Consider the following 57,671-nt stretch of genomic DNA (forward strand, 5'->3'; position numbering starts at 1 on the left):
GGCGGCGAAATCCTCTCCGTCCGGCAGAAAAATGGTGGCGTCGAGAATACGCGACTTGCTGCTGCCCTGTTTTTCCAGCACCGCATCAATCTGTGCCAGGGTATTGGCCGTTTGCTCAAACGCGTCGGCGTCCAGGTTTTCCGGTACGCCGGTGTAATACAGCGTGTTGTTATGAATCACCACATCAGACCAACGAGCCTCGGCATCAATACGTACAATTGTCATTTCATTTTCCTTTTAACATCACGTAAACGCGTTAAGACTGCCACATTGTCGGCGCGGCGTCACGACTTCGGCTGGCATAAGCGGGGTTCGCCTGACATAATCACTGGGAATTTTTCCAGGGGGTAACGTGACGGACGATTTTGCAGCAGACGGCCAGCTTGCGCAGGCGATAACCGGCTTTAAACCGCGTGAACCGCAGCGACAGATGGCGCACGCCGTCACAAAGGCGATTACCGACGGTCAACCATTGGTGGTGGAAGCCGGAACGGGGACGGGGAAAACCTACGCCTACCTGGCACCTGCGCTGCGCGCGGGCAAAAAAGTGATCATCTCAACCGGCTCTAAGGCATTGCAGGATCAGCTTTACAGCCGCGACTTGCCAACCGTCGCTAAGGCCTTAGCCTATACCGGAAAACTGGCGCTGCTCAAAGGGCGCTCGAACTATCTGTGTCTGGAACGCCTCGAGCAACAGGCACTGGCGGGCGGCGATCTGCCGGTGCAAACCCTCAGCGACGTGATTATGCTGCGTAGCTGGGCGAACCATACAACGGATGGCGACATCAGCACCTGTGCCAGCGTAGCGGAAGACTCCCAGGCGTGGCCGCTGGTGACCAGCACCAACGATAACTGTCTGGGCAGCGACTGCCCGCTGTATCAGGACTGTTTCGTGGTTAAAGCGCGTAAAAAGGCGATGGATTCTGACGTGGTGGTGGTCAACCATCACCTGTTCCTTGCTGATATGGTGGTTAAAGAGGGCGGATTTGGTGAACTGATCCCCGAGGCTGACGTGATGATCTTCGATGAAGCGCACCAGCTTCCGGATATTGCCAGTCAGTATTTTGGCCAGTCACTCTCCAGCCGCCAGCTTCTGGATTTGGCGAAAGACGTCACCATTGCTTACCGCACCGAAGTGAAAGATACCCAGCAGTTGCAAAAATGCGCCGACCGTCTGGCGCAGGCAACGCAAGATTTTCGCTTACAGGTCGGTGATCCGGGTTATCGCGGAAATCTGCGTGAGCTGCTGGCGGACAACAACGTCCAGCGCGCGCTGCTGCTGCTCGACGATGCGCTTGAACTTTGCTACGACGTAGCCAAACTCTCTCTGGGTCGCTCTGCGCTACTGGATGTTGCTTTCGAACGTGCCACCCTTTATCGCGCGCGTCTTAAACGTTTAAAAGAGATCAACACGCCGGGTTACAGCTACTGGTATGAATGCAACTCCCGCCACTTCACGCTGGCGCTGACGCCGCTGACGGTGGCGGATAAATTTAAAGAAGTAATGGCGGCAAAACCTGGAAGCTGGATCTTTACCTCCGCCACGCTATCGGTGAACGACGACCTTCATCACTTTACCGAACGGCTGGGCATTGAGTCGGCAGAGTCTATGCTGCTGCCAAGCCCGTTTGACTACGAGACGCAGGCGCTATTGTGCGTCCCACGCAACCTACCGTTGCCTAATCAGCCTGGTGCAGCGCGCCATCTAGCGGCGATGCTCCGCCCGCTGATTGAAGCCAACAACGGTCGCTGCTTTATGCTGTGCACCTCGCACGCGATGATGCGTGATCTGGCGGAACAATTCCGCGCTACCATGACGCTGCCCGTTCTGCTGCAAGGGGAAACCAGTAAAGGTCAACTGCTTCAGCAGTTTGTCAGTGCCGGTAACGCGCTGCTGGTGGCAACCAGTAGCTTCTGGGAAGGGGTCGACGTGCGCGGTGATGCGCTGTCATTAGTGATTATCGACAAGCTGCCGTTTACCTCACCGGACGATCCGCTGCTGAAAGCGCGAATGGAAGACTGCCGCCTGCGCGGTGGCGATCCGTTCGACGATGTGCAACTGCCGGATGCGGTGATAACCCTCAAGCAGGGCGTCGGGCGTTTAATTCGTGACGTGACCGATCGCGGTGTGCTGGTCATCTGCGACAACCGTCTGGTGATGCGTCCGTATGGCGCGACGTTCCTCGCCAGCCTGCCGCCTGCGCCGCGAACGCGTGACATTCGCCGTGCAGTACGTTTCCTGGCGGTGCCATCGGCGCGGTAATGTGTGTCGGAATGTGGTAAGATGCGCGCCATTTTATTGATCCGTAACTGCGAGAGCGCGACTAATCATGCGAATTCTGGCCATCGACACTGCCACGGAAGCCTGCTCGGCTGCCCTGTGGAATGACGGTAATACCTGTGCTCATTTCGAGCTTTGTCCTCGGGAACACACCCAACGTATCCTGCCTATCGTGCAGGATATCCTCACCGAAGGCGCCGTTAGCCTGACCGACCTCGACGCGCTGGCGTTCGGCCGTGGCCCGGGCAGCTTTACCGGCGTGCGTATCGGTATCGGTATTGCGCAGGGGCTGGCTCTAGGGGCTGAACTGCCGATGATCGGCGTGTCGACCCTTGCCACCATGGCGCAAGGCGCATGGCGTAAGCAGGGCGCGACGCGCGTTCTCGCCGCCATCGACGCGCGTATGGGTGAAGTTTACTGGGCGGAATACCAGCGCGATGCGCAGGGCGTCTGGCATGGCGAAGCCACTGAAGCGGTGATGAAACCAGAAGCGGTACAGCAGCGTCTTACTGAACTGGACGGTGAGTGGGCGATGGTCGGCACCGGTTGGGCCGCGTGGCCGGATATGGCACAGGGTGCCAGCGTCACTCTGACCGATGGCGACGTGACGTTGCCGGAAGCTGAAGATATGTTACCTATCGCCTGCCAACTGCTAGAACAAGGTAAAACGGTCGCCGTGGACAAAGCGGAACCGGTTTATTTGCGAAATGAGGTTGCGTGGAAGAAACTTCCTGGCCGTGAATGAATCTCAGTAGATAGATATAGAAATATTGAGAATAGGAGCAGCATCATGGCAGGTAAAAAGCTGATTGTTCGGGGTGCTATCGCCGGTCTTATCGCGCTCGCGTTAAGCGGCTGCGTCACCGTACCGGATGCCATTCAGGGCAGCAGCCCGACCCCGCAGCAGGATCTGGTGCGCGTGATGTCCGCGCCACAGCTGTATGTGGGACAGGAATCTCGTTTTGGCGGGACGGTGGTGGGCATTGAAAACCAGCAGGGTCGCACCCGTCTGGAGATCGCTACGGTACCGCTGGACAGCGGCGCACGTCCAACGCTGGGTGAAGCCTCGCGCGGGCGAATCTTTGCCGACATCAACGGCTTCCTCGATCCGGTTGACTTCCGTGGACAGCTGGTGACGGTTGTCGGCCCGATAGTCGGGACGCTGGAAGGTAAAGTGGGTACCACGAAGTACACCTTCTTGCACGTTCAGGCGACGGGCTATAAACGCTGGCATGTCGCCCAGCAGGTGGTGATGCCGCCGCAGCCTATCGACCCGTGGGGCTTTGGCCCTCGTCCTTGGGGTTACGGCTACGGTGGTTGGGGCTGGTATAACAGCGGCCCCGCAGAGGTCCGCAACGTCGTGATTGAATAAAATTTGTTGTTATACAGACAAAAAAGAAACAGCGGCTAGCCCGCTGTTTCTTCGTTGTAATGGATATAAAAAAAATAAAGAGTGACGTGCTTCGCAACCTGAATTTCGAGTATTTTTCAAACTGGTACGCTGAGTTAATATAATGTTAACGAAAGTTTATCATTTGGGGTTGTGATGACGACAAATACGTATTTTAGAGGTGATGCTTTGAAAAAGGTTTGGCTCAACCGTTATCCTGCTGATGTTCCGGCAGAGATCAATCCTGACCGTTATCAATCCCTGGTAGATCTGTTTGAACAGGCGAGTACGCGCTATGCGGATCAGCCTGGCTTCGTCAACATGGGCGAGGTGATGACTTTCCGTAAACTTGAAGAACGCAGCCGTGCCTTCGCTGCGTATCTCCAGCAAGGTCTCGGGTTAAAGCAGGGCGACCGCGTCGCGTTGATGATGCCAAACCTGCTGCAATACCCGGTAGCGCTGTTCGGAATTTTGCGTGCAGGCATGATCGTTGTTAACGTCAATCCGCTGTATACCCCCCGTGAATTAGAGCATCAGCTCAACGACAGCGGCGCGCAGGCGATTGTTATCGTGTCTAACTTTGCCCATACGCTGGAAAAAGTGGTCGAAAAGACGTCGGTGAAGCATGTGATCCTGACCCGCATGGGCGATCAGCTTTCCACCGCCAAGGGCACGTTGGTTAACTTCGTGGTGAAGTACATCAAACGACTGGTGCCGAAATACCATCTGCCAGATGCCATCTCTTTCCGTCGTGCGCTGCATTCAGGCTATCGCTTACAGTACGTGAAACCCGTGGTCAAAGCCGATGACATTGCCTTTCTGCAATATACCGGCGGTACCACGGGCGTTGCCAAAGGGGCGATGCTGACCCACCGCAATATGCTTGCCAACCTCGAGCAGGTAAAAGCGACCTACGGGCCGCTACTGCATGAAGGCAAAGAGGTGGTGATTACCGCGCTGCCGCTCTATCACATTTTCGCGCTGACCATGAACTGTCTGCTGTTTATCGAACTCGGCGGCAAAAATATTCTGATAACCAACCCGCGTGATATCCCGGGGCTGGTGAAGGAGCTTGCGAAATATCCGTTTACCGCGATGACCGGGGTCAACACCCTGTTTAATGCGCTTCTCAATAACAAAGATTTCCAGCAGCTCGATTTCTCTACCCTGCATCTTTCCGCGGGCGGCGGGATGCCGGTGAACCAGTCCGTTGCCGACCGATGGGTGAAACTGACCGGTCAGTATCTGCTTGAAGGCTATGGACTGACCGAATGCGCGCCACTGGTCAGCGTTAACCCGCATGATATCGACTACCACAGCGGCAGCATTGGTCTGCCGGTACCGTCAACCGATGTGAAGCTGGTGGATGATGACGATAACGAAGTGCCGACCGGTGAGCCGGGTGAGCTTTGCGTCAAGGGACCGCAGGTGATGGAAGGTTACTGGCAACGCCCGGATGCCACCGATGAAATTATCAAAGATGGCTGGCTGCATACCGGTGATATTGCGGTGATGGATGCCGAGGGTTTCTTGCGCATCGTCGATCGCAAAAAAGATATGATTTTGGTCTCCGGCTTCAACGTCTATCCTAATGAGATTGAAGACGTGGTCATGCAGCATTCCGGTGTACTGGAAGTGGCGGCTGTAGGCGTCCCGTCTGGTAACAGCGGTGAAGCGGTGAAGATTTTTGTAGTGAAAAAAGACGCGGCGCTAACCGAAGAGGCATTGATCACTTTCTGCCGTCGCCAGCTTACCGGCTACAAAGTGCCGAAACAGGTTGAATTCCGTGAAGAATTACCGAAGTCGAATGTCGGTAAAATTTTACGTCGAGAATTACGTGACGAAGCCCGCGCCAAAGTGGACAATAAGGCATAAGTCACGAGTCATGATGCCCGACGCCAGCTCAGCTGGCGTTTTTTTTGGCGCAATATAAGAGAGTACGATTTGAACTATCAGATGATCACCACCAACGACGCGCTCAGCACCCTGTGCGACGCGGTTCGTCAGACTAACGCTGTGGCGCTGGATACCGAATTTGTCCGTACCCGTACCTACTATCCGCAGTTGGGGCTGATTCAGCTGTTTGACGGCGAGCGCACGGCGCTGATTGATCCTCTGGGTATTACCGACTGGTCGCCGTTACAGGCGATTATGCAAGACCGAAATATCACCAAATTCCTGCACGCCGGAAGTGAAGATTTGGAAGTCTTTATGAATACCTTCGGCTCGATGCCGCAGCCGCTTATCGATACGCAGGTACTGGCAGCCTTCTGCGGACGTCCGATGTCGTGGGGCTTTGCCGCAATGGTGGCCGAGTTTACCGGCGTTGAGCTGGATAAAAGTGAATCTCGCACCGACTGGCTGGCGCGCCCGTTAACCGCGCGTCAGTGCGAATATGCGGCGGCCGACGTCTGGTATCTGCTGCCGATTGCCCACAAATTGATGATAGAGACCGAGCAGACAGGGCGTCTCGCCTGGGCGCTGGATGAATGCCAGCTAATGCAGCAGCGTCGCCAGGAAATTGTCGACCCGAGCGATGCGTGGCGTGATATCACCAACGCCAGCCAGCTCCGTCCCCGCCAACTGGCGTGTCTGCAACTGTTGGCCGACTGGCGCTTACGCAAGGCCCGTGACCGCGATATGGCCGTCAACTTTGTGGTGCGTGAAGAACACCTCTGGAGCGTCGCACGTTATATGCCCGGGAGCCTTGGCGAACTCGATGGCCTGGGGTTGTCAGGTAGCGAAATTCGCTTCCACGGTAAAACCTTGCTGAGTCTGGTGGAGAAAGCACAGGCGCTTCCTGAAGAGGCGTTACCTGAACCGTTACTGAACCTGATGGATATGCCGGGTTATCGTAAAGCGTTTAAAGAGATTAAAGCGCTGGTGCAAGAAGTCGGGCAGGAGAGCGGCATGAGTGCTGAAATGCTGGCCTCGCGTCGCCAGATTAATCAGCTGCTGAACTGGCACTGGCAGTTAAAACCACGCACGACCGCACCGGAAATGATTTCTGGCTGGCGCGGCGAGCTGCTGGCAGGGCGTCTGGATAAGCTGTTGGCAGAGTACCCGCGTTAAATCCCCGTATCCGTTGCCTTATCAGGCCTACGGGCGGACATAAAAAAGGCGCTAATATTAGCGCCTTTTCTCTACCACTAGACTCAGGATTTAGACTCTTCTGCTTCCGGTAGCGTGACGTTGAGTTCCAGAATCGAAATATCCCCGTCTTTTTGCTCTAACTGCACCGTGACCATCTCTGGGTCAATCTGTACATATCGACAGATTACTTCCAGGATGTCCTTCCTTAACTGCGGCAGATAGTGCGGTTCTGCATCACTGCGGCGGCGTTCCGCGACAATGATTTGCAGGCGTTCTTTAGCAATGTTGGCGGTAGCCTTTTTCCGTGAGAGAAAAAAGTCGAGTAATGCCATGAGTTATCCTCCGAACAGGCGTTTGAGGAAACCTTTCTTCTCTTCTTCAATGAAGCGGAAAGGACGTTCTTCTCCCAACAGACGATCTACAGTATCAGCGTAGGCTTTGCCCGCGTCAGACACTGCATCCAGGATAACCGGCTCGCCCTGGTTTGAGGCGCGCAGCACGGACTGATCTTCTGGAATCACGCCGACCAATTTAATGCGCAGAATTTCCAGCACATCTTCCATGCTCAGCATATCGCCTTTGTTGACGCGGCCAGGGTTATAGCGCGTTAACAATAGGTGTTCTTTAATGGGTTCTTCACCTTTTTCCGCACGGCGTGATTTTGACGCCAAAATACCCAAGATGCGGTCGGAGTCGCGGACAGATGAGACTTCCGGGTTTGTGGTGATAATGGCTTCATCGGCGAAATACAGCGCCATCAGTGCGCCAGTTTCGATCCCTGCGGGCGAATCGCAAACTACGAAGTCGAATTCCATCGTTTCCAGATCTGCGAGGACTTTCTCGACCCCTTCACGGGTCAGCGCATCTTTATCGCGAGTCTGAGAAGCGGGAAGGATAAAAAGATTTTCGGTGCGTTTATCTTTGATTAATGCCTGATTCAGCGTGGCATCACCCTGAATAACGTTAACGAAATCATAAACAACGCGACGTTCGCAACCCATGATCAGGTCAAGGTTACGCAGACCGATATCAAAATCAATAACGACCGTTTTCTTTCCCTTCTGCGCCAAACCAGTCGCGATGGCCGCGCTGGAGGTGGTTTTACCCACGCCCCCTTTACCTGAAGTCACAACAATAATGCGTGCCATAGAAATTCCTTGTTAAAAAGGGATTAATTTAACGGTTGAATAGTCAAAGCGGTTTCGTCTAAACACAGACGTGCCGCTTTGCCATAAAATTCGGCTGGTATTTGATCGCTCAGCCAATATTCCCCTGCGATAGAGACCAGCTCCGCCGCAAGGTGGGTACAAAATACTTGTGCTTCCCGGTCGCCGCTTGCACCCGCCAGAACGCGCCCACGCATCATGCCGTAGACATGAATGTTGCCATCAGCGATAAGTTCCGCGCCTGCGCTCACGTGGCTTGTAACAATCAGATCACAGTTTGGCGCATAAATGCGCTGACCGGAACGTACCGGCGTATCAATCATTCGCGTTTTTGTGATCGAACTAACAATTGGCTCAGGCTCGGCGGGCGGCGGTACTTCAATGGGCTGCACGCGAGCCACTTTTTCTTTACCTTCAGTCAGTAAAGGAAGGCCGGACTGATCGATTGCAGCCTTAAATTGGGGGTTCTTGCAGCCGCTAACGCCGACGATGCGTAAACCTGCAGCCATAATGGCCTGCTGGATTGCGCGCCATTGGGTGAATTCCTCAAGGCGGCTAACGTTAACCACCACGGGGGCATGACGGAAAAAAGCCGGAGCCTGGGCAACCTTGTCTTCCAACGCCTGACGAATAACCTCGGGTTTTGCATCATGCAAATGAACCACGGATAAGGTGAAGCTACTGCCTTTAAGTTCGATTGGCGTGTTTGACATCCTGGCCTTACTCAATTTGCTATTTACCACCGTACTGCGCACGATGATATTCCGAAGACTATCAGTCATGTTATAGTCACTAATATATTCAAGCAAGTCACCGCAGTCCTAATTCAGAGTAAAAGTATGTTTTGTGTGATTTATCGTAGTACTAAACGCGATCAAACCTATTTGTATGTCGAAAAAAGGGACGATTTCTCACGTGTGCCCGCTGAACTGATGCAAGGCTTCGGTCAACCGCAGCTGGCAATGGTGCTGCCAATGGACGGACGCAAGAAACCGGTCAATGCCGATTGGGAAAAAGTGAAAAAGGCGTTAGTAGAGCAGGGGTATTATTTACAGATCCCGCCACCGCCTGAAAATCTGTTAAAGCAGCATCTGGCCACCGCACAAAATAAAGGCGAGTAGCAAACTAACTTCCGGCCGATGCTTATCCATGGTTGAACAACGAGTAAGGGAAAAGCATGTATCAGCATTATAACTGGCAGGGTGCTTTGCTGGATTATCCGGTAAGCAAAGTTGTCTGTGTTGGCAGTAATTATGCAAAACACATCCAGGAAATGGGCAGCGCCACGCCGGAAGAACCTGTCCTGTTCATTAAGCCAGAAACGGCGCTGTGCGATTTGCGTCAGCCGCTGATCCTGCCGCAGGAGCTAGGCTCTGTGCACCATGAAGTGGAGCTGGCGGTGCTTATCGGCGCGACGCTACGGCAGGCTACGCCAGAACATGTACAGCAGGCTATTGCTGGCTATGGTGTGGCGCTTGACCTCACATTGCGTGATGTACAAGGCAAAATGAAAAAGGCCGGCCAGCCGTGGGAAAAAGCGAAGGGATTTGATAACTCATGTCCGATCTCCGGTTTTGTCCCCGTTTCCGCTTTTGAAGGCGACCCGCAAAATACCACGCTGAGCCTGACGGTAAATGGCGATATTCGTCAGCAGGGAACCACCGCGGATATGATCCACAAAATCGTCCCGCTGATAGCCTATATGAGCCGCTACTTTACGCTAAAACCGGGTGATGTTGTTCTAACCGGAACGCCAGAAGGCGTTGGCCCGCTCCATAGCGGCGATGAACTGAAAGTCGAGTTTAACGGTTTATCTCTCAACACCCGCGTGCTGTAACCCCTTCTTGCCGCCTTAATCGGGCGGCAAAACTTGCATCCCTGTGCCAGACTGGTTATAAGATGCAACCCGATTTTTGATGTGGACATCCTGATGAGCGAATTACCTTTCTGGCAAAGCAAAACCCTTGACGACATGACAGACGCCGAATGGGAGTCGCTGTGTGACGGCTGCGGACAGTGTTGCCTGCACAAGCTGATGGATGAAGACACCGATGAAATCTATTTCACCAATGTTGCCTGTAAACAGCTGAACATCAAAACCTGTCAGTGCCGTAACTACGAGCGCCGTTTTGAATATGAACCCGACTGCATCAAACTGACGCGTGACAACCTGCCAACCTTTGAATGGTTGCCGCACACTTGTGCCTACCGCTTGCTGGCGGAAGGACAGCCACTCCCCCAGTGGCATCCGCTGATTGCGGGTTCTAAAGCTGCAATGCACGGTGAGCGTATTTCCGTACGTCATATCGCGGTGAAAGAGTCTGAAGTGCATGACTGGCAGGATCACATCATGAATAAACCCGAATGGGCGGATTAAACCGTCAAAAAACCATCAGCGGTGGAAAATCAGCAGCGTCTAAATCATACTAAATCACTTAATTTGCTGGTGGAGTTCGTATGAATCAGGATTTCCAGGATATCAAGAATGAGTATGATAAATATGATCCCGAAACGGGTGAAGATATTGCTCAGGACATGTATAACGCGCTTGCAATAAGGCTGGCTGCCTATTTCTTTAACCAGGAAGATATCAATAAGCGACGGTTAATCATCAAGCTTGAAGAGGGTGAAAAAGAAGTGGGCACCCGTAAGAAGTACGATTGGCTAGAGGCGTTTATAAGGAACCAGCCGCAGGGGCATTAATGCGGGGAAGCTATGAGAAGTTTTGCCAGCCGCAAAGAACATGCAGCTGGCAGTAGAACACTATCAGCGGCCGAACAGGTCGCGTCTTTTCGGTTTGAACGGTTGGGCAATCAGCACCAGCAGCGCCACAATCAGGTAGGCAGCAAATACGCCGACCAGCCACTGCGGCATCTCCAGCGATAAGAATTCCCACTGACGCACTGCACAATCGCCAGATGCGACAAACACCTGCGGCAGCCATTTATCCAGCGGCAGCCAGCTTGGGAAGCGCGCCATAAAATCACAGGTCATAAACGGTGATGGGTGCAATTGGATCATGGTGTGTTCCCACGCCAATTGCAGACCGCGAAATGCGCTGTAGATCCAGATAACTATCGCGACGTAACGCAATGGACTTTTTGGTGCGACAGCGCCAACTAAACCCGCCCCCATAATTCCAAACAGCGCACAACGCTCATAAATACACAGTACGCATGGCTTTAACAGCATCACGTGCTGGAACCATAGTGCCACCAACTCAAGCGCAAAAGCGGTTAACGCCATTAATAACCAGGCACTGCGGCCACGTGAGCTCTGGTTTAAATATCGCAACATAATCATTATTTCCCTGGAACGAGCTTTGAAAACGCAGTGTAAACCAAAACGTTAGCTGTGCCATCTGGCTATACGTAATTATTCATAAATGGTTAATCAATGCCCGACAAAATTCGTCGGGCATGAAGAGATATAAAATTAGGGTTGTGTCATGGCGGGCAGCGACAGAAATCCATGGTTCATCAGCCAGTCAATGGACGGCTGTAGCGTGAACTCAACGCACAGCAGGCCAACCAGTGTGAGCACGATGGTGTAGGGCAGTGCCATCCACACCATTCGCCCATAGGAGAGGCGGATTAACGGTGCCAATGCAGAGGTCAGCAGGAACAGGAACGCGGCTTGGCCGTTAGGGGTGGCAACCGATGGGAGGTTCGTTCCGGTATTGATAGCGACCGCCAGTAGCTCGAATTGCGGCAGGCTAATCGCCCCGTTATCCAACGCTGTTTTGGCTTCATTGATATACACGGTGCCGACAAATACGTTATCCGATATCGATGACAGCACGCCGTTAAACAGATAGAACAGCGAACGTTGCGCATGCGGTGATGCCTGGAGAACGAAATCGATTATCGGAGCAAATAAATGTTGGTCGATAATCACCGCCACGACGGCGAAGAAGACCGTGAGAAGGGCGGTAAACGGTAGCGCTTCAGTGAAGGCTTTGCCGATGGCATGTTCGTCGGTCACGCCGGTTAACGACGTGGCAAAAATAATCACCGTCAGACCAATCAAGCCCACCTCTGCCAGATGCAGCGCGAGTGCGAGCACCAGCCAGACGCCAATGATCCCCTGCACGATCAGTCGTAGGGTCTCCTGACGCGAACGCTGCTTGCTGCTGCGTTGGTCAAAGTCATGGAGAATCTTACGTACCGGCTCGGGCAATTCAGCGCCGTAACCAAACACTTTGCATTTTTCCAACAGGAAACAGGTCAGGATCCCGCAGACAAAAACTGGCAGTGTAACCGGCGACATGCGCAGGAAGAACTCACCAAAATGCCAGCCCGCGACTTTAGCGATGATCAGGTTCTGTGGTTCGCCGACCATGGTCATCACGCCGCCAAGCGCAGTGCCCACGCCCGCATGCATCATCAGGCTGCGTAAAAAGGCACGGAACTGTTCGAGGACTTCGCGGTTGTGCTTGTCGATGTGGCTATCGTCAAGCAGATCGTCATCGTCAGAACGAGAAGTGACAACGCGATGGTAGATGCTGTAGAAACCGACCGCGACGCTGATAATGACCGCCACGACCGTCAGCGCATCAAGGAAGGCGGATAAGAAGGCGGCGGCAAGGCAAAAGGCTATCGACAACAGTCGCTTGCTGCGAATGTTAAGGAGCAGACGGGTAAAGATGAACAGCAGCAGCTGTTTCATAAAATAGATACCCGCGACCATAAAGATCAGCAATAACAACACTTCCAGATTCGCGGCAATCTCATCGCGGACGTGGTTGGCTGAAGTCATGCCGATAAATACCGATTCGATAGCCAGCAAGCCACCGGGGATCAGCGGATAACATTTTAGCGCCATGGCCAGGGTGAAAATGAACTCCACCACCAACAACCATCCGGCGACAAACGGGTTAATTAAAAAGACTAACGGATTGATGATTAAGAAAATAATCAGTAGCAGTTTGTACCAGTCTGGGGACTGACCAAGAAAGTTACGCCATAGGGCGCGACCGTAAGAGATTTCCATGACAATCGTCTTCCTCCTGAAAAGATGACATTTTTTACCATTTATTCGTGGTAACTGCCAGAAAACACCCAGGAAGGTTTATTTCCCATATAAAAAATAAATGTGAAAAATGAAACGGCGATCCCTATTTTATTAATCGCCCAGCTATCTGCTCAATGTTGCCTCTGGTATGATGAGTCCAATTGCAACGCTGTGTAATGGAATTTTTATTATGGTCATTAAGGCGCAAAGCCCAGCGGGTTTCGCTGAAGAGTATATTGTTGAGAGCATCTGGAATAACCGTTTTTCCCCTGGCTCAATTCTCCCTGCTGAACGTGAACTCTCTGAACTGATTGGCGTCACCCGCACCACCTTACGTGAGGTGTTGCAACGTCTGGCACGCGATGGTTGGTTAACCATTCAGCACGGCAAACCGACGAAAGTGAATAATTTCTGGGAAACCTCCGGGCTGAATATCCTGGAAACGCTGGCGCGTCTCGATCACGATAGCGTGCCGCAACTCATTGATAATTTGCTGTCCGTTCGCACTAATATCGCGACGATTTATATTCGTACCGCCTTCCGTCAGCATCCAGACAAAGCGCTGGAAGTCCTGGCGACGGCCCGCGAAGTGGAAGACTACGCCGACGCGTTTGCCGAACTGGATTACAGTATTTTCCGTGGCCTGGCATTTGCTTCCGGCAACCCGATCTACGGTCTGATTTTGAATGGCATGAAAGGGCTGTATACGCGACTGGGTCGCCATTACTTCTCAAGTCCTGAAGCACGCAGCCTGGCATTAGGTTTCTATCATCGTCTTGCGGAACTTTGTGAGCAGGGTGACCATGACAAAGTGTATGAGACGGTGCGCCGCTATGGTCATGACAGCGGTGAGATTTGGCACGGTATGCAGAAAAATCTGCCAAGCGACCTGGCAATTCACGGACGTTAATACCCTTGCAGCCCGGCCGTACAAACGCGACGCCGGGAAGGGCACCGAGCTAACCCGGCGTCGGCGTAAACGCCTCGTCCGGGCTACCAACTGGTGTAGGCCGGATAAGGCGAAGCCGCCATCCGGCAATGTGCCAGATGGCGTTACGCTAACATTCTGCAGCAAAAATCAAAGCGCGTTTGGCCTCGGCGGGCAGCGCTCCAGTAGCTCAACGCTACCATCCGCATTCTGCTGTTCCAGATGCACATCAAATCCCCACAGACGATGCACATGCTTAAGCACCTCCCGGCGTCCCTTATCCAGCGGTGCGCGATTGTGCGGGACATAGCGCAGCGTTAACGAACGGTCACCACGCAGATCGACATTCCACACCTGAATATTAGGCTCCAGATTACTCAAGTTGTACTGTGAAGAAAGCTGCGCCCGAATCTCCCGATACCCCTCTTCATTATGAATGGCCGAAATTTCCAGATAGTTATGCTGATCATCATCAAGCACGGTAAACAAACGGAAATCACGCATAATTTTCGGTGACAGGAACTGGCTGATAAAGCTCTCGTCTTTAAAATCACGCATGGCGAAGTGTAGGGTGGTCAGCCAATCGGAACCGGCAATATCCGGGAACCAGTATTTATCCTCTTCCGTCGGATTCTGACAAATGCGCTTAATATCCTGGAACATGGCAAATCCGAGCGCATACGGGTTAATCCCGCTGTACCAGGGGCTGTTATAAGGTGGCTGGAACACCACGTTAGTGTGGCTATGCAGGAACTCCAGCATAAAGCGTTCGGTCACTTTACCTTCATCGTACAGATGGTTGAGGATGGTGTAGTGCCAGAAGGTTGCCCAACCCTCGTTCATCACCTGCGTCTGTTTCTGCGGATAAAAATACTGGCTAACTTTGCGCACGATACGCAGGATCTCACGCTGCCATGGCTCCAGCAGCGGCGCATTCTTCTCCATAAAGTACAGCAGGTTTTCCTGCGGCTCTGAAGGATAACGGCGAGCAGACTCGACGGCTTTCTCTTCGTCACGTTTTGGCAACGTACGCCACAGCGTGTTGACCTGACTTTGCAGATACTCTTCACGGCTTTTCTGCCGCGCTTTCTCCTCTTGCAACGAGATCTTCTGTGGACGTTTATAACGGTCGACGCCGTAGTTCATCAGCGCATGGCAGGAGTCGAGCAGTCGTTCCACTTCATCCACGCCGTAGCGCTCCTCGCACTCGGTAATGTATTTACGCGCAAACAGCAGATAGTCGACGATGGAGCTGGCATCGGTCCAGCTGCGGAACAGATAGTTGTTTTTAAAAAACGAGTTATGACCATAGCACGCATGCGCAATAACCAGCGCTTGCATAGTAATGGTGTTCTCTTCCATCAGGTAGGCGATGCACGGATTGGAGTTGATGACTATCTCGTAAGCCAGCCCCTGTTGCCCGTGCTTGTATTGACGCTCGGTCTCAATAAATTTTTTGCCAAATGACCAGTGCGGATAGTTAATCGGCATCCCGACGCTGGAATAGGCATCCATCATCTGCTCAGAAGTAATGACTTCGATTTGATGCGGGTAGGTGTCGAGTCGGTACAGCTTTGCCACCCGGTCAATTTCTGCCAGGTAGGTTTCCAGTAGCGAAAACGTCCAGTCGGGTCCATCGCTCAGACGAGTCGTGTCCTGATTCATCGAGTCAATCGTAGCCATTAGCGCGCCCTCATTGTTGGCGACCCTCTCTGTGCGGAGAGCCTCAAATAAAGAATAGAACACCGCAGAAAAACTGTAACAACCGGCATTTTTTTTCTTCATGATTTATTCATCTTACGGATGATTATTTGCCGCGTTTGCAGAATTTTATGCTGACAAAAAATATCGGACAGCAGGAGATATCAATTTCCATCCTTCCCCGCCAAATGGGCGCTCTGTGACGCCAGTCACCATAAAAAAAGCGTATGTTGAATAATATTTTCATCTAGGTTATCAATTTGTAATTAGATGATTGTTCTTTTACTGATTCTGGAGTGGCTATGCACGTTGTCATACTGGGAAGTGGCGTAGTGGGCGTGACCAGCGCCTGGTATTTAAGTCAGGCAGGGCATCAGGTAACGGTGATTGACCGTGAAGCGGGGCCAGCACTCGAAACCAGCGCGGCTAACGCCGGTCAAATTTCGCCGGGCTACGCCGCGCCATGGGCGGCACCGGGCGTGCCGTTAAAAGCGATTAAATGGATGTTCCAGCGTCATGCGCCGTTGGCAATACGTTTGGATGGCACCGGTTTTCAGCTGAAATGGATGTGGCAGATGCTGCGAAACTGCGACACTCGCCACTATATGGAGAACAAAGGACGCATGGTACGTCTGGCAGAATACAGCCGTGACTGCCTGAAAACTCTGCGTGACACGACCGGGATCAGCTATGAAGGTCGCCAGGGCGGCACCTTGCAGCTTTTCCGCACTGCGCAACAATATGAGAATGCCACCCGTGATATCGCCGTGCTGCAAGATGCTGGCGTTCCGTATCAACTGCTGGAAGCTTCACGCCTTGCCGAAGTGGAACCTGCGCTGGCCGATGTCGCCCACAAGCTGACCGGCGGGCTGCGTCTACCCAACGATGAAACCGGTGACTGCCAACTCTTTACCCAGCGACTGGCAAAAATGGCCGAGCAGGCGGGCGTGCAGTTCCGCTTCAATACTCCGGTCGATAGCTTGATTGAAGACGGTGGACGTATCGTTGGCGTCAAATGTGGTGATGAACTGGTGAAAGCCGATGCCTATGTGATGGCCTTCGGATCCTATTCAACGTCGATGCTTAAAGGGCTGGTGGACATTCCAGTTTACCCGTTAAAAGGCTACTCGCTGACCATTCCGATAATCGAAGAGAGCGGTGCGCCGGTCTCAACTATCCTCGACGAAACCTACAAAATCGCCATTACCCGCTTTGATAATCGCATTCGCGTAGGCGGTATGGCGGAAATCGTTGGCTTCAATACGGAATTACTACAGCCTCGCCGGGAAACGCTGGAGATGGTGGTGGGCGATTTGTTCCCACGCGGTGGCAAGATTACGGATGCTACATTCTGGACCGGGCTACGACCAATGACGCCTGACGGCACGCCGGTCGTCGGCAAGACGGCGTTTAAAAATCTCTGGCTCAATACCGGGCATGGCACGCTGGGTTGGACGATGTCTTGCGGCTCCGGTCAACTTCTTAGCGACCTGATGTCTGGCAGAACGCCTGCTATCCCCTATGATGATCTTAGCGTTGCTCGCTATTCTCCGGGATTCACCCGGCGCGCGCGCAGCATTTGCATGGCGCACACCAATAAGGAGAAGGCATGTCACGTCCCGTGCTCGCCAGCCTTGATCTGCAGGCGTTACGTAATAATTTAGCGATTGTTCGACGGGCGGCAGGTAGCGCCCGAATTTGGTCAGTGGTCAAGGCGAATGCCTATGGTCATGGGTTAGATAGGGTCTGGAATGCACTGAGAGAAACCGATGGCTTCGCGATGCTCAATCTGGAAGAGGCTATCTTACTGCGTGAACGCGGCTGGAAAGGGCCGATTCTGCTGCTTGAAGGGTTCTTCCATGCGGATGAACTGGAGCTATTTGATAAGTACCGCTTGACCACCAGTATCCACAGTAACTGGCAGCTTAAAGTGCTGCAAAATGCGCGGGTGCATGCGCCGATAGACGTGTATGTCAAAGTGAACAGCGGGATGAACCGCCTGGGATTCTCGCCGGACAAGGTGAGCAGCGTTTGGCAGCAACTTCGCGCAATGAGTAACGTCGGCTCAATGACCCTGATGTCGCATTTTGCGCAGGCAGAAAACGCCGATGGCGTTGATGCCCCAATGAAGCAAATAGAATTCGCAGCAGAAGGCCTGGATTGCCCGCGTTCTCTGGCAAACTCGGCCGCCACGTTATGGCACCCGGAAACCCATTTTGACTGGGTGCGCCCGGGGATTGTGCTGTACGGTGCATCGCCATCAGGTCAGTGGCAGGATATTGCCAACAGTGGCCTGAAGCCGGTAATGACGCTAAGCAGCGAGATTATCGGTATTCAAAATCTAAAACCGGGTGATGCGGTAGGCTACGGCAGCCGTTATCGGGCCACGCAAGAGCAGCGTATTGGCATCGTCGCCTGCGGCTATGCTGATGGTTATCCACGCATTGCCGCCAACGGCACGCCGGTGCTGGTCGACGGTATTCGGACAGGAACCGTCGGGGCTATTTCGATGGATATGCTGGCCGTTGATTTAACGCCATGCCCGCAAGCCGGTATTGGTACGCCGGTTGAGCTGTGGGGTAAGGAGATTAAGATTGATGAGGTAGCCGCGAGCGCCGGAACGGTAGGGTATGAATTGATGTGCGCCGTTGCGCCCCGCGTACCGGTTGTGACGGTGTAACGTATTGCCCGGTGGCGCAAGTTTACCGGGCTCTTTAATGATTGCCAACGGTATTACGGCTATTTTTATTCGGAATCCTTGAATATTGGTAACCCCTGGGATTTTCGCCAATCTTTGATAATTTTTACGATGTTCTCAGGCTCGTCATCTCCCGGTTTATCTGGATATGCAACCAGGTCTCCCTTCTTAGGATGCCCCGTAATGACGATAAAATGATCCATTAATTCGTCCCAATATTTCTCCAGTTTTCTTCCCTTTAAAGATTTGTCAGGACTTATCAACTCATTCAGGAATTCAATAAATTCCTCTTCCGTATAATCTTCGAATTTTTGTTTAAACGTAAACATATGCTTATCTTCTGTAGTGAATCTCATCGTGTAAACGGGGCGTAACGACTTTTAAATTATCCATATCATACACTTCACCACCGTGCTCGATTGCAATAACATGATGTATTTGGAATTTTTTAACGGTCATATTAGGGCCATAATAGTAACCAGCATCCGGTGTCCAGGGAGCCGTTCCTCTGTTTATACGTTCGCGATTACTTTTAAGAAATTGTTCAATAAGTTCTGGATCTTTACTGACTTCAAGCCAGAGAGATTCTCTAAACTCACCGAAATTCTTATATTTTCTCCCCCGAAGTTTATCTGCAATATGAGCCGGGATCGGCGCGCCATTCCCTTCGTTTGTCGCTGACATATCCAGCCATTTTGTTTCTGAGGTGAGCTTAACGCCATTTCCGATGGCCGTTCCCGGCTGATCACGTGGATCGTCTTTAAGATAAACATAAATCGGCTGAACCCCGGAATCCGCCGGAAACACCAGAATATAATCGTTAAAATCGGCGACATCCGGCATCGGGAGCGGCGGCGTGGTGTATTCGCCCTGGCCATCCGGGATGGGATTAACCAGTATCGTCGGCTGGTTGATTGGTGCAGCCTGGTTGCCCGTATGGGCGGGTACATCACCGTTCTGCGGATTTCCCGGCGTCCAGGTAATCAGCGGCCCGTCAGCGCCGTGGGCGGGGGTAAATTCGTAGCGCTGCGTGTCGGCATTCCACACCATATTCGCCACGCGCACGTTCTCATACGGCGTGCCTTCACCGGTATGCACGCCGAATACCTGCGGCTTTCCGTGAATATCCGTTCCCCAGAAGAAGCGGACGCGGGTGGTGGCTGTTCCTCCTGCCCGCGCTTTTTTCCGCAGCTCTTCCTCGTACCAGAACTCATCGCGACCGGGTACCCGGTCGCTGCCTTTACCGGCTGAGGGGACATACAGTGCAGAGGCCAGTACACCCATCCAGGATATTGCCCTTGCTGCACCGAGTATGCCGCTTAGCGACCATTCGCCAGATACCTGTGTCAGTGTCCCCAGCGCCAGGGGAGCGGCCGAAGCTTCATCGGGATGCGTATAACAGCAGCAGTCATCGGCCACCGGCTGGGCAAATATGGCTACCTGTCCGAAGTTTTTCGCCGGTTCTTCTGCGCTCCCGGCATCCGTATATCCTTTCTCTTTCAGGCAGGATTTGGCGTAAACCGGAGTGACTTTAGGGGCGAGAGGAGAAGGCGGTTTTACCGGTGCAGGTTTCGGGGGCGCGGGTGGCTGGGCGCGGCGCGGTATAAACAGATGATTATATTCTGCGTGAAACGCCAGGTAGTCGAACGCCGTGTTGGCGATAAGGTGTTTGTACTGGATATAGTCGTACGCCACCGAAATGTCTTCGGTAGGCAGGTCGTTAAGCGTAATCCGTGTGTGAATATCGATTACCGAAGCATTTCTCAGTTCAATGTAATAATAGCGTTCCCATCTGCCGGTTCGATTTATTCGCCAGAAATCAATTTCAATAAACAGTCTTTCATTATTAGTGATTGCATTAATAAATAGTGGGGTGCTTTTATCAATTAATTTCTGGAAGCGAAGTCCTTCAAGATTAATCCCTTTTCCGGTACCACGCAGCGCATGGGTGAGTGAAAAGGAAAATATCTCGTCTTCATGCCCGTGTTGCCAGCGATTGCCTACCGAGGCGTAGGTGCCACACCCGGCCGAAATGTTTCCTTGTGTCTCACCTGTAACTCGCAGGTAAATAATATCGCTCATTCCATTTAGTCTTAATTATTTTATTTGATTGGCTATGTAATAAATGAAAGGCTCAATAATTGATTGGCTATTGGTGCTTTATCAGAAGTCATGAATTTTGTGCTTTGGGGGATACATACAAATAGGCAAGATAATAATGAGACGGTATATTTAATATGAATATTTACTACGCTGGTAAATGCCGGATAAGATGCGTAAGCATCGCCATCCGGCAACCACAGGCTACACCGCTTCTTCTTCTGCCACCCGAACACCCACTTTCAGCACCTGGTTTTCTTCTTTCTCCGCCACCGTCCACACCATCCCGGCAAACTCCACCTGGTCACCGACCACCGGTGTTGCACCCAGAAGATGCTCAACAAGATCCCCAAGAGACTGTTGGTTATCGCGGAACTCTTCACCGCCATCCAGGCCGTATATCAGCGCCACATCGGCAAATTTGGCTTCGGCTTCCAGAATAAAATCACCAAAGAAGCTTTGATCTAACGCCACCGGCGGCGATTGGCTAAACATTTTGCCCAGCGATGGCAGGTCGCGTTCGCGGCCAATCACGCACAGAATATCGTTTTCTCGCAGACGGGTACTGCCGGTTGGGTGCAGCAGTACATTATCGCGGAACAGGGCAGCAATTCGGGTTTCCTGCGGCATATGCAGATCGCGGAGCGCCGCGCCCACGCACCATTTGTCGGCGCTCAACTGATACACAAACTGCTCCCAAGGATTATCCGGGTGAATATCCAGACCGACGCGGGAAATTGGCCAGCCGACCGGCGGTACCACAACCTTGGCTTTTTTCGCCGCCCAGCCAAGCGAGGTTCCCTGTAACAGCAGGGAGACCAGCACCACAAAGAAGGCCACGTTGAAGAACAGCCGCGCATTCTCAAGCCCAGCCATCATTGGGAAGACGGCGAGAATGATGGGCACCGCGCCGCGAAGTCCCACCCAACTGATGAAGGTTCGTTCGCGCAGGTTAAAGCCCCGAAACGGCAGCAGCCCGGCGAATACTGACAGTGGACGGGCGATAAAAATCATCCACATCGAAAGCAGCAGTGCCGGAATGGCGATAGGTAGCAGATCCGACGGCGTCACCAGCAGTCCCAGTACCAGGAACATGGCGATTTGCGCCAGCCACGCCAGGCCATCGAAGTTTTGCAGAATGCCAAAGCGGTTGCGAATGGGCCGGTTGCCGAGCAGGAAACCGCACAGATAGACTGCCAGAATACCGCTCCCATCCAGGGTCGTGGTGACAGCGAAAATCATGATCCCGCCGCTTAATGCCAGCAGCGGGTAGAGTCCAGCGGGCAGGGCGATTCGGTTGATCATTTGCAGCAGCAGATAACCGCCGCCGAGACCGATAACAATTCCCAGCCCAAACTGTTGAATAATATGCACGAGGAACATCCAGCTCAGCCCGGTTTCGTGCTGCTGGATCATCTCAATCAAGGTGATGGTCAAAAATACCGCCATCGGATCGTTACTGCCGGACTCAATTTCCAGCGTCGAACCGACACGTTCGTTCAGCCCTTTGCCGCCCAATAGTGAGAAGACGGCGGCGGCGTCGGTTGACCCCACAATTGCGCCAATCAACATGCCTTCCATAATATCTAGCTTGAAAAGCCAGGCCGCCATCATCCCCGTTAACCCGGAGGTAATCAGTACGCCGACGGTCGCCAGCGATAGCGCCGGGCCAAGGGCTACGCGAAAGGAACTGGCTCTGGTCCGCATACCGCCATCCAGCAGGATCACCGCCAGCGCGAGGTTACTGACCATGTAGGCGAAAGGGTAGTTATCAAAAGGAATGCCACCGATGCCGTCAACACCAGCCAGCATGCCTATGGCTAAAAAGATCACCAGAATCGGGATACCGAGGCGGGAAGAAAATGAGCTTAAAAGAATACTGCAGGTTACTAATACCGAACCCAAAATAAAAAGACTAATGACTGCCGCGGCGTCCAATGTTCACGCACTCCTCGTAACGTACAAGCTAGTGACAAAACGTTACCATAATTGACGCGTAAACATTGGATTAATAAACGATGAGAATCGTATTTTATTCGTTTAATACCGGGTGGCCGCATAGTGTCAGCGTGGAGCGTGTTGAATGATGCGTAAGCTGCGCTTTTGCCCCGAGTGGCAGGGTAACGGTGCGCTGTTCATGACCAAAATCGAGGCCGGTAATCACCGGTATTGAAAGACGAGAACGCAGGTAATCATACATTGCGGCAAGATCGTAACCAGCATCATAGTCATTGGGTTGAGCACCGCTAAAACTACCCAGCACGATGGCACGCTGACGCGGTAAAATTCCGGCATAAAGCAGTTGCAGCAGCATTCGCTCAACGCGGAACGGATGTTCGTTAATATCTTCCAGTACCAGAATGCCGCCCTGGATCTCTGGCATCCATGGCGTGCCGATAAGCGAATTAATCATCGCCAGATTTCCGCCCCACAAGGTGCCTTCGGTTGCACAGTCAGGCCCATCACCTTCCCATTCAATGCACAAGGTTGGGTTACGCAGCGCGCGCCAGAAGTGCTCTTCGGTAAAACTATTCAGCGTGTCCGCGCCAAAGTTGCCTGCGAGCATGGGGCCGCTAAAGGTGATGACGTTGCCTTTTGCCAGTAGCCCAAACTGAATGGCGGTGAAATCGCTGTGGCCGCATATTAGCAGCGGATCGCGCTGCTGACGGGCTATAAGCGCTGACCAGTCAACGTCTTCAAGCAGACGGCTCGCGCCGTAACCGCCACGTACCGGCATCACAATCTGATTTTTACCCATCAACTGGGCCAGTCCGTTGATATCCGCCAGTCGTTCGCTCTCAGTCCCCGCAAACCGCTGGTCGCGACGCGTGATGACCTGCTGATTCGCTACCTGATGCCCGGACTTCGTTAGCCGAGTGACCCCGCATTGTGCAGCCGTCTGGTTAATGCAGTAGCCGGAAGGGGCGATGAGATGAAACGAAGACATGGCATTTCCTTGCTGATAATGAAACGGGTATCATGCCGCCTGAGCCGGTGGTTGTCATTAGCAGCAGCAAAAGTTCAGCTAAAAGGATAGATGCGTGAAATTGAGATGGTTTGCTTTTTTAATTGTATTGCTTGCAGGATGTAGCTCTAAATCGGATTACCGCAATCCGCCGTGGAATCCAGAAGTCCCGGTGAAACGCGCGATGCAGTGGATGCCTATTTCTGAAAAAGCCGGTACGGCCTGGGGGGTAAGCCCGCGGCTTATCACCGCCATTATCGCCGTTGAATCCGGGGGAAATCCGACGCTTGTCAGTAAATCTAATGCGGTAGGGTTGATGCAGCTAAAAGCCTCAACTTCCGGCCTAGATGTATATCGTCATATGGGCTGGAAAGGTCAACCGTCAACCAGCGAACTGAAAAACCCAGAGCGGAATATCTCAATGGGCGCAGCTTATCTGAGCATTCTGGAGCACGGATCGCTGGCGGGAATTAATGACCCGGAGGTGATGCAATATGCGCTGATGGTTTCCTATTCAAACGGCGCGGGTGCGTTGTTACGAACCTTCTCGTCAAATCGCAAAAAAGCGATTGAAGAGATTAACGATCTGGATGCGGATGAGTTCTTCGACCATGTAGTGAACAACCATCCTTCGCCTCAGGCACCGCGCTATATCTGGAAAGTGAAGAAAGCGATGGACGCTATGTAATCAGCGGACGTTGTTCGCCCGTTCGCGCGCCTCACGCTCCAGCGAGAAAATAATTCGCTGGAGCGAGCGTTCAAGCACCGGATTCATATGCAGAAAACGAAAGCTCAGGCGCGGGGTGACAATCGTTTCTCCCTTACTGTCCACCACTTTGCGTTCGCTGACGGCTAATAGCTGTACGTCACAGCGAAATCTTCCCCATTGCCCCATATCCAGTTCAATCTCTTTAAGCTGTATACCCGGCACCAGACTTTCTGGCGGCGACGTATCTAACAGCGCCCCCATGCCACCCAGGGACAAATCAAACAGTCGAAAACGCAGTACGCTTTTATCCGCCAGCGTGGCTTTGCCAAAATAAGCGGGATGCAGTGGTGCGGGAATACGGAAATATTCGCGACGCTGAATGCACCACACTGCAAGCGGCGTTGGCATAACAAAGGCGGGCAGACCTTGATAATTTTCGACCTGCATCTGCGGCACCGTGAACTCAATTTTTGCGCCGTTGGTTTCTGCAACCATGGCGATATTTCTCGCCGTTACTGCCGCATTGTTATCATCCTCGCGGCTGCCGAAGTCGATAATCAACCGCTGCTGACTGACCTCCAGAATACGGCTAATAAACTGTCGCGATCCCCAACTCACGCGAAGTGCAGCGTTATTGTGCTGGAGATCGCGAAGGACATTTAATACAGCTAAAGGATTTTGCTTAAGAAACTGTGTGTTGTGCTCACTCACCGGGAATGGCTCCTGAATGGCAGACTCTTCAATCACTATCGGCGTCGAAAAAAAGAACTTCAGCGTCTTAGTGAAAAAACTTAACATTTCCACAGGTTTGGGCTGTTTAAAGCGCTTAAGGCAGTGCCTACGTCAAGATCCGTATTTATCCGCATAAAATATCAGCGTCTAACCAGGTATTTTAAGAACAATTACCTATACTTGAAACATTAGCGGCGCAGAATGACGGCGCTTTATATTGTTGTTAATGGAACTAAGAGGTGGGAAAAATGGGTATTATTGCCTGGATTGTTTTTGGTCTGATTGCCGGTATTATTGCTAAATTTCTGATGCCGGGACGTGATGGGGGTGGTTTCTTTCTCACCTGTATCCTCGGGATTGTTGGTGCGGTCGTGGGCGGCTGGCTGGCGACGACGTTTGGACTCGGCGGCAGCGTGAGTGGTTTTAACCTGCACAGCTTCCTGGTCGCTGTGGTGGGTGCCATTGTGGTACTGGCGGTATTCCGTTTGATTCGCCGCGATTAAATGTTTCAGACGGCCCCGGTCGGGGCCGTTTTGCTTCCCTGAAAGTGTTAACCCCATCACATTTCTATACCCCTTCTTATTTTGGTGTTGAATTGCAAACGACAATGATAATAATTATCGTTCTCTGATTTGTATCGAGCACAACCATAATGAAAAAGACCGCTTTTCGCGTTTGTACGCTTTCGGGAATGATTGCGTTAGCGCTTTCCGCACAGGGGTATGCCCAGGAATCCACCATGGTGGTGACTGCATCGGGTGAGGGGAGTGAATTACCGGGCTGGACCAACAGCGCCACCAAATCGGCGGTGGCGGAAAGTAAAACGCCGCAGGTTATCAACACCCTCAGTCAGCATGAAATCAGCCAGCGTCACGCGACTTCAGTCAATGAAATTCTGCGTTATGCGCCAGGCGTCTCAACGGAGACGCGCGGCAGTACGAGCTATATGAGCGAATACAAAATTCGCGGCTTCACCGTCGACAACGAATTCTACAATGGTCTCCAACTGCCCTATAACGTAACCGGCAACACCAAAGCGCGTATCGATCCGCTGCTGATTGATAGCGTTGATATTCTTAAAGGGCCATCCTCCGTACTCTATGGCAATGGTTCGCCGGGCGGACTGGTGAATATTCAGGGTAAAAAGCCGCAGACCACACCGCGCACGGAAATGGGCTTCAATACCGGTACGCGCAATCTCAAAGAAGGGTATATCGACTCCACCGGGCGCATTACTGACAGCGACTGGAGCTATCGTCTGCTGGGTAAGGCCATCGAAGGTGACGACCAGCCGCACACCACCCGCTATGAAGACTATCTGGTTGCGCCAAGCGTGACCTGGCAGCCAAGCGATAAAACGCGCCTAACGATTGATGCCCTGGCACAGAACACCCCAAGCCTGACGCCGTCGAACCCTCTGCCGCTTTCCTATTTGCGCTCCAGCTACGCCAACAAGCGCGATTTCGCGGGCGATAAATGGAGTGGTTTCAAACAGCGTCAGTGGATGGTGGGCTACAGCTTAGAGCACGAGTTCGACAGCGGCTGGGGGGTAACGCAAAAAGCGCGTTACTTTGATATTGATACCCATCAGCAAAGCATCTATTCCACCGGTAATGCGGGTAATCCGGTTTATGAACTCAACCGATTTGCCTATACCACCGATGAAGACCTGCACAGCTTTAACATTGATAACCAGGTCACCCGGACGCTGGCTCTGGGCGAATGGCAGCACCACTTGCTGGCCGGGTTCGACTATCAGAAGCTCAATTCACATTACAACTATGACTATGCTACCAACACGCCTGGCATCGACATGCGTAACCCGAATTACGGGTTAGTGAATGAAGATTCGCTGGGGCTTTACACCGCGCAGAAAAACCGTCTTTCCTACAACCAGAAAGGCTATTACTTACAGGATCAGATGGCCTACGGTGGCCTGAATATTCTTGCCAGCCTGCGCTATGACGATTACCAGTCCGGCACCACCGATTATCTCAATAGCGATAAAAAAGAGTGGATTTCGCAAGACCGTGTCACCAAGCGTCTGGGCGCGCTGTATGCTTTTGACAACGGTTTATCGCCATTCATCAGCTACTCCGAAGGCTTCAAACCGGTATCACCCGCGCGCGGGCTGACGGCGGAACAGGTGAAACCGACGACCAGTAAGCAGGTGGAAGGCGGGGTGAAATACCTGTTGGCCGATTATGCCACCACCTTTACGGCATCGGTGTTCAACATTCGTCAGAAAAACGTGTTGAGCGCGGACCCAAGCTTTACCTATCGTCAGACCGGGGAGATTGAATCGAAAGGTGCCGAACTGTCAGCGATAAGCCGTCCAACCGACAATATCAACCTGATCGCGAACTATGCCTACACGCACGCCATTAATACGAAGGATGAAACCTATCAGGGTAAACGTCCGACGCAGGTACCAGAAAATGCGTTCAACCTGTGGGGCGACTATACCTTTGATCAGAGTCTGGCGCGTGGCCTGACCGTAGGCGCTGGGGTGCGTTATACCGGGCCAATGGAGATTTCGCCGAATAATGACGAAGGCAAATTGGGCGGAACCACGCAGTATGATATGTCGGTTTCTTACGATCTGTCTGCGGTGAACAGCAGCCTGAACGGGCTGGTGCTCAAAGCCAGTGCCCAGAACCTGACCAACAAAGAGACGTTAACCTGCTATGACAGCACCAACTGCTGGATTGGCCGCGATCGTACGGTACAGGTAGGGGCGAGTTACACCTTCTAATCGACCGGTAATACCCAATGTAGGCCGGATAAGCGCAGCGCCATCCGGCCTACGAATTGTATTGATGATCCGTTACGCCGACTCTGGGGAAACGCCAGCGTTAGCAACTGGCTTCACCACCGCCTTCATCGGAATAAACGCGACGATAATCGCCCCCAGCACCAGGAATCCGGCGACCATAAAGATCCCCGCATTAAAGCTGCCGGTTACATCCTTCATCCACCCCATCAACAAAGGCCCCAGCGCCGCGCCGGTCATGCCAGTGCCGTTTATCACCGCAATCCCCAATGCTCGGGCGCGCAGCGACATCACTCTATCCGGCGTTGTCCAGAAGATAACCATCGCCGCAAACGCACCCATCGAGGCCATCACGATGCCGGTAAATTGCAATTGCGGATTGTCGCTGGTGGCGGTCAACATCCAACCGGCGGCTGCGAACAGATACGGGAGCAGGGTATGCAGCTTGCGTTCGTTGTGGTGGTCAGAACGCTTACTCCACCAGATCATACCGATGATGGTACAGACCTGCGGAATAGCGCTCAGTAAACCAATCGTCACATTGCTGCTTTCGGCGTTAAAACTGCGCAGAATCAGCGGAGTCCAGACGCTTAACGCGCTCAGCGTATTGGTCAGGCAAAAATAGGCGAGGGTGTAGAGAATAATCACCGGCGTGAACAATTCGCTCAGGATACTTTTTTGCCCCACAGACGCGCTAGCAATCACGCTTTGGGTTTGCAATGCGCTCAGTTTGTCCGCTTCCAGCATTTCGTTCAGGCAGGCTTTATCGTCATCGGTCAGCCATTTAGCGGTGGACGGACTGTCATCCAGCCAGAACCAGACCACTAACCCCAGTAACACCGACGGGAAACCTTCCAGCAAGAACAGCCACTGCCAGCCTTTCAGGTTAAGCATGCCGTCCATATTCAGAATGTAGCCGGAAGCCAGCGACCCCAGCGCCATTGTCACCGGCATGGCAATCATAAACAACGCATTGGCCCGGGCGCGATAATGCGCCGGGAACCAGTAGGTCATGTAATACAACAAGCCCGGCAGGAAGCCCGCCTCTGCAATCCCGACCAGCATTCGCAGGGCATACAGACTGTTCGGCCCGGTAGCAAACAAGGTTGCCGTGGAGGCAATCCCCCAGACTATCATCAGTATCGCAATCCAGCGCCGTGCGCCGACGATAGTCAGCATGACGTTACTCGGAATGCCACATACCACGTACATCACATAAAACAGCGTAGTTGCCAGGCCAAACATGGTGCTGGTTAAGCCTAAATCTTTGCCCATCGTCAGGCCGGCAAAGCCAATATTGATACGGTCGAGGTAGGAGAAGACAAACAGCACAAATAAAAAAACGACTAATCGGCGGAAAAGTTTGTTGATGACCGCCTGTTGGCGGGGATTCAGAGGCGTTGGGGCTTGTGCCCCGGAGCGGGTCTGCTCCGTAGAAGGGCTATCGTTCATGAAAAGCTCCACATTGTGTTTATTAGTATGAGTGTCGTACAGGCTGCTAACGTATAGAAAATAGCCATCACAGCTGTCAATTTTATGTGTGAAAAATGATACGAATTTGTTATGTAATTGGCATTTGTGAATCATAATGCGATCTGCGTCGCGTAAATCAGCCAGCGTAGGGTAGATGGGGAATAACAGCGTCGGGACGGGCGTTCAGACACAGGGTATAATCGAAAAATCTGTTGCATTCTGGGGTAAGGAAACGCATGCGTCATTCAAAAAACATATCGGACGATCGGTCTGACGAGACCGAGTTTCACCGTGAAGAGTTTCCGTTCTACTGGATTGTTAACGTCTACGCGCGTTACACCCAGACTGTCGAAATAGCCCTGAAAAAGATTGCCCTCGACGTCTCGCGATTTCGCGTGCTGATGATTACTCACCAGTACGGCGAAGCGAGCATTTCGCAAATCTCTGAGTATGCGCTGGCAAAAATGCCGACCGTGACCAAAATCGTTGGCCGCCTGCGTGATGATGGCCTGGTGACAACTGCCAGCAGCGAGCGCGACGCGCGGGTCACGGTGGTGATGCTCACCGATGCCGGGAAGCAGAAAGTGGCGGAAGCGATGCCGTTAGTGGGCAAGATTTTCGACAAGGGTTTCAAGGGAATGAGCGTCAGCCAGGTCGAAAAAATGAACCAGTCGCTGTCGAAAGTCCTCGATAACCTCAATGAATTATGAGGCAACCCGACACAATGACAAAATTGTGACGTGCGTAGATTTTAATCTTAACCCTCTGTAAATAAAACTCTTTTCAAACTCAGCTGTCGGGGTTGTATCCGGTGGCTGTACCCACCTCTATGCCCTGTTTTGCTTTATATTTCATCAAACTGCATTAGTAACCCTGCCAACACAAAGGTTAATGAGTTGTTATATCGCAGTAAAATTAACGTGAAATATTACTTGAATATTCATCTAAATTTGCCAGTATTGATTTAACGCTAGTCAGGACAAAAAAGCAGCATCGACTGCTTACCTGAATATGATTCATTATTTCTGGTCAAGGTGTTAATCATGCAGCCAGTTTACGAGAGCAATGGGTTTGTTGAACGGTTTACCCTCGGCGAGGGCGACCTGAGTTTTGCCGTCAAAGATACGTTGGACGTGGCGGGATACCGTACGCTGGCTGGGTGTCCGGCGCTGGTGGACACGCTGGTTGTACAGCATCACGCAACTATCGTCGAGACACTGCTGGAAAACGGCTGCGTGTTAAACGGTAAAACCACGCTTCATGAACTGGCGTTTGGCGTCACCGGGATTAATGCCTGGGGCGGCACGCCAGTGAATCCGCTTTATCCCACGTTAATTCCCGGCGGCTCCTCAAGCGGATCGGCTGCGGTTGTGGCCTCCGGCGAGGTCGATTTTTCGCTGGGCACCGATACCGGTGGATCGGTGCGTATGCCCGCCGCCTGCTGCGGTATTCTCGGGTTGAAACCCGGCTACGGCGTATTAAGCCGTCAGGGCGTGATGCCCGCCGACAGTTCGCTTGATTGCGTCGGTATCTTTGCACGTTCTGCTGACGTATTGCGTCAGGCGTTGAACCGCCTTGATGTTCCAGTTGATGCACCGCTGGACACCTTGCCAGAAATCACGTTTATCGCCGCCGCGCTGCCGGAAATAGATGCGCAGCTGCTGACGTTTCTCGCCGGTGTGGGCGTTCATCCACAGCGTGCCGAATTGTTAACCCTTACCGATGCTCATCTGGCAGGAATTACCATTATTAGCCATGAAAACTGGCTGGCGTTTAATCCACTGTTAGCGACCGGTGCCGTTTCCGCTGATGTTGCCACGCGCATACGTAGCGGTGAAATCGTCACGGCAAAAGCGCTTGATGATGCCGAACAAGTCCGTCAGCGTTTTACCGCAGATGTTGATGCGCTGCTGGCGAAAACGCCGCTGCTGGCGCTGGCAACCTTACCCGAACTGCCCCCGACGCTGGTTGAGGCTAACGATCCGCTAAGCGTGGTTAACCTGACCCGACTGGTGCGTCCGTTCAATCTCAGCGGCCACCCGGCAATAACGCTACCCGCAGGTGAGCACAGTGGCCGTCCAATAGCCCTACAGCTGGTTGCCCGCAAAGGTGCCGAAGGCTTGCTGGTGCAGGCCGCCGAGTGGCTCACGACGCGACGACGTCACTAACAACAAGCCCGCTTTTCTTGTATTCCCAATGACTCAGTGAGTTCGACTCATTGCGGCTGCACTCGCCTGACGATTGGCCGCGACCACAACCCGGAGAACGCCATGTCTGCCGTCCCTACCCGTGAAGCGCTAGATCCGCTGTTGAGTGAAGTTGCGGCCCGAAGCGAAGATTTTGAGCATCAACGTCATATTTCTGACGACATTATCAGCCGTTTTCAGCAGGTCGGCGTCTACCGCGCGCTAGTGCCGAAAATCTACGGTGGCGATGAATGTTCACCGGCGCAGTTTTGCGAGCTGATTGAACAGATTGCCACGGCGGACGGTTCCGCAGGCTGGGTCGCAAGCTTTGGCATGAGCCCGTTTTATCTCGGCGCGCTGCCCGTCGATACATTAAAAGAACTCTATCGAAATGGCCCAGACGTGGTTTTTGCGGGCGGCATTTTCCCCACCCAAAAGGCCCATCAGGCCGACGGTGGTTACCGCGTTAGCGGGCGCTGGAGTTTTGCCAGCGGCAGCATGGGCGCCTCGGTATTAGGCGTCGGGATCTTGCCAGACGGTGAGCAACCCCTGCCGCGCATGGCGGTATTGCCGCGAGCCAGCGTACAAATTGATCCGGTATGGAACACGGTCGGGCTTGCGGGAACCGGCAGCCACGATTTGCTGGTGGACGATGTTTTCGTGCCCCATGAGTGGACCTTTATTCGTGGCGGCGCGCTCAATCTGGAAGGGCCGCTGTACCGCTATCCGGTGCTGTCATTGGCGACCCAGGTGCTATCGGTAGTGGCACTCGGCGTGGCCCGTGCCGCTCTGAACGAAATCTATGCAATTGCCCATCGCCAGCAGTCGGTGACCGGCGCGCCACGTCTGGCCGACCGCCCGCAGGCGCAGATGCAAATTGCCCGCTGCGAAGCCGACCTGCGCTCCGCACGCGCCTGGTTCTACGACGCCATTGACGATGTGTGGCAGCGCTTGCTAAGCGGTGACGATCCCAGTTGCGAACAGATTAACGCTTTACGTTTGTCGTCAACCCATGTGACCCGCGTTGCCGCCGAGGTGGCACGTCAAGCGCTGGCGCTCAACGGGATGGGCGGCGTCACCATGACCAGCCCGCTACAGCGCTATGTCCGCGACACGATGGTGATTACTCAGCATGCCTTTATGGGCGATCTCTCATATCTCAACGCAGGCACCGTCTTTTTCGGCGGTAAACCGCAGCCTGGTTACCTGTGATTTTTTCATTAAGGAGCAATAAATGAGCCAGCCAAAAACCTTACGCGTGCTGTTTTGTATCGGCGTGAACCAGAACTTTTTCGATGCCAGCGCGGCGGAGGCTAAACAAGTGTGGGCGGCTTTCGGTGTGATGATGAAAGGCATCGATGAAACGCCAGGTATTACCGTGATTGGCAATATGGATGACGACCAGTTGATGGTCGGTCCCTCTACCTCAGCGCCGTGGACCACTTATGTACTGGCTGACGCTCAGGCGCTGGAAAACGTCGCCGCCGTCTGCAACCTGTTCCGGACCACGCCGGTTGGCAACAGCGACAGCAAGCTGTGGAAGTACTGCAAAATCGAAGCCCGCGTTGGGCGCGAACTGATCATTCAGGGCTAACGGAGCGCGCCATGACTTCTCAGGATGCGCTGCGTCTACAGCAGCTCGAAGACCAGCAGGCTGCGCGGGTATGCATTAGTCACTATATGCATCTGTGCGACCGCCTCGATGATGACGAAACCGTGCATGCCATTGGCGCACTGTTCAGCGTGGATGCCTGCTGGGAAGGTGTGGGTGAACCTTACGCCGCGCGTCTGGGACGTCATATTGGGCGTCCGGCGATTGTGGCCATGATGGCGGGATACGTGCGCAAGCCAGCCCATTTCGCCATGAATGCGCACTTTCTATGTTCCGAAGCGCTGAGTCTGAGCGCCAGCGGTGAGCTTCAGGGCCGCTGGTTGATGCTGCAAACCTCAGCCTTCAGTGCGGGCGGGGCACACCTGAATGCCGCTGAACTCAACGTCCTTTTTCGCCGCGAAGCAGGCGAGATGGTGATGCACCATTTTACCACCCGCAACCTGTTTAGCCGCCCCGTCAGCCACTGGCACGCCGAGGATGTACTCCCGGTACCGGAAAACCATCAGACCGTCGAAGACGGCCAGGAGAATGGACATGCAGTGTGATCACATCATTAATGTGAAAAATATCGATACCACGATGCCAACCGCGCCGAGCCGCGAAGAGATTGCCTCGCTGGTGCAACACGACAGGGTACACACCTCGCTGTACACCTCTGAAGAGCTGTTTACGCTCGAACTGGATCGTGTCTTCGGCAAAACCTGGGTGTGGGTAGCGCATGCCAGCGAGATCCCGGAAACCGGCAGCTTTAAAACCACCGAAATTGCCACCCAACCGGTGATTGTGGTGCGCGATCGCAAAGGTACGGTACATACGCTGCTTAACCGTTGTCGCCACCGCGCCGCCACCGTTTGCGAACATCGCAGCGGCAAAACCAACAGCTTTGTCTGCCCGTATCACGGCTGGGGCTACGCGCTGGACGGCAGCCTGCGCGGCGTGCCGCACCCGGAAAGCTATGCCGACCAACTGGAGAAGGGCGCGCTGGGACTGGTCTCGCTGCGTACTGAACAGTATGCGGGCATGATCTTCGCCACCTTCAACGAGCACATTGAACCGCTGGAAGATTTCCTTGGCGCGGCGAAAAAGTGGATGGATCTGTTTATGAAGCAGGGCGCGGGCTACCCGATAAAAACCGGCCCGGCACACCGTTTCCGCTTCCCCGGCAACTGGAAAATCCAGCTTGAGAACACCACCGACGGCTATCACTTCCCGGTGGTACACCGCTCGTTTTTAAGCTCGGTCGATAAGCAGACCGAAGAGATGCTCAACTTTGTCGACGGTAGCGGCTATGTCGAAGACCTCGGTAACGGCCACAGCGTGATGGTGATGATCCCGGAACTGGTGGATCTGGAGGCCAATCTTGACGCGCCTATCCCGGAGCGTTTCAGCGAGCTGGCGGACGCGTTGCGCGCCGATCGCGACGAAGAGAAGGTGCGTCGTATTGTGCGCGCCGTTGGCGGTTCCGGCTTTAACCTCAATATTTTCCCCAACATCGCCTGCTCGATGGCGTTCTTCCGCGTCCTGCAACCGCTGTCGGTTAACGAAACCGAAATTCACCACGCGGTGATCACCATGGACGGCGGCCCGGAAATCGCTAATCAGGCGCGTTTACGCCTGCATGAACACTTCCAGGGGCCGATGGGCTTCGGTACGCCGGACGATTCAGAAGCGTGGGAGCGCGTACAGCGCGGGGCCACGGCCGGAGAGGATCTGTGGATCATGCTCAATCGAGGCCTGGCCGGTGAATACCGTACCGACGATGGTCTGCGCAGCGACGTCAGCGCCGAAACCGGCATGCGTGCGGCTTATCAGCAGTGGAAAAAACTGATGACGGAGATGGAATAAATGACCAACGCAGAATCAGTACTGTTTAACGCGATTGCGGTTATCAACCTTGAAGGCGATCTCCTCGACCAGGGCGAGTTTGATGCCTGGCTTAATCTCTGGCAGCACGACGGCCTGTATGTGGTGCCAATCGACCCGCAGGAAACCGACTTTAAAAATACGCTCAACTACGCCTGCGACGACCATGAGATGCGCGCAAAACGGGTGAAACGTCTTTACAGCGGTGAGTCCATTTCCACCACGCCACGCGCCAGAACCCTGCGCACGCTTTCGCGCTTTCGCCTGCTGGAATCGGGAGATACAGAGGTGGTGGTGCGTGGCGCGCAGTCATTGTGGGAACACCGTAAAGGCCACAGCCGTCACTACGCTGCCGACATTACCTGGCACCTGCAACCGCAGGAGAGCGGCTGGCGAATCACCCAGAAAGTGATCCGTCTGGTTAACAGCGACGATGTGCTGCACAGCATCGGCTACATCCTTTAAGGAGTCGTTCATGACGCAAACCGTATTAGTTACCGGCGCGGCATCTGGGCTTGGGAATGTGATTGCCACGCATCTGCTGGCACAAGGTTTCCAGGTTGTCTTAACCGATGTGGATGCCGCCCGTGCGCAAGCCGCCGCCGCGCATTTTGATAACGAGCGTGTACTGGCATTGGGGCTGGATATTCGTCAGCCGGAAGATTTTGACCGCGCATTAACCGCCACCCTTGAACGTTTCGGCAGTTTACAGGTGCTGGTAAACAACGCCGCGCTGACGTTAGCAACGCCGGTGATGGACATCAACGTTGAGGAGTTTGACCGGGTCATTTCCACCAACCTGCGTGGCACCTTTGTCGGCTGTCAGACGATGGGGCGCTATTTTGCCCGCCGTGGCTACGGTCGCATTATCAACCTGGCGTCGCTAGCAGGACAAAACGGTGGAACCGCGTCCGGCGCGCACTATGCGGCGTCAAAGGGCGGCATCCTGACGCTGACCAAAGTCTTCGCTCGCGAGCTGGCAAAATCCGGCGTCACGGTGAATGCCATCGCACCGGGGCCAATGGATTTGCCCACCGTTCATGCGCTGGTCCCGGAAGAGAAGATGGCCGGCCTGCTGCAAATGATCCCCGTAGGCCAACTCGGCGAGGCGGAATTCGTCGCCCACGCGGTGGCGCTGCTGGCCTCTCAACAGGCGTCGTTTGTCACCGGGGCAACCTGGGACATCAACGGCGGACTGTTTATGCGTTAAGGGGGGCGAAATGCTGACACTCAAAATAACGCGTCGCGAATTGCAGGGCGATGTGGTGCTGCTGACGCTGGAACATCCTGACGGACTTACATTGCCGGCCTTTAGCGCCGGGGCGCATATCGATCTCCATTTGCCGGGCGACCTGATCCGTCCGTATTCCCTGTGCAGCGACCCGCACGAACGTCATCACTATCAGCTAGGTGTGTTGAAGGATAGCCAATCGAAAGGCGGATCGCTGGCGGCCCATGCGTTGCATGAAGGTGACGTGATTCAGGCTAGCGAGCCGCGCAACCTGTTTACGCTTGCACAACAGGGCAGCCATAGCCTGCTGATTGGCGGCGGTATCGGCATCACGCCGATGCTGGCGATGGCGGCAGAACTGCACAGCGCCGGGCGTTCGTTCACTCTGCATTACTGCGCACGAAGCCGCCACCAGGCGGCATTTATGCCGCAGCTTGAAGTCTGCGCCTATGCGCCGCAGGTGCATCTGCACTTTAGCGATGAACAGCGAATCAACCTTGATGCGGTGCTGTGCGATGTCCCGAACGGTACGCACGTTTATACCTGCGGCCCGGCACGGCTGATGGATGCGGTTAGCGAACGGGCAAAGGCCCACGGTTATTCGCCGGAACAGATCCACCAGGAGTGCTTTAGCGCCGAAGTTGAAACCAGCGGCCAACCGTTTGAAGTGGTAGCGGCTGCCAGCGGCATCACCGTACAGGTCGCCGCCAACCAGACCATCGTGGAAGCGCTGGCGTTGGCGGGTCTGAAGGTCTGTGTCTCTTGTAAACAGGGGATTTGCGGTAGCTGCCTGACCAATGTGCTGGAAGGTGAGCCAGACCATCGTGACCACTATCTGACCGACGAAGAGAAGGCCGATGGCGATCAGATCCTGCTGTGTTGTTCCCGGGCAAAAAGCGCCCGTCTGATTATCGATCTTTGAGGAATCTTTTATGACTCTGCAAACCGAATTTCGTAACGCGATGGCGCAACTGGGTAGCGCGGTGTCCGTCATTACCACCGACGGCCCGGCGGGCAAGTTTGGCTTTACCGCCTCCGCTGTCTGTAGCGTGACTGACCAGCCGCCAACCCTATTGGTGTGTATGAACCGTAACTCGTTCGCCCATGCGCACTTTAAGCAAAACGGTGCGCTGTGCGTCAACGTGCTCTCCAGCGATCACCAGGCGTTATCTGGCGTATTTGCTAATGCCAGTCTGCGGTCAGAAGAGCGTTTTTGCCACGACCGCTGGCAGGTATTAACCAGCGGCGCGCCGGTACTTAGCTCGTCAGTGGCCAGCTTCGACTGCTTGATTAGCGACTGTCATGAAGTCGGCAGCCACTCCGTTTTTTACTGCCGGGTGCAGGCAATTCGCATCAGCGAGCAGCCGCGCGGATTGGTCTATTTCAACCGTGGCTACCATGCAGTAGGTCATGAAGCCTAACGATAAGAAGAGGACTGCCGGATGAGCAATGTCGTTTCACAAACCGCCGTCACATCCCGCGAACCCCGCCAGGATGCGCAGCAAATGCGCAAGCTGGTGATAGCCTCCGTGCTGGGTAATGCGCTGGAGTGGTATGACTTTTTCCTCTATGGCACCGCCGCCGCGCTGGTATTTGGTCCGCTGTTTTTCCCGGTCGGCGGTGACCCGCTACAGGGCACATTACTGGCGTTTTCCGGCTTTGCGGTCGGGTTTCTAGCGCGTCCATTGGGCGGCATTGTGTTTGGTCATATTGGCGATCGTTACAGCCGCAAAATGACGCTGATTATGACCCTGACACTTATGGGGGCCACCACCTTTGTGATTGGCCTGCTGCCGACCTATGCGCAGATTGGCCTTTGGGCCCCGGTTTCTCTGATTACGTTACGGTTTTTACAAGGTGTCGCCTCCGGCGGTGAGTGGGGCGGCGGCGTGTTAATGCTCAGTGAAAACGCGCCAGCGTCGCGTCGTGGCTTTTACACCGCATGGAGCCAGATGGGCGTTTCCGGTGGTTTCGTATTATCGGCTTTCGCTTTCTATCTGGTACAGCAGTTGCCGGAAAGTGACTTTCTCAGCTGGGGCTGGCGCGTGCCGTTTTTACTGAGCATCGTCATCTTCCTGGTGGGCGTCTATATCCGTAAAAATATCCGTGAAAGCAAAGCGTTTACTCAGACGAAACCGGAAGACAAGCACGAAGCCATTCCGCTGCTGGTACTGGTTCGTGAACACCCGAAAGCGTTGATGCAGGCCATTGCGCTGCGCCTGCCAGAAAACGGCGCGTCGTATATCTTCTTCACCTTCTCGGTGGTGTACGCCAAACATATCGGCATTGGCACCGGGGAGATCATTAGCGCGGTGACGCTGGCGATGCTGATTGAGTTCTTCTCGATTCTCTTCTGGGGCGCGCTGTCCGACCGCATTGGCTTAAAGCCGGTGTACTACATCGGTGTGATTGGTCTGCTGGTGATGGCATTCCCGTTCTTCTGGCTACTCTCTACCGGCCAATACGGCTTCATTATGCTGGCGATGTTCCTCGGGCTGCCGGTGTGTCATGGCGCGATGATCGGCACCCAGCCGTGCATCATGAGCGATCTTTTTCCGGTACGCGTGCGCTACTCCGGACTGGCGTTGGGACATGAAGTCGGCTCAATTTTCTCCGGCGGTCTCGGGCCAATGCTGGCGGTGGCGCTACTGATGGCGTTTGACGCCTCGTGGCCGGTGTCACTGTTGCTTATGGCCTACGCGCTGCTGGCGTGGATTGCGCTACGTAGCCTGCCGTCAACCCAATCAAAACCGATAAAAGCAGGAGCGACAGATGTTAACGATTGAATCACTGGCCTGTTGGCTGGTGGATATTCCCACCGTACGCCCGCACAAGCTGTCGATGGCAACGATGGGCTGCCAGACCCTGATGATTGTGCGTATGCAGTGCGCTGAGGGCGTCGTGGGCTGGGGCGAGGGTACCACCATTGGCGGCCTCAGCTACGGGGCTGAAAGCCCGGAGGCTATGAAGTTAGCGATTGAAACCTATTTGTCGCCGCTGTTGTGCGGGCAGACCTTCAGCGGCGTTGCGGCGCTTGCCGAGACGATGAATGCCAGCGTGAAGGGCAATACCTTTGCGAAATCTGCGCTGGAAACGGCGTTTCTGGATGCGCAGGGCAAACGGCTGGGGCTGCCGGTCAGCTCCCTGTTGGGTGGTGCAATTGCGACGCGGCTACCCGTGCTGTGGACGCTGGCAAGCGGTGATACCGATAACGATATCGACGAAGGGAAACGTCTGCTGGCGGAAGGCCGCCACGATACCTTCAAACTGAAAATTGGTGCCCGATCGCTGGAAACCGATATTTGCCATGCGCTGGCCATTAAAGCGGCGCTGGGCGAATCGGTCAGCGTGCGCGTTGACGTGAATCAGGCGTGGGATTTCACCACCGCCGTTAAAGGAATGAGCGCACTTCAGGATGGCGGCATTGATCTTATTGAGCAGCCAATCCCGTTATGGGACCGGCAGGGACTTATCGCCCTCAGCCAGCGTTTCAACGTGCCGATTCTCGCCGATGAAGCGGTCGCCACCAGTCATGACGGTTATGCGCTGGCAAGCGGCGGTTTTAGCGGTGCGTATGCGCTGAAGATAGCCAAAGCGGGTGGCCCGGCGCAGGCACTAAAACTGGCGCACGTTGCCCAGGCGGCAGGCGTGGCGCTGTATGGCGGCACCATGCTGGAGGGCACGCTAGGGACGGTGGCATCGCTGCATGCCTGGTCAACGATCAAAATGCAGTGGGGCACCGAAATGTTCGGCCCGCTGCTGTTAAAAGACGACATCGTGGTGACGCCGCTTAGCTTTAACCAGGGGCAAGTTTCTGTGCCGCAAGGGTCGGGGCTGGGCATTGAGATCGACTGCGATAAATTGCGTTTCTACGCCAGAAAATAGAGGACATCTGCATGCTGTTTAGAGTTGAAATGACCGTCAATATCCCGGCGTCACTGCCCAAAGAACAAGCCGATGCCATTAAAGCCGAAGAAAAAGCCTATTCACAACGCCTCCAGCGAGAAGGCAAATGGCTGCATATCTGGCGCGTGGCGGGGCTGTACGCCAATGTCAGCATTTTTGATGTCGCCGATAATCAGGAGCTGCACGACATTTTAACCGCGCTGCCGCTGTATCCGTTTATGGCGATTTCAGTACAGCCGCTGTGCCGACATCCCTCATCAGTGAACTCATAACAATAAACCTTACCCTACAAAAAAGAGGAATATGCAATGTCAGTGAATCCAACCAAACAGACCGAACTGGAATCGTTATTGGCGATCAGCAGTGGCTTAAATTCCGAGCTGGGCAACGATCGTTTCAAAGCGATTATGCATCAGGTGTTGAGCGATCTGTGCCAGACCATTAAGAAATTTGATATCAGCGATGAAGAGTTCTGGCTGGCGGTGAATTACTTAAACGAACTGGGCGAGCGCAAAGAATCTGCGCTGCTGGCAGCGGGTCTGGGGCTTGAACATTATCTGGATATGCGCGCCGATGAAAAAGAGGCTGCTGCTGGCAATGACGTCGGTACGCCGCGCACAATTGAAGGGCCGCTGTACGTGGCGGGTGCACCGCTGAGTCAGCAGTATGCGCGGATGGATGATGGCCAAGAACCGGGTGAGCCGATGTGGTTGCATGGGCAAGTGACGGATATGCAAGGCAACCCGGTCGCCGGGGCGATTGTGGATATCTGGCACGCCAATACTCTCGGGGGATACTCCTTCTTTGACCAATCACAAAGTGAATACCATCTGCGCCGTCGTATTAAAACCGGTGTTGACGGGCGTTACGCGGCGCGCAGCATTGTGCCGTGCGGCTACGGCTGCCCGCCGGATGGCCCAACGCAGAAACTGCTGACCGCATTAGGCCGCCACGGTAATCGCCCGGCGCACGTGCATTTCTTTGTGTCAGCGCCAGGTTATAAGCATCTGACCACGCAAATTAACCTCAACGGTGATGCCTACCTGTGGGACGATTTCGCCTTTGCCACCCGCGAAGAGTTGATTGCCGACCCGATTAAAGTTACCGACGATGCGCTTTCGCAGGAACGTAAAATTAATCAGCCGCATACCGAGGTGGGTTTTAACTTTACGCTGGTGGATTCTGCGCAAACCGAGGAAGAGACGCGTATTAAACGCGCCCGCGTGATGGAATAAACGATTGCACGTATAACCCCGGGGGCGGCGTAAACGCCTTGCCCGGGCTACGATGCGGTGTATTAGGTTACGATAAAGCGTTGTGGGTAGCCCGGCCAAGCGCAGCGCCGCCGGGAATTCTACTTACTTCGCCGCTAGCGCCTGTTTAATCCAATCGTCAAACGTTGCCTGATGCGCATGGATCCAGCCATCAACATGCAGCTGAATATTCTCGGCGCTGGACTCACCTTTGTGCATCAACTGGTTTTGCGCGTTAACATCGGCCAGCGGTAATTTCGCGACCGCAAACAGCTTCGCCGCCGCCGGATTTTTCGCGGCCCACTCTTTATTGGCGACGATATACTCGTTGTTCACTGCAAAACCGTAGTTTTTCCCATTAGGTAATTCTGTATTGAGATCTTTAAGCGACCCCGGATTCGCCGAGAACGGCACCGTTAACCACACCACGTCTTTACCCGGTTTTAATTCATCACTGACCCAATACGGCGTCCAGGTCCAATACAGCACCGGTTTACCAGCCTTAAAACGTGTGAGGGTATCGGCAATAATCGCCGAATAATTCCCCTGATTTTGCGTCACCGTATTACTCAGCTCATAAGCCTTAATTTGGGTATCAATGACCGAACCGCACACCCAGCCTGGATTACATCCTGCGAGGTCAGCCTTACCATCGCCGTTGGCATCAAAGAGTTTGGCAATTTTAGGATCTTTGAGCTGTGAAATATCCGTAATGTGATATTTGTCGGCGGTTTTTTTGTCGATTAAATAACCTTGCGCGGCCCCGCTGATATAAGTCCCCTGACGGTAGAATTTCTTATCACCGCCGCTGGCGCTGTACATATCCTGTTGTAGCGGCATCCAGTTAACCGCCATATAGGTGGCATCACCAGCGGCGATGGCCGTATAGGCAACGTTGTACTCAACCTCTTCGATAGGCGCCACATCGTAGCCAAGCTGCTTCAGCGCCCGGTTGATAATCTCGGTCTGAAAGGTTTCTTCCGGTAGGGGACTCTGCACAGGGTGAACGGTTATACCTTTGCCAGGCAGGTCGGCCGCAAAAATCGCGGGTGAGGTCAGTATTGCCGCCAGTGTGATGGCGTTTATCGTCGGTGTTTGCATAGTAGTAACCTTATTATTTAGGGTATAAAACCAGAGGTGGCAGGTTATTTTCGCGGTGATAAAAGGGTAAGCAGAAACGTTGTGGCGAATAATCACCTGAGTATTAGTGGTGATACTTTACCCTAGCATACTGAGATTTGATGGCAATCCTAAATATTTCCTGACAAGCTTTTATTATTATTTACATGCTAGGGTTATTCTTAATTTTTCGTGATTTAAAGCGGCTGAGAAAAGGGGAATACGAAGAATGTCGGATGTCAGCGATGCGGGAGCGGGTGATGCTGCCAACTTACTGATTTAGTGTATGATGGTGTTTTTGAGGTGCTCCAGTGGCTTCTGTTTCTATCAGCTGTCCCTCCTGTTCAGCTACTGACGGGGTGGTGCGTAACGGCAAAAGCACCGCCGGACATCAGCGCTATCTCTGCTCTCACTGCCGTAAAACATGGCAACTGCAGTTCACTTACACCGCTTCTCAACCCGGTACGCACCAGAAAATCATTGATATGGCCATGAATGGCGTTGGATGCCGGGCAACTGCCCGCATTATGGGCGTTGGCCTCAACACGATTTTCCGCCATTTAAAAAACTCAGGCCGCAGTCGGTAACCTCGCGCATACAGCCGGGCAGTGACGTCATCGTCTGCGCGGAAATGGACGAACAGTGGGGATACGTCGGGGCTAAATCGCGCCAGCGCTGGCTGTTTTACGCGTATGACAGGCTCCGGAAGACGGTTGTTGCGCACGTATTCGGTGAACGCACTATGGCGACGCTGGGGCGTCTTATGAGCCTGCTGTCACCCTTTGACGTGGTGATATGGATGACGGATGGCTGGCCGCTGTATGAATCCCGCCTGAAGGGAAAGCTGCACATAATCAGCAAGCGATATACGCAGCGAATTGAGCGGCATAACCTGAATCTGAGGCAGCACCTGGCACGGCTGGGACGGAAGTCGCTGTCGTTCTCAAAATCGGTGGAGCTGCATGACAAAGTCATCGGGCATTATCTGAACATAAAACACTATCAATAAGTTGGAGTCATTACCCAAAAATCAAATGCCCTGCTGTTTTATTCCTGTCGTATCAACGTGTTTGTACGTTGACATTTTTTTGAACGCGATTGACCGCGGTGAGCGTGTGCAATTTAATTTTCTTGTTTCCGAAATGAAACTTACCAGAGAATGATTGTTAATTTATTAATTGGCACTTTTGACGAAAAAAACATTATCATATGCATGAGGTCTAATAGCGATATCATGGGCAGGTGTTTTCTGAATCTCATCAGATTTAATATTATCCTCAGTCAGGCGTAACCACACCTCCAGGACTTCTGCGTTACCACTCTTAACCTTAGCATAACCTTCTGCGGTTTTTCTGTCTTCGGCTACATACAACCCCTCACCATCAAGTTCATTGCCATTTTCGAATGCATCATTTTCAAAACTTGAAGATAATCCGTTTTTCAACAGATTTTTAGAATCAAGAGTTGCATGATATCCTGCTTGTATAATTAACTGCCTGCCCCTCAGTACATCACTATCCTGTCTCTTAGGGGATAATCTTTTTAATAAAGAGGTTAAGCAGTCGCGTTTTTTTCTTTAAGGATTTCTTTTGCTGAGGGTAACTCATCATATTTAATGGGTGTCGTAGATATAACTAATGAAACGTTTTTAATGCTGCTAATCTTGTGTAGAGCACCTTGTAATCTCGAATCTCTAACTTCTGTAATCGAAGACACATCATAGCATTTTAGTCCGTATAATCTTGTAATCATTATCCTTGCCTTGGCAATTAAAATCTTGTGGCTTATAAATTAAAATGAATAAATATTTGAAGATTTTAGCACTAAAAAAATGCTTTTGTTTTTCAAAAAACAATCCTCTAATTTTATCGGTATGTTTGTAAGTATCCCAGCAATCCGCACCATTCACTTTTAGAGATCTTCCGACATACTGATTATGTCCCCTGAGGAGGTTGCTATGCGTAAGATCTGATTCACTGAACACCAGATTATCGCCGTTCTGAAGTCCGTCGAAGCCGGACGAACCGTCAAAGATGTTTGACGACCTCAGTCTGGAATACCGGGCACTGAGAGACGTTATCGAAAAAAGCTTTAAAACCAGCGATAAAGCGTGAGCTCATCAGCTATCTGACGGCGCAGTTTGCCATGAGCTTACGTCAGGCATGCAGGACATTATCGCTGAGCAGGACAGTGTATTTTTATCAGCCCGACACCCGGCGTGATGAGCCGGTGATCCAGGCGCTTACTGAAATGGCGCAACGCTATCCGCGATACGGTGTGAAGAAACTCTTTCAGGTGCTTCGCAGGAAGGGTAATGCCTGGAATCATAAGCGTGTACACCGGATTTACTGCCTGCTGAAACTGAATTCGTCGTAAGGGTAAACAACGCCTGCCGGTGCGCAACCCGGCTCCGCTGGCAACACCGGAAGCATTAAACCAGAGCTGGTCGATAGATTTTATGCACGATGCTCTCGTCATATATCCAGTCGACGCGTTTTGGTCATTTCGGCCCAGTCTTTGGAAGAATGTTGTACTCATCCATGTACTCATTTTTGACAGCGTTGTTACGAGATGAGTTGAGACATTATGAAATAAAAAATCCACGCAATTGCGTGGATTTTATGGCTTTTTGTGATTCTCATGAGGTTCAGCGAAACCTCATGAGACAACAAATTTTATTTAGACGTTGAACAGGAAGTTCATAATGTCGCCATCTTTAACGACATAATCTTTCCCTTCCGCACGCATCTTGCCCGCTTCTTTCGCGCCTTGCTCACCCTTGTAGGTGATAAAGTCTTCAAACGCGATAGTCTGAGCACGGATAAAGCCTTTTTCAAAGTCGGTGTGAATTTTACCGGCCGCCTGCGGTGCGGTGGCGCCAACAGGGATGGTCCATGCACGGACTTCTTTCACGCCAGCGGTGAAATAGGTTTGCAGATTCAGCAGTTCATAACCGGCACGGATAACGCGGTTCAGGCCTGGTTCTTCAATACCCAGCTCAGCCATAAACTCATCACGGTCAGCGTCGTCGAGTTCAGCGATATCAGATTCTACGGCGGCGCAAACGGCAACCACAACGGAACCTTCGGTTGCAGCGATTTCACGTACTTTATCGAGGTACGGGTTATTTTCAAAACCGTCTTCGTTTACGTTGGCAATATACATGGTTGGCTTCAGGGTCAGGAAGCTCAGGTATCTGATTGCCGCTTTGTCTTCGTCGGTCAGGTTGGTCAGGGAACGCAGCATACCGGCGTTCTCCAGCTGTGGCAGGCATTTTTCCAGCGCGGTCAGTTCAGCTTTTGCGTCTTTGTCGCCGCCTTTCGCTTTCTTCTGCACACGGTGGATAGCGCGTTCGCAGGTATCCAGATCGGACAGAGCCAGTTCGGTGTTGATGACTTCGATGTCGTCAGCCGGATCCACTTTGTTATTCACGTGGATGATGTTGTCGTTTTCAAAGCAACGAACAACGTGGCCGATAGCTTCGGTCTCGCGAATGTTGGTCAGGAACTGGTTGCCCAGGCCTTCACCTTTAGATGCACCTTTTACCAGACCCGCGATATCAACGAATTCCATGGTGGTTGGCAGGATGCGCTGTGGTTTGACGATTTCTGCCAGTTGATCCAGACGTGGATCGGGCATCGGGACAACACCCGTGTTCGGCTCGATAGTACAGAACGGGAAGTTTGCCGCTTCAATACCCGCTTTAGTGAGCGCGTTGAACAGGGTGGATTTGCCTACGTTAGGCAAACCAACGATACCGCATTTGAATCCCATGTTTAAATCACCTTAATCTTTTGATTTTCAACCTGTTATATAAAACAGATTGTAGAAAAGTAAATAACTCTGCCTATTATACACGTCATACGAAAAAATTACCGTATACACATCATCCTTCACGCTGACTTAGCGTCGGCTGACGGACAAGTGAATAATTATTGCGCTTTAAAGGCATGCAGGCGGTTGGTCGCTTTGGTGAGTCCGTCTTTGAGCCAAACCTCGGTACAGCGCGCCGCTTCGTCTACCGCATCGTCGATGAGCTTCTGTTCGGCGGACTGTGGCTTGCCTAATACAAATCCGACAACCTTGCTTTTATCGCCCGGATGACCGATTCCGATGCGTAAGCGATGAAAATTAGGGTTATTACCTAATTTACTGATGATGTCTTTGAGCCCATTGTGGCCACCGTGGCCGCCGCCAAGTTTAAATTTCGCCACGCCGGGTGGTAGATCCAGCTCATCATGAGCGACCAGAATTTCATCTGGATTAATACGATAGAACGTTGCCAGTGCCGCAACGGCTTTGCCGCTGAGGTTCATAAAGGTGGTGGGCACCAGCAGACGAATATCTTCTCCGGCGAGATTAATGCGGGAGGTGTAGCCAAAAAATTTGCTCTCTTCACGCAGTGGGGCGCGAAAACGTTCTGCCAGCAAATCAACATACCAGGCGCCAGCGTTATGACGCGTTCCCGCGTATTCTGCGCCGGGGTTCGCCAGGCCGACAATCAGTTTAATCGTCACGTAGTTATTCCTGAGTGGTCAATCTTAACGGCGGCTAGTTTACGTCGTGATGACGCTGTTGACAAAAATAAGCGCCGAAAGGGGCGAAAATTGAATAGTTCAACAGTGAGATAATATGGTTTTAATGTATTTCAGTAACTTAAATGTAAAGTTTTGTTCACCATAAGTGTTCATTTGTGATCGCCCACGCAATTATACCTGGCGGTGTTGTCTATACTTTACACACGAGGAATAGGGATATACTCATCGTCTTTCAAGTCCAATAGAGTCTATATCCCGAAGCCCAAGCCAATCTACGGAGGTGACACTATGAAACGCAAAAACGCTTCGTTACTCGGTAATGTGCTCATGGGATTAGGCCTGGTCGTTATGGTCGTTGGGGTTGGTTACTCAATTCTAAACCAGTTGCCGCAACTTGATCTGCCGCAGTTCTTTGCGCATGGTGCCATTCTTAGTATTTTTGTCGGCGCTGTGCTTTGGCTAACCGGGGCGCGTGTGGGTGGACGCGAACAGGTTTGCGATAGATATTGGTGGGTTCGCCACTACGATAAACGCTGTCGCCGCAACGGTAATCATAGCTAAGTAATAGCACGCTTAAGTGGATGCACAAATAAGAAAGCCCTGGTCATCAGACCGGGGCTTTACTGTTTTGGGTATCGCGTAACTTATTCAAACAAACGATGATGTAGTGCTTTAACCGCACCGTCAGCGACGTCGCCTGGCAGCAGGAAGCAAAGCGTATTGTTAGAGGCGCCGTGACAGATCATGCGTACCGCATGTTCTTCAAGGCGTGCAAAAACATCCTGACAAACGCCCGCGGCATGAGTCAGTTGGTTGCCAACAAGCGTTATCAGTGCCAGCCCAGTTTCCGCTTCCACACGACAATGGGACGATAGCGCGGTAAATAATGCGCTGGTCAGCGCACCGTCGTCGCCAGAGGTGGCATGCGTTGAGTCCAGTGCCAGCGCGATACTGTTTTCTGAGGTTGTTATCAGATCGACCGCAACAGAGTGCTGCGCCAGAATGGCAAATATCTGCGCCAGAAAACGATGAGTCGGTTCTGAGTCCAGACCTTGTAAACGCAGCAGCGTCTGCTTACGGCGTACAGCAACCGCACGGTAACGCGGAGGATTTTCCGTCGTGCAGCACACCAGCGTCCCGCCTGCGGCGGTATCTTTGCTGGAGCCAACAAAAACGGGAATGTTTTTGCGCATGGCGGGCATCAGCGTGGCTGGATGAAGTACTTTAGCACCGTAGGCCGCCATATCGCTGGCCTCGGAGAAAGAGATGCTGTCGATGCGTTTAGCCGTTGGCGTGATGCGCGGATCCGTCGTATAAATGCCTGCGACATCGGTCCAGATATCCACACGTGCAGCATGAAGTGCTTCACCCAGCAGTGACGCCGTGTAATCACTGCCGCCGCGCCCAAGCGTGGTGGTATGACCGGCACTGTCACGACCAATAAAGCCCTGGGTCACCATGACCGCTTGCTCAATTCGTGGGCGAAGGTGCAGCTCAGCGAGCTCTGCCAGGGCATTGACGTCGGGTTCTGCGCAGCCGTAATTGGAGTCGGTTCGCATCACTCTTCGCGCATCAAACCAACTCGACTCAACCTGACGTTCACGCAAAACTTCGGCGAAAAGCAGGCTGGATATTAATTCTCCATGACTTACCAGCTCATCGCTTAATGCGGTGGAAGGGGACGTCATTGCGGTATGAGCTAGTTGACCAATATTGTCGAGAAGATTATCAATCTCCGCGCTGATAACGGATGGCTGCCTTAAACGAGAAATAATGTTGTATTGGATGGTGCGTAAAGTCTCAAGCTTGTCTAATTGTTGAGGACTTTCCAGACCTTCAGAAAGCTCAACCAGCAAGTTTGTGACGCCTGCTGACGCAGACAAAACGACTAAACGAACATTGGGATCAGCAAGAACAATGCTGGCACTGCGGTTCATCGCATCAAAATCTGCGACGCTTGTGCCACCAAATTTGGCAACGACGAATTGTGGATAAATGCGAGTCATAACAATCTCATATCAGGGCGCCATAAAGTGATGGCTAGAAAATTTTCATTCTCGGCATAAGGGAAGAATCTTCACCTTACGAAACATCCGCCCGCGGACATTTCTGATGACAACCCAGGAAGCGCGTTCCTGTTGTCGATAACGTGTTTTGCCTGCCAATCGTTACCGGATAATGCACATGCGTTCTTTATTTACAGCCGGTGCAAATAAGCGCGCCATACTAAGTGATTTATTCTTATGAATCGACTGTTTTATTTTATTTCTCGGCAAACAGTGAGTGATCGTCCTTTAAGCGAAAGGGAGTGGTGTTATTAACGGTAAAAACGTGTAAATAAATAATAAAGCCCTGAAAATCAGATGGACTTCATTACATTATTGTTACTGTATCTATATGTGGCTTTTAGCGATAAAAGGTAACAAAAGCAAAGTGGTCAGCTCAGTTCGTTTTCTTGTTAGTTATTGATTTTATGGGGATTAATGTGTTTTTTAGATTGGGTGAAAATAAAAGATTGAGCCCTTCGCTAAAACAACATATATTAGCCGCGCTTTTTTATAGGTAATCCTTAAACCCTTTATTCAATCAGGCGTTAAACCACACCTGGTTGTAGGAGTGATATGATGACGGATAAAGTCCGTATTGATACTTTACGTGCTAATTCATTAACACAAACCAACGATACCTTTTTAGCAAGACAAGCCGAGTTTGAATCTAACGTCAGGAGCTATCCGCGTAAACTGCCATTGGCGATTGCCAAAGCGCAGGGCGTCTGGATTACTGATGTAGAAAATAATCAATATCTTGATTGTCTGGCAGGTGCTGGCACCCTGGCGCTTGGTCATAATCATCCTGATGTGCTTCAAAGTATTCAAAGTGTCATCACTAGCGGCTTACCGTTACATACGCTCGATCTGACTACACCATTAAAAGATGAATTTTCATCTTATTTGCTCTCCCTGTTACCGGGCGAAGGCAAAGAGTATTGCCTGCAATTCACCGGCCCATCCGGTGCTGATGCGGTGGAAGCCGCACTGAAGCTGGCGAAGAAAGTGACTGGCCGTTCCAGCGTTATCAGTTTCTCCGGCGGCTATCATGGGATGACCCACGGTGCCTTGTCCGTGACCGGTAACCTGTCGCCAAAAGAAGCCGTCAGCAACATGATGGCCGAAGTGCAGTTTATGCCTTATCCGCATGAGTACCGTTGCCCACTGGGTATTGGCGGCGAAGCGGGCGTGAAAGCCTTAAGCTACTACTTCGAAAACCTGATTAATGACGTTGAAAGCGGCGTGCGTAAACCTGCGGCGGTGATCCTTGAAGCCGTTCAGGGTGAAGGCGGCGTCAACCCGGCTCCGGTCGAGTGGCTGCAGCGCATTCGTAAAGTGACTCAGGAACACGGTATTCTGCTGATCATCGATGAAGTTCAGGCAGGTTTCGCGCGTACCGGTAAGCTGTTTGCATTCGAACACGCCGGTATTGAGCCGGACATCATCGTCATGTCTAAAGCTGTGGGCGGCGGTCTGCCGCTGGCCGTTCTGGGTATCAAAAAGCAGTTCGATGCATGGTCTCCAGGTCACCACACGGGTACCTTCCGTGGTAACCAGCTGGCAATGGCCACCGGTCTGACGACGCTGAAAATCCTCAAAGACGATAAGATTGCCGATAAAGTTGCTGCCCAGGGCGAGTGGCTGAAAGGTAAACTGGCTGATCTTCAGAAACGTTATCCGGTGATTGGGCAGGTGCGTGGTTTGGGGCTGATGATCGGCCTTGAGATTGTGAAGCCGAGTGAAGCACAGGATCATATGGGTTGCTACCCGGCCGATGGCGCGCTTTCTGCATTGCTGCAGAAAAAATGCTTCGAAAATGGCCTGATTCTTGAGCGTGGCGGTCGCGATGGTTGCGTACTGCGTTTACTGCCATCTCTGCTGATTACCAACGCTGAGCTGGAAATCTTCCTCGATAAATTTGAAAACGCCTTGCTAGGCGCTGGCGTGAAGCCGGTTTAACGGAGTGGGTCGAATGTCTGATGTAAACCCGATTCTGTCCGGTTCGCCGCAGAGTATTGCCGCCTACCAGGATGCTATCGAGCAGAGCACTCAAGCCGTTGTCGAATGGTTAAAGCAACCTGAGATGTATCAGGGTAAAACCGTTGAACAGCTGCGTTCTCGTATCAGCCTGAATTTCACCTCCGGGGGCCTGGGTAACCAGGCCGCTATTGAGCGTGCGGTTGAATATTTTTTAAAAGACAGTCTGTCGGTCCACCATGCGCAGTGCGTGGCGCATTTGCATTGCCCAAGTCTGGTGATTAGCCAGGCGGCGGAAGTGCTGATCAACGCCACCAACCAAAGCATGGATTCATGGGATCAGAGTCCTTCGGCGACCATCATTGAGATCAAACTCATTGAATGGCTGCGTGAGCAGGTGGGTTACCCGGCGGGTGACGCGGGCGTCTTCACCAGCGGCGGCACCCAGAGCAATCTGATGGGGCTGATGCTGGCGCGTGATGCGTATTTCGCACGCCAGGGGCATTCCATCCAGCAGGATGGTCTAACCGGCGATCTGAGTAAGATCAAAGTGTTCTGCTCTGAAAACGCTCACTTCTCTGTGCAGAAGAACATGGCGCTGATGGGGCTGGGCTACCGTTCGGTGACCCTGGTGAAAACCGATGCCTTCTCACGTATGGATCTTAACGATCTGCAAGAGAAGCTGGCACAGGCGCAAGCCAACGGCGAGCAGGTGATGGCAATTGTTGCTACTGCCGGCACCACCGATGCAGGGGCCATTGATCCACTGGCGGAAATCGCAGCACTGGCGGCAGAACACCAGATCTGGATGCATGTCGATGCGGCATGGGGTGGCGCATTACTGCTTTCTGAGAAGTATCGTCATTTCCTTAATGGACTTGAACTGGCTGACTCCGTCACGCTGGACTTCCATAAGCAGTTCTTCCAGACCATCAGCTGTGGCGCATTCTTGTTAAAAGAAGCTCGTCACTACGAATTGATGCGTTATCAGGCCGCGTATCTGAACTCTGATTTTGACGAAGAGCAAGGCGTACCGAACCTGGTGTCGAAGTCTCTGCAAACCACCCGTCGTTTTGATGCCTTGAAACTGTGGATGGGTCTGGAAGCGCTGGGTAAAAAGCAGTATGCCGAAATCATTGATAACGGCGTAACGCTGGCGCGTGACGTTGCGGAGTTCGTTGCAGCACAACCGCACCTTGAGCTGGTGATGCAGCCGCAGCTGGCGAGCGTCTTGTTCCGCTTCCGCCCTGAAAGCACCGACATGGCGTTTGTGGCACTGTTGAACCAACGGATTGGCGACGTATTGCTGGCATCCGGCAGCGCGAATGTTGGGGTAACGGAAGCGGATGGCGTAACCTGTCTGAAGCTGACGCTGCTGAACCCAACGGTATGCCTGGAGGACGTGAAAATCCTGCTGGCGAGCGTGAAAGAGACAGCAGAGAAGCTGCTCAAAGCGTAAGCAATAAGCTAGTTATAAAAATGGCTCCCGAAAGGAGCCATTTTTTTGTCTCTAACTTGTAGCCCGGCCAAGCGAAGCGCCGACGGGGAGGATACGGAGCTTTTCCCGGCGGCGCTTCGCTTGGCCGGGCTACGGGTTTAAATGATATCTGCTAGTGCGGCATCTTTATTCGGGAAGAATGCCAGTCGTCCCGGAATTGGCTGAATGCCCGCGCGTGCCATGGTGCGCAGTGGCTGAAATTCGAGGTTAGAGACGCGTAGCTCGCAGCCTTCAGGCAGTTTCTGCACAAAACGCTGGAACGCATCCAGTCCACCGGCATCCAGTACCGGCACTGCATCCCATTTCAGCACCACAATCCGTTTGCCTGCGATGCGCGTTTCCAGATCGGTAAACAACCCTTCAGCGGCGGCAAAGAACAGCGGCCCAATCACACGCAACACTAATACATCGTCCGGCACGGTGACGTTTACCGCTGACAGGCGCGTCATGCGGGCGATACGGCGCATAAACAGCAATGACGCGAGCACGATACCCACGCTAATTGCGATAACCATATCGAACAACACGGTCAGCGACATGCAAATCAGCATCACGATGATGTCGTCTTTCGGCGCTTTGCGCAGCAGATAGACCACTTTGTGCGCTTCGCTCATGTTCCACGCCACCATCAGCAGCAGGGCAGCCATCGCCGAAAGCGGTAACCATGAGAGAACCGGTGCCAGAATCAGCAATGCCAGAATTACCAGAATGGCGTGAATGACGGCGGAAACTGGGGATGTCGCGCCCGCACGCACGTTAGCGGCGGAACGAGCAATCGCCGCGGTCGCTGTAATGCCACCAAAGAACGGCGCGACGATATTCCCAAGGCCCTGGCCAATCAGTTCGCTGTTGGCTTTATGTTTGGTGCCGGTCATGCCGTCGAGTACCACGGCGCACAGTAGTGACTCAATGGCCCCGAGCATGGCCATTGAGAAGGCGGCAGGCAGCAGGGCCTGAAGTGACGCCCAACTGAGTGTGAACGTGGAGTTCGGCAAATCCCACGGCAGTACGAACTGTGGCAACAATTGGGGGATGCCGTTGCCCTGTGAGCCGTCGGCCAGAATGTAGTGGAACTGCGATCCGATGGTCGCGACATGGGCACCGAGCAGATTGACAATCACCATCACCAGGCAACCGGCAATTAGCGCAGGCAGATGGCCCGGCAAGCGAAGGCCAAGGCGAGGCCAGAGGATCAGGGTGCCGAGGGTCACAATACCAATGGCAGCATCGCCAAAATTGATGGTCGGTAGTGCCATGACCAGCGCGCCGACTTTCTGTAAATAGTGTTCCGGGACGTGCGTTAATTGCAGGCCGAGGAAGTCTTTAATCTGCATGGTCCCAATAGTGATACCGATCCCCGAAGTGAAACCCAGGGTGACCGACAGCGGAATGTATTCGATCAGGCGACCAAAGCGCGCGAGGCCAAAGAGGATCAAAAACAGGCCAGACATTAGCGTGGCGACCAGCAAACCGGCGAGACCAAACTGCTGCGATACCGGGTACAGAATCACCACGAAGGCGGCAGTCGGCCCGGAGACGCTAAAGCGGGAACCACCGCTTAGGGCAATAATGATCCCGGCGACGGCAGAAGTGTACAGGCCATACTGCGGGGCGACGCCGCTACCAATCGCCAGCGCCATTGCCAGTGGAATGGCAATGATACCGACGGTGATCCCGGCAATCAGGTCACGCATAAAGCGAGTGGTGGAATATTTCTCTTTCCAGCAGGCGTCAATCAGCGCGCGGAAAGGCATCACATCAGGGGAGAATAATTTATTCACGATACTGTTTCATCCATGAGCGCATCATCTGTCAGGCGAATGGCAGTGAAGTTGGCATAAATCATACAAATAAACACTATAGACAAAAAAACCCGCCGCAGCGGGTTTTTTAACCAAATCCGATTAATGCTCGAACATGGCAGAGATTGATTCTTCGTTGCTGATACGACGAATCGCTTCTGCCAGCATCCCGGACAGCGTCAGGGTACGGACGTTTGGCAGCGCTTTGATCTCATCACTTAACGGGATGGTATCGCATACGATAACTTCATCAATGACGGAGTTACGCAGGTTATTCACCGCATTACCAGAGAAGATCGGGTGGGTAGCGTAGGCGAATACGCGTTTCGCACCACGTTCTTTTAATGCTTCAGCCGCTTTACACAGCGTGCCGCCGGTATCAATCATGTCATCAACCAGAATACAGTCACGACCGGCAACATCACCGATGATATGCATAACCTGGGAAACGTTCGCACGCGGGCGACGTTTGTCGATGATAGCCATGTCGGTATCGTTCAGCAGTTTAGCGATAGCACGTGCGCGAACTACGCCGCCGATGTCCGGAGAAACCACAATTGGGTTTTCCAGGTTCAGCTGCAGCATATCTTCAAGCAGAATCGGGCTACCAAACACGTTATCAACCGGAACATCGAAGAAGCCCTGAATCTGCTCAGCGTGCAGATCTACGGTCAGTACACGGTCAACGCCAACGCTTGACAGGAAGTCAGCGACAACTTTAGCGGTGATAGGTACACGCGCAGAACGTACGCGACGATCCTGACGGGCATAGCCGAAGTAAGGGATAACGGCAGTGATTCGGCCTGCGGAAGCACGACGCAGGGCATCTACCATAACAACCAATTCCATCAGGTTGTCGTTAGTAGGGGCACAAGTGGACTGGATGATGAAAATATCACCACCGCGTACGTTTTCATTGATTTGTACGCTGACTTCGCCGTCGCTAAAGCGACCTACAGCGGCGTCGCCGAGAGAAGTGTACAGGCGGTTGGCAATACGTTGTGCTAGTTCCGGGGTGGCGTTACCAGCAAAAAGCTTCATATCAGGCACGAGAAGAACCTCAGGCATGCGTCCAGTGGTGGATGAAACGGGCCAAAAACTGTGCGGGCCAGACTCGATTTCATCCAGGCGGTGTATTAAAGAGCACGATGCAACGTCTGGAACGGGGTGACGTTGTCACCGGAACTCAGTTTGCCCGGCAGGGTTTACGCATTCACATTCTTCTTTCGTCAGCAAAACTGGCGGAAATCCGAATGATTCAGAGTAGGGCTTGCTTCAATGGTGAGAGGTTTACACCTTTCGCCACAAAGCCTTGCAACCATTCCGGGGCTTGCTCAAGCACCTGGCGGGCAGCGAGTTCTGTGTCGAATTCAGCAAAAACACAGGCTCCTGTTCCAGTCAGGCGCGACGGCGCGTATTCTAACAGCCAGGAAAGCACATCATCAACCTCGCGAAAACGTTTTCTTGCGATAACCTCGCAATCATTTGCGAATTCACAATTTAATAACGTCTCAATTGACCTGACCGGGGTATTTCGTGGTAGCTCGGGATCACGAAAAATGACCGGTGTGGGAATACTAACGCCAGGATGGGCGACCAGGTACCATTTCTCCGCCACATCAACCGGTGTCAGTATCTCACCAACGCCTTCGGCAAAGGCCGCGTGTCCGCGCACGAATACCGGTACGTCAGCACCCAGAGTTAACCCGATGGTTGCCAGTTCATCTTCGGACAACTGACACTGCCAAAGATGGTTGAGTGCGACCAGGACGGTGGCGGCGTTTGACGACCCACCGCCCAGACCTCCGCCCATTGGTAAACGTTTGTCGATACTGATATCAGCGCCACTACCTTTCGGCAATCGATCGCTGGTGGCGGCAGAGTGCATCAGTAGCCGCGCCGCACGAATAATCAGGTTTTCTTCATCAGGTACCCCTTCGACTGGCGTGAGCAAACGTAATTGCCCATCCTGACGCGGGACAATGGTCAGCGTATCGCCGTAGTCGAGAAACTGAAATAGCGTCTGTAAGGTATGGTAACCATCGGGACGCTGCCCGGTAATATATAAGAACAGGTTCAGTTTTGCGGGAGAAGGCCAGCGGGTCATCATTTCACGATCCAGTTGTCCATTTTCAGCTTGATGCGCTGAGAATCCTGCGTCAGTTCCATATTAGAAGGCAGGGCAGGCTGAGTTTTGCTGTCGTAGCCGCTGTAGACCACTTTCCACGTTTTCCCGTTCTGAGTGTAGTTTAATTCGCTCAGACGATACTGGTCGTCAAGCTTATAGTCCGTTGCATCGCCCGGCAGGCCGAGGATCCATTGACGCAGGCTGTTAAGCGGAATCGGCATACCGGTCAACTTGCCAATCATCTCTTCGCCATCGGCGGCGGTATAGTGTTGACCTTTATTATCGGTGAGTTGCGCAGAACCCGGCTTACCAATCAGTTCAAGCTCGGTGCTGCCCAGTGGATTGGTCAGCAGTAGACGGTAGTTATCCTGCCCGGTTTGTTGCCAGAAGAAGCGCGCGTAAACTTTCTGCTGGTCGGAAATATACGCGAATGCGCCGCGCGTCTGGTATTGGCTTAGCTTGCGCACGTCTTGCTGGTGTTGCTGCCATTGAGGTGAGGTTGGACTTTTGCCCGGCCCTTGAGGTGCTGTGAGGGTACAACCGGTAAGGACCAGGGCTGCCAGCGGCAGTAGGCGAAGCGTGCGGAAATCTGACAGGGTCATAGTGACGACAATCCTTGAAATGCGTTGCAGTAATTACGCTTAATGCTAGCGTCGCCGGGGGGCAGCGTCTACGCTCAAGTTGTCTTAAATCATAAAATTAACCTGGCCTACCTATTACTCCAAAAGGGGAGCCTCCCTTTTATTGATCTCGCGCATCCTGTATGATGCGCTCAGACTAACCTTATCAACGCTGGTACTACTCCCGCACAATGACCCTTTTAGCTCTTGGCATTAATCACAAAACAGCCCCGGTAGCGCTGCGAGAACGAGTGACGTTTTCGCCGGATTCGCTTGACCAGGCGCTGGAGAGCCTTCTGGCTCAGCCAATGGTCCAGGGGGGCGTGGTTCTGTCGACCTGTAACCGCACTGAACTTTACCTGAGCGTAGAAGAGCAAGATAACCTCCACGAGGCTATCGTACGCTGGCTGTGCGACTATCACGGTCTGAATGAAGAAGAACTGCGCCAAAGCTTGTATTGGCACCAGGATAACGACGCCGTCAGCCATCTGATGCGCGTTGCCAGCGGTCTGGATTCGCTGGTGCTGGGTGAGCCGCAGATCTTAGGTCAGGTTAAAAAAGCGTTTGCCGATTCCAGCCGTGGCCATGTTAACGCCAGCTCGCTGGAACGCATGTTCCAGAAATCGTTCTCTGTCGCCAAGCGGGTGCGCACTGAAACGGATATCGGTGCCAGCGCGGTATCGGTAGCGTTTGCTGCCTGTACGCTCGCGCGACAGATTTTTGAATCACTCTCAACGGTCACCGTGCTGCTGGTTGGCGCAGGTGAGACCATTGAACTCGTGGCGCGCCATTTGCGCGAGCATCACGTACAAAAAATGTTGATTGCCAACCGTACGCGTGAACGTGCGCAGGTGCTGGCAGATGAAGT

At 53.0% G+C, this 57,671-nt stretch carries 54 protein-coding genes and 3 pseudogenes (2 of these 57 running past the window's edge); 35 read left to right on the plus strand and 22 right to left on the minus strand.

Annotated elements, in window-relative coordinates:
* Positions 1–225, minus strand: partial view of a RidA family protein gene (locus U0026_RS10330; RefSeq protein ID WP_062776224.1) — the 5' portion only. 120 nt of this gene lie to the left of the window's left edge; the window shows 225 of its 345 coding nt (coding positions 1–225); it begins with the start codon at positions 223–225; its stop codon lies beyond the left edge, outside the window.
* A gap of 127 nt (positions 226–352) precedes the next feature.
* Here U0026_RS10330 and U0026_RS10335 point away from each other — a divergent pair, with 127 nt between their 5' ends.
* The 5 genes from U0026_RS10335 (at position 353) to rnd (ending at position 6,743) form a co-directional block, all read left to right on the plus strand.
* Positions 353–2,263 carry an ATP-dependent DNA helicase gene (locus U0026_RS10335; RefSeq protein ID WP_062776225.1) on the plus strand — a complete coding sequence of 637 codons (1,911 nt, stop codon included), beginning with the start codon at positions 353–355 and terminating at the stop codon, positions 2,261–2,263.
* 67 nt (positions 2,264–2,330) lie between these two features.
* On the plus strand, positions 2,331–3,026 hold the full coding sequence (tsaB, locus tag U0026_RS10340; protein WP_062776226.1) for a tRNA (adenosine(37)-N6)-threonylcarbamoyltransferase complex dimerization subunit type 1 TsaB: 696 nt from the start codon (positions 2,331–2,333) through the stop codon (positions 3,024–3,026).
* A gap of 45 nt (positions 3,027–3,071) precedes the next feature.
* Entirely contained in the window at positions 3,072–3,653 is a 582-nt protein-coding gene (locus U0026_RS10345; protein ID WP_062776228.1) for a Slp/YeaY family lipoprotein, read from the plus strand.
* 207 nt (positions 3,654–3,860) lie between these two features.
* The gene (gene fadD, locus U0026_RS10350) at positions 3,861–5,546 is read left to right on the plus strand and encodes a long-chain-fatty-acid--CoA ligase FadD (protein WP_062776230.1); all 1,686 of its coding nucleotides are present in this window, start codon (positions 3,861–3,863) and stop codon (positions 5,544–5,546) included.
* Between the two features lie 81 nt (positions 5,547–5,627).
* On the plus strand, positions 5,628–6,743 hold the full coding sequence (rnd, locus tag U0026_RS10355) for a ribonuclease D (protein WP_062776300.1): 1,116 nt from the start codon (positions 5,628–5,630) through the stop codon (positions 6,741–6,743).
* 83 nt (positions 6,744–6,826) lie between these two features.
* On the opposite strand, the gene minE is transcribed toward rnd, so the two are convergent.
* Genes minE through minC form a run of 3 tightly spaced genes read right to left on the minus strand, consistent with a single transcriptional unit; the run spans position 6,827 to position 8,643 of the window.
* Positions 6,827–7,096, minus strand: coding sequence for a cell division topological specificity factor MinE (minE, locus tag U0026_RS10360; RefSeq protein ID WP_062776232.1), 270 nt, complete (start codon positions 7,094–7,096; stop codon positions 6,827–6,829).
* A gap of 3 nt (positions 7,097–7,099) precedes the next feature.
* Complete coding sequence (minD, locus tag U0026_RS10365; RefSeq protein ID WP_062776234.1) at positions 7,100–7,912, minus strand: septum site-determining protein MinD; 813 nt, start codon at positions 7,910–7,912, stop codon at positions 7,100–7,102.
* A gap of 23 nt (positions 7,913–7,935) precedes the next feature.
* Positions 7,936–8,643, minus strand: a complete 708-nt coding sequence (gene minC / locus U0026_RS10370; protein WP_062776236.1) for a septum site-determining protein MinC — start codon at positions 8,641–8,643, stop codon at positions 7,936–7,938.
* A gap of 126 nt (positions 8,644–8,769) precedes the next feature.
* On the opposite strand from minC, the gene U0026_RS10375 reads away from it, so the two are divergent.
* From U0026_RS10375 to U0026_RS10390, 4 genes are all read left to right on the plus strand, one after another.
* Complete coding sequence (locus U0026_RS10375; protein ID WP_062776237.1) at positions 8,770–9,051, plus strand: YcgL domain-containing protein; 282 nt, start codon at positions 8,770–8,772, stop codon at positions 9,049–9,051.
* Between the two features lie 56 nt (positions 9,052–9,107).
* A complete protein-coding gene (locus U0026_RS10380; protein WP_062776239.1) occupies positions 9,108–9,767 on the plus strand; it encodes a fumarylacetoacetate hydrolase family protein in 660 nt (219 codons plus the stop codon).
* 93 nt (positions 9,768–9,860) lie between these two features.
* On the plus strand, positions 9,861–10,307 hold the full coding sequence (locus U0026_RS10385) for a YcgN family cysteine cluster protein (RefSeq protein ID WP_062776240.1): 447 nt from the start codon (positions 9,861–9,863) through the stop codon (positions 10,305–10,307).
* 80 nt (positions 10,308–10,387) lie between these two features.
* A complete protein-coding gene (locus tag U0026_RS10390) occupies positions 10,388–10,633 on the plus strand; it encodes a hypothetical protein (protein ID WP_062776241.1) in 246 nt (81 codons plus the stop codon).
* A gap of 63 nt (positions 10,634–10,696) precedes the next feature.
* On the opposite strand, the gene dsbB is transcribed toward U0026_RS10390, so the two are convergent.
* Together dsbB and nhaB are read right to left on the minus strand one after the other, a co-directional pair.
* On the minus strand, positions 10,697–11,227 hold the full coding sequence (dsbB, locus tag U0026_RS10395; protein ID WP_062776302.1) for a disulfide bond formation protein DsbB: 531 nt from the start codon (positions 11,225–11,227) through the stop codon (positions 10,697–10,699).
* Positions 11,228–11,365: 138 nt separating this feature from the next.
* Positions 11,366–12,922 carry a Na(+)/H(+) antiporter NhaB gene (gene nhaB, locus U0026_RS10400; protein ID WP_062776243.1) on the minus strand — a complete coding sequence of 519 codons (1,557 nt, stop codon included), beginning with the start codon at positions 12,920–12,922 and terminating at the stop codon, positions 11,366–11,368.
* A gap of 211 nt (positions 12,923–13,133) precedes the next feature.
* Between nhaB and fadR the strand changes: the two genes are divergently transcribed.
* Positions 13,134–13,853: a fatty acid metabolism transcriptional regulator FadR gene (gene fadR / locus U0026_RS10405; protein WP_062776245.1), complete on the plus strand. Its 720-nt coding sequence runs from the start codon at positions 13,134–13,136 to the stop codon at positions 13,851–13,853.
* A 168-nt stretch (positions 13,854–14,021) separates the two neighbouring features.
* On the opposite strand, the gene U0026_RS10410 is transcribed toward fadR, so the two are convergent.
* Positions 14,022–15,554, minus strand: coding sequence for a SpoVR family protein (locus tag U0026_RS10410; protein ID WP_062776303.1), 1,533 nt, complete (start codon positions 15,552–15,554; stop codon positions 14,022–14,024).
* Between the two features lie 320 nt (positions 15,555–15,874).
* Between U0026_RS10410 and U0026_RS10415 the strand changes: the two are divergent.
* Both U0026_RS10415 and dadX read left to right on the plus strand, forming a co-directional pair.
* Positions 15,875–17,172 (plus strand): annotated as a pseudogene (locus tag U0026_RS10415) (D-amino acid dehydrogenase).
* Positions 17,173–17,181: 9 nt separating this feature from the next.
* Positions 17,182–18,252 (plus strand): catabolic alanine racemase DadX, encoded by a 1,071-nt coding sequence (dadX, locus tag U0026_RS10420; protein WP_062776248.1) that lies wholly within the window; start codon positions 17,182–17,184, stop codon positions 18,250–18,252.
* Positions 18,253–18,317: 65 nt separating this feature from the next.
* Here dadX and U0026_RS10425 read toward each other — a convergent pair whose 3' ends face one another.
* The 4 genes and pseudogenes from U0026_RS10425 to ldcA form a co-directional block, all read right to left on the minus strand.
* On the minus strand, positions 18,318–18,599 hold the full coding sequence (locus U0026_RS10425; RefSeq protein ID WP_062776249.1) for a bacteriocin immunity protein: 282 nt from the start codon (positions 18,597–18,599) through the stop codon (positions 18,318–18,320).
* Positions 18,600–18,603: 4 nt separating this feature from the next.
* Positions 18,604–20,352: a type VI secretion system tube protein TssD gene (tssD, locus tag U0026_RS10430; protein WP_062776251.1), complete on the minus strand. Its 1,749-nt coding sequence runs from the start codon at positions 20,350–20,352 to the stop codon at positions 18,604–18,606.
* A 288-nt stretch (positions 20,353–20,640) separates the two neighbouring features.
* A pseudogene (locus U0026_RS10435) lies at positions 20,641–22,308 on the minus strand (potassium/proton antiporter); the annotation flags it as partial.
* 94 nt (positions 22,309–22,402) lie between these two features.
* Positions 22,403–23,317: a muramoyltetrapeptide carboxypeptidase gene (gene ldcA, locus U0026_RS10440; protein ID WP_062776254.1), complete on the minus strand. Its 915-nt coding sequence runs from the start codon at positions 23,315–23,317 to the stop codon at positions 22,403–22,405.
* Between the two features lie 94 nt (positions 23,318–23,411).
* On the opposite strand from ldcA, the gene emtA reads away from it, so the two are divergent.
* Entirely contained in the window at positions 23,412–24,023 is a 612-nt protein-coding gene (emtA, locus tag U0026_RS10445; protein WP_062776256.1) for a membrane-bound lytic murein transglycosylase EmtA, read from the plus strand.
* Here emtA and ycgR read toward each other — a convergent pair whose 3' ends face one another.
* The gene (ycgR, locus tag U0026_RS10450) at positions 24,024–24,755 is read right to left on the minus strand and encodes a flagellar brake protein YcgR (protein ID WP_062776305.1); all 732 of its coding nucleotides are present in this window, start codon (positions 24,753–24,755) and stop codon (positions 24,024–24,026) included.
* Positions 24,756–25,024: 269 nt separating this feature from the next.
* On the opposite strand from ycgR, the gene U0026_RS10455 reads away from it, so the two are divergent.
* Positions 25,025–25,279, plus strand: coding sequence for a GlsB/YeaQ/YmgE family stress response membrane protein (locus U0026_RS10455; RefSeq protein ID WP_062776258.1), 255 nt, complete (start codon positions 25,025–25,027; stop codon positions 25,277–25,279).
* A 149-nt stretch (positions 25,280–25,428) separates the two neighbouring features.
* Positions 25,429–27,531 (plus strand): TonB-dependent siderophore receptor, encoded by a 2,103-nt coding sequence (locus U0026_RS10460; protein ID WP_062776260.1) that lies wholly within the window; start codon positions 25,429–25,431, stop codon positions 27,529–27,531.
* A gap of 72 nt (positions 27,532–27,603) precedes the next feature.
* Here the strand turns inward: U0026_RS10460 and hpaX are convergent, their stop codons facing one another.
* Positions 27,604–29,001 carry a 4-hydroxyphenylacetate permease gene (gene hpaX / locus U0026_RS10465; protein ID WP_062776262.1) on the minus strand — a complete coding sequence of 466 codons (1,398 nt, stop codon included), beginning with the start codon at positions 28,999–29,001 and terminating at the stop codon, positions 27,604–27,606.
* Positions 29,002–29,258: 257 nt separating this feature from the next.
* On the opposite strand from hpaX, the gene U0026_RS10470 reads away from it, so the two are divergent.
* The 14 genes from U0026_RS10470 (at position 29,259) to catA (ending at position 41,055) form a co-directional block, all read left to right on the plus strand.
* Complete coding sequence (locus U0026_RS10470) at positions 29,259–29,732, plus strand: MarR family winged helix-turn-helix transcriptional regulator (protein WP_062776264.1); 474 nt, start codon at positions 29,259–29,261, stop codon at positions 29,730–29,732.
* Positions 29,733–30,065: 333 nt separating this feature from the next.
* Complete coding sequence (locus tag U0026_RS10475; RefSeq protein WP_062776266.1) at positions 30,066–31,190, plus strand: amidase; 1,125 nt, start codon at positions 30,066–30,068, stop codon at positions 31,188–31,190.
* A 102-nt stretch (positions 31,191–31,292) separates the two neighbouring features.
* Positions 31,293–32,420: an acyl-CoA dehydrogenase family protein gene (locus tag U0026_RS10480; RefSeq protein WP_062776267.1), complete on the plus strand. Its 1,128-nt coding sequence runs from the start codon at positions 31,293–31,295 to the stop codon at positions 32,418–32,420.
* A 22-nt stretch (positions 32,421–32,442) separates the two neighbouring features.
* Positions 32,443–32,802 (plus strand): hypothetical protein, encoded by a 360-nt coding sequence (locus U0026_RS10485; RefSeq protein ID WP_062776269.1) that lies wholly within the window; start codon positions 32,443–32,445, stop codon positions 32,800–32,802.
* A gap of 11 nt (positions 32,803–32,813) precedes the next feature.
* The gene (locus tag U0026_RS10490) at positions 32,814–33,365 is read left to right on the plus strand and encodes a nuclear transport factor 2 family protein (RefSeq protein WP_062776271.1); all 552 of its coding nucleotides are present in this window, start codon (positions 32,814–32,816) and stop codon (positions 33,363–33,365) included.
* The gene (locus tag U0026_RS10495) at positions 33,355–34,665 is read left to right on the plus strand and encodes an aromatic ring-hydroxylating oxygenase subunit alpha (RefSeq protein ID WP_082806316.1); all 1,311 of its coding nucleotides are present in this window, start codon (positions 33,355–33,357) and stop codon (positions 34,663–34,665) included. Before U0026_RS10490 ends, U0026_RS10495 begins: the two co-directional genes overlap by 11 nt.
* Entirely contained in the window at positions 34,666–35,148 is a 483-nt protein-coding gene (locus tag U0026_RS10500; protein WP_062776273.1) for an aromatic-ring-hydroxylating dioxygenase subunit beta, read from the plus strand.
* Positions 35,149–35,158: 10 nt separating this feature from the next.
* Positions 35,159–35,893, plus strand: a complete 735-nt coding sequence (locus tag U0026_RS10505; RefSeq protein WP_062776274.1) for an SDR family NAD(P)-dependent oxidoreductase — start codon at positions 35,159–35,161, stop codon at positions 35,891–35,893.
* 10 nt (positions 35,894–35,903) lie between these two features.
* Positions 35,904–36,836, plus strand: a complete 933-nt coding sequence (locus U0026_RS10510; protein ID WP_062776276.1) for a PDR/VanB family oxidoreductase — start codon at positions 35,904–35,906, stop codon at positions 36,834–36,836.
* A 10-nt stretch (positions 36,837–36,846) separates the two neighbouring features.
* On the plus strand, positions 36,847–37,335 hold the full coding sequence (locus U0026_RS10515) for a flavin reductase (RefSeq protein ID WP_062776277.1): 489 nt from the start codon (positions 36,847–36,849) through the stop codon (positions 37,333–37,335).
* A gap of 84 nt (positions 37,336–37,419) precedes the next feature.
* Positions 37,420–38,700: an MFS transporter gene (locus U0026_RS10520; protein WP_062776308.1), complete on the plus strand. Its 1,281-nt coding sequence runs from the start codon at positions 37,420–37,422 to the stop codon at positions 38,698–38,700.
* Positions 38,687–39,799 carry a muconate/chloromuconate family cycloisomerase gene (locus tag U0026_RS10525; protein WP_062776279.1) on the plus strand — a complete coding sequence of 371 codons (1,113 nt, stop codon included), beginning with the start codon at positions 38,687–38,689 and terminating at the stop codon, positions 39,797–39,799. Before U0026_RS10520 ends, U0026_RS10525 begins: the two co-directional genes overlap by 14 nt.
* A gap of 11 nt (positions 39,800–39,810) precedes the next feature.
* A complete protein-coding gene (catC, locus tag U0026_RS10530; RefSeq protein WP_062776281.1) occupies positions 39,811–40,092 on the plus strand; it encodes a muconolactone Delta-isomerase in 282 nt (93 codons plus the stop codon).
* A gap of 36 nt (positions 40,093–40,128) precedes the next feature.
* Positions 40,129–41,055, plus strand: a complete 927-nt coding sequence (catA, locus tag U0026_RS10535; protein ID WP_062776283.1) for a catechol 1,2-dioxygenase — start codon at positions 40,129–40,131, stop codon at positions 41,053–41,055.
* Positions 41,056–41,178: 123 nt separating this feature from the next.
* Here catA and proX read toward each other — a convergent pair whose 3' ends face one another.
* Positions 41,179–42,174: a glycine betaine/L-proline ABC transporter substrate-binding protein ProX gene (gene proX / locus U0026_RS10540; RefSeq protein ID WP_062776285.1), complete on the minus strand. Its 996-nt coding sequence runs from the start codon at positions 42,172–42,174 to the stop codon at positions 41,179–41,181.
* A 329-nt stretch (positions 42,175–42,503) separates the two neighbouring features.
* Here proX and U0026_RS10545 point away from each other — a divergent pair.
* A protein-coding gene (locus U0026_RS10545) for an IS1-like element IS1B family transposase (protein ID WP_241973917.1) occupies positions 42,504–43,201 on the plus strand; the annotation gives its coding sequence in 2 pieces (ribosomal slippage) (positions 42,504–42,753 and positions 42,753–43,201; 699 coding nt in all).
* Between the two features lie 165 nt (positions 43,202–43,366).
* Here U0026_RS10545 and U0026_RS10550 read toward each other — a convergent pair.
* Positions 43,367–43,636, minus strand: a complete 270-nt coding sequence (locus U0026_RS10550; RefSeq protein ID WP_062778716.1) for a hypothetical protein — start codon at positions 43,634–43,636, stop codon at positions 43,367–43,369.
* 543 nt (positions 43,637–44,179) lie between these two features.
* Between U0026_RS10550 and U0026_RS10555 the strand changes: the two are divergent.
* A pseudogene (locus U0026_RS10555) lies at positions 44,180–44,668 on the plus strand (IS3 family transposase); the annotation flags it as partial.
* 203 nt (positions 44,669–44,871) lie between these two features.
* On the opposite strand, the gene ychF reads toward U0026_RS10555, so the two are convergent.
* Complete coding sequence (gene ychF / locus U0026_RS10560; protein ID WP_062778720.1) at positions 44,872–45,966, minus strand: redox-regulated ATPase YchF; 1,095 nt, start codon at positions 45,964–45,966, stop codon at positions 44,872–44,874.
* A gap of 158 nt (positions 45,967–46,124) precedes the next feature.
* A complete protein-coding gene (gene pth, locus U0026_RS10565) occupies positions 46,125–46,709 on the minus strand; it encodes an aminoacyl-tRNA hydrolase (RefSeq protein ID WP_062778722.1) in 585 nt (194 codons plus the stop codon).
* A gap of 309 nt (positions 46,710–47,018) precedes the next feature.
* Here pth and ychH point away from each other — a divergent pair, with 309 nt between their 5' ends.
* Positions 47,019–47,291, plus strand: a complete 273-nt coding sequence (gene ychH, locus U0026_RS10570) for a stress-induced protein YchH (protein WP_062778724.1) — start codon at positions 47,019–47,021, stop codon at positions 47,289–47,291.
* A gap of 83 nt (positions 47,292–47,374) precedes the next feature.
* Here the strand turns inward: ychH and lysC are convergent, their stop codons facing one another.
* Positions 47,375–48,736: a lysine-sensitive aspartokinase 3 gene (gene lysC, locus U0026_RS10575; RefSeq protein WP_062778726.1), complete on the minus strand. Its 1,362-nt coding sequence runs from the start codon at positions 48,734–48,736 to the stop codon at positions 47,375–47,377.
* 615 nt (positions 48,737–49,351) lie between these two features.
* On the opposite strand from lysC, the gene U0026_RS10580 reads away from it, so the two are divergent.
* Positions 49,352–50,737, plus strand: a complete 1,386-nt coding sequence (locus U0026_RS10580; RefSeq protein WP_126440722.1) for a diaminobutyrate--2-oxoglutarate transaminase — start codon at positions 49,352–49,354, stop codon at positions 50,735–50,737.
* Positions 50,738–50,750: 13 nt separating this feature from the next.
* A complete protein-coding gene (locus tag U0026_RS10585) occupies positions 50,751–52,214 on the plus strand; it encodes a pyridoxal phosphate-dependent decarboxylase family protein (RefSeq protein ID WP_062778729.1) in 1,464 nt (487 codons plus the stop codon).
* A 137-nt stretch (positions 52,215–52,351) separates the two neighbouring features.
* Here the strand turns inward: U0026_RS10585 and dauA are convergent, their stop codons facing one another.
* The 4 genes from dauA to lolB form a co-directional block, all read right to left on the minus strand.
* On the minus strand, positions 52,352–54,007 hold the full coding sequence (gene dauA, locus U0026_RS10590) for a C4-dicarboxylic acid transporter DauA (protein ID WP_062778777.1): 1,656 nt from the start codon (positions 54,005–54,007) through the stop codon (positions 52,352–52,354).
* A gap of 150 nt (positions 54,008–54,157) precedes the next feature.
* Positions 54,158–55,105 (minus strand): ribose-phosphate diphosphokinase, encoded by a 948-nt coding sequence (gene prs, locus U0026_RS10595; RefSeq protein WP_112203978.1) that lies wholly within the window; start codon positions 55,103–55,105, stop codon positions 54,158–54,160.
* A 208-nt stretch (positions 55,106–55,313) separates the two neighbouring features.
* Entirely contained in the window at positions 55,314–56,162 is an 849-nt protein-coding gene (gene ispE, locus U0026_RS10600) for a 4-(cytidine 5'-diphospho)-2-C-methyl-D-erythritol kinase (protein ID WP_164717436.1), read from the minus strand.
* Positions 56,162–56,785, minus strand: coding sequence for a lipoprotein insertase outer membrane protein LolB (gene lolB / locus U0026_RS10605; RefSeq protein WP_062778733.1), 624 nt, complete (start codon positions 56,783–56,785; stop codon positions 56,162–56,164). The genes ispE and lolB overlap by 1 nt, the downstream gene beginning before the upstream one ends.
* Before the next feature lie 209 nt (positions 56,786–56,994).
* Between lolB and hemA the strand changes: the two genes are divergently transcribed.
* Positions 56,995–57,671 carry the 5' portion of a glutamyl-tRNA reductase gene (hemA, locus tag U0026_RS10610; RefSeq protein ID WP_062778735.1) on the plus strand. The gene runs 580 nt beyond the window's last position, so only the first 677 of its 1,257 coding nucleotides appear in the window; it begins with the start codon at positions 56,995–56,997; its stop codon lies off the right edge, out of view.

Origin of the sequence: Kluyvera intermedia (assembly GCF_034424175.1) — a bacterium.
Taxonomy (GTDB): domain Bacteria; phylum Pseudomonadota; class Gammaproteobacteria; order Enterobacterales; family Enterobacteriaceae; genus Kluyvera; species Kluyvera intermedia.

Bases quoted from the DNA above. Each gene is read 5' to 3' on its own strand.
- dadX (WP_062776248.1), top strand. From the start codon at position 17,182: ATGTCACGTCCCGTGCTCGCCAGCCTTGATCTGCAGGCGTTACGTAAT.
- hpaX (WP_062776262.1), bottom strand. From the start codon at position 29,001: ATGAACGATAGCCCTTCTACGGAGCAGACCCGCTCCGGGGCACAAGCC.
- catA (WP_062776283.1), top strand. From the start codon at position 40,129: ATGTCAGTGAATCCAACCAAACAGACCGAACTGGAATCGTTATTGGCG.
- dauA (WP_062778777.1), bottom strand. From the start codon at position 54,007: ATGCCTTTCCGCGCGCTGATTGACGCCTGCTGGAAAGAGAAATATTCC.
- proX (WP_062776285.1), bottom strand. From the start codon at position 42,174: ATGCAAACACCGACGATAAACGCCATCACACTGGCGGCAATACTGACC.
- nhaB (WP_062776243.1), bottom strand. From the start codon at position 12,922: ATGGAAATCTCTTACGGTCGCGCCCTATGGCGTAACTTTCTTGGTCAG.
- minE (WP_062776232.1), bottom strand. From the start codon at position 7,096: ATGGCATTACTCGACTTTTTTCTCTCACGGAAAAAGGCTACCGCCAAC.
- U0026_RS10525 (WP_062776279.1), top strand. From the start codon at position 38,687: ATGTTAACGATTGAATCACTGGCCTGTTGGCTGGTGGATATTCCCACC.
- U0026_RS10460 (WP_062776260.1), top strand. From the start codon at position 25,429: ATGAAAAAGACCGCTTTTCGCGTTTGTACGCTTTCGGGAATGATTGCG.
- ldcA (WP_062776254.1), bottom strand. From the start codon at position 23,317: ATGTCTTCGTTTCATCTCATCGCCCCTTCCGGCTACTGCATTAACCAG.
- dsbB (WP_062776302.1), bottom strand. From the start codon at position 11,227: ATGTTGCGATATTTAAACCAGAGCTCACGTGGCCGCAGTGCCTGGTTA.
- ychH (WP_062778724.1), top strand. From the start codon at position 47,019: ATGAAACGCAAAAACGCTTCGTTACTCGGTAATGTGCTCATGGGATTA.
- U0026_RS10505 (WP_062776274.1), top strand. From the start codon at position 35,159: ATGACGCAAACCGTATTAGTTACCGGCGCGGCATCTGGGCTTGGGAAT.
- U0026_RS10490 (WP_062776271.1), top strand. From the start codon at position 32,814: ATGACTTCTCAGGATGCGCTGCGTCTACAGCAGCTCGAAGACCAGCAG.
- lysC (WP_062778726.1), bottom strand. From the start codon at position 48,736: ATGACTCGCATTTATCCACAATTCGTCGTTGCCAAATTTGGTGGCACA.
- U0026_RS10495 (WP_082806316.1), top strand. From the start codon at position 33,355: ATGCAGTGTGATCACATCATTAATGTGAAAAATATCGATACCACGATG.
- U0026_RS10500 (WP_062776273.1), top strand. From the start codon at position 34,666: ATGACCAACGCAGAATCAGTACTGTTTAACGCGATTGCGGTTATCAAC.
- rnd (WP_062776300.1), top strand. From the start codon at position 5,628: ATGATCACCACCAACGACGCGCTCAGCACCCTGTGCGACGCGGTTCGT.
- U0026_RS10425 (WP_062776249.1), bottom strand. From the start codon at position 18,599: ATGTTTACGTTTAAACAAAAATTCGAAGATTATACGGAAGAGGAATTT.
- U0026_RS10585 (WP_062778729.1), top strand. From the start codon at position 50,751: ATGTCTGATGTAAACCCGATTCTGTCCGGTTCGCCGCAGAGTATTGCC.
- U0026_RS10380 (WP_062776239.1), top strand. From the start codon at position 9,108: ATGTATCAGCATTATAACTGGCAGGGTGCTTTGCTGGATTATCCGGTA.
- U0026_RS10455 (WP_062776258.1), top strand. From the start codon at position 25,025: ATGGGTATTATTGCCTGGATTGTTTTTGGTCTGATTGCCGGTATTATT.
- U0026_RS10515 (WP_062776277.1), top strand. From the start codon at position 36,847: ATGACTCTGCAAACCGAATTTCGTAACGCGATGGCGCAACTGGGTAGC.
- U0026_RS10375 (WP_062776237.1), top strand. From the start codon at position 8,770: ATGTTTTGTGTGATTTATCGTAGTACTAAACGCGATCAAACCTATTTG.
- U0026_RS10485 (WP_062776269.1), top strand. From the start codon at position 32,443: ATGAGCCAGCCAAAAACCTTACGCGTGCTGTTTTGTATCGGCGTGAAC.
- U0026_RS10345 (WP_062776228.1), top strand. From the start codon at position 3,072: ATGGCAGGTAAAAAGCTGATTGTTCGGGGTGCTATCGCCGGTCTTATC.
- minD (WP_062776234.1), bottom strand. From the start codon at position 7,912: ATGGCACGCATTATTGTTGTGACTTCAGGTAAAGGGGGCGTGGGTAAA.
- U0026_RS10475 (WP_062776266.1), top strand. From the start codon at position 30,066: ATGCAGCCAGTTTACGAGAGCAATGGGTTTGTTGAACGGTTTACCCTC.
- U0026_RS10470 (WP_062776264.1), top strand. From the start codon at position 29,259: ATGCGTCATTCAAAAAACATATCGGACGATCGGTCTGACGAGACCGAG.
- U0026_RS10520 (WP_062776308.1), top strand. From the start codon at position 37,420: ATGCGCAAGCTGGTGATAGCCTCCGTGCTGGGTAATGCGCTGGAGTGG.
- tssD (WP_062776251.1), bottom strand. From the start codon at position 20,352: ATGAGCGATATTATTTACCTGCGAGTTACAGGTGAGACACAAGGAAAC.
- U0026_RS10480 (WP_062776267.1), top strand. From the start codon at position 31,293: ATGTCTGCCGTCCCTACCCGTGAAGCGCTAGATCCGCTGTTGAGTGAA.
- minC (WP_062776236.1), bottom strand. From the start codon at position 8,643: ATGTCAAACACGCCAATCGAACTTAAAGGCAGTAGCTTCACCTTATCC.
- catC (WP_062776281.1), top strand. From the start codon at position 39,811: ATGCTGTTTAGAGTTGAAATGACCGTCAATATCCCGGCGTCACTGCCC.
- U0026_RS10390 (WP_062776241.1), top strand. From the start codon at position 10,388: ATGAATCAGGATTTCCAGGATATCAAGAATGAGTATGATAAATATGAT.
- U0026_RS10580 (WP_126440722.1), top strand. From the start codon at position 49,352: ATGATGACGGATAAAGTCCGTATTGATACTTTACGTGCTAATTCATTA.
- ychF (WP_062778720.1), bottom strand. From the start codon at position 45,966: ATGGGATTCAAATGCGGTATCGTTGGTTTGCCTAACGTAGGCAAATCC.
- U0026_RS10510 (WP_062776276.1), top strand. From the start codon at position 35,904: ATGCTGACACTCAAAATAACGCGTCGCGAATTGCAGGGCGATGTGGTG.
- tsaB (WP_062776226.1), top strand. From the start codon at position 2,331: ATGCGAATTCTGGCCATCGACACTGCCACGGAAGCCTGCTCGGCTGCC.
- lolB (WP_062778733.1), bottom strand. From the start codon at position 56,785: ATGACCCTGTCAGATTTCCGCACGCTTCGCCTACTGCCGCTGGCAGCC.
- fadR (WP_062776245.1), top strand. From the start codon at position 13,134: ATGGTCATTAAGGCGCAAAGCCCAGCGGGTTTCGCTGAAGAGTATATT.
- U0026_RS10385 (WP_062776240.1), top strand. From the start codon at position 9,861: ATGAGCGAATTACCTTTCTGGCAAAGCAAAACCCTTGACGACATGACA.
- U0026_RS10410 (WP_062776303.1), bottom strand. From the start codon at position 15,554: ATGGCTACGATTGACTCGATGAATCAGGACACGACTCGTCTGAGCGAT.
- ispE (WP_164717436.1), bottom strand. From the start codon at position 56,162: ATGACCCGCTGGCCTTCTCCCGCAAAACTGAACCTGTTCTTATATATT.